This window comes from Actinomadura chokoriensis, assembly GCF_039529475.1.
Classification (GTDB): domain Bacteria; phylum Actinomycetota; class Actinomycetes; order Streptosporangiales; family Streptosporangiaceae; genus Spirillospora; species Spirillospora bangladeshensis.
Genome location: NZ_BAAAMW010000019.1, coordinates 1 through 56,512, shown reverse-complemented (window position 1 = coordinate 56,512; position 56,512 = coordinate 1). Strand labels below are relative to the sequence as shown.

The 56,512-nt window shown below is 73.5% G+C and carries 50 protein-coding genes and 4 tRNA genes (1 of these 54 cut by a window edge); 26 read left to right on the top strand and 28 right to left on the bottom strand.

The annotated features are described in order from the left end of the window. The 3 genes from ABFX46_RS31555 to boxB form a co-directional block, all read left to right on the top strand. Positions 1-768: the 3' end of a benzoate-CoA ligase family protein gene (locus ABFX46_RS31555; protein ID WP_346047566.1), read on the top strand. The gene continues 873 nt to the left of window position 1, outside the view; only the last 768 of its 1,641 coding nucleotides appear in the window; the start codon falls outside the window, past its left edge; it ends in the stop codon at positions 766-768. Between the two features lie 116 nt (positions 769-884). Further along, the gene (gene boxC, locus ABFX46_RS31550; protein ID WP_346047565.1) at positions 885-2,534 is read left to right on the top strand and encodes a 2,3-epoxybenzoyl-CoA dihydrolase; all 1,650 of its coding nucleotides are present in this window, start codon (positions 885-887) and stop codon (positions 2,532-2,534) included. A gap of 3 nt (positions 2,535-2,537) precedes the next feature. Further along, positions 2,538-3,953 (top strand): benzoyl-CoA 2,3-epoxidase subunit BoxB, encoded by a 1,416-nt coding sequence (boxB, locus tag ABFX46_RS31545; protein WP_346047564.1) that lies wholly within the window; start codon positions 2,538-2,540, stop codon positions 3,951-3,953. On the opposite strand, the gene ABFX46_RS31540 is transcribed toward boxB, so the two are convergent. The 3 genes from ABFX46_RS31540 to ABFX46_RS31530 form a co-directional block, all read right to left on the bottom strand. Continuing rightward, a complete protein-coding gene (locus tag ABFX46_RS31540) occupies positions 3,950-5,611 on the bottom strand; it encodes a cyclic nucleotide-binding domain-containing protein (RefSeq protein ID WP_346047563.1) in 1,662 nt (553 codons plus the stop codon). The genes boxB and ABFX46_RS31540 overlap by 4 nt on opposite strands. A 20-nt stretch (positions 5,612-5,631) precedes the next feature. Beyond that, positions 5,632-5,985, bottom strand: coding sequence for a hypothetical protein (locus ABFX46_RS31535; RefSeq protein ID WP_346047562.1), 354 nt, complete (start codon positions 5,983-5,985; stop codon positions 5,632-5,634). A 72-nt stretch (positions 5,986-6,057) separates the two neighbouring features. Beyond that, positions 6,058-7,200, bottom strand: coding sequence for an acyl-CoA dehydrogenase family protein (locus ABFX46_RS31530; protein WP_346047561.1), 1,143 nt, complete (start codon positions 7,198-7,200; stop codon positions 6,058-6,060). Between the two features lie 71 nt (positions 7,201-7,271). Between ABFX46_RS31530 and ABFX46_RS31525 the strand changes: the two genes are divergently transcribed. Continuing rightward, positions 7,272-7,847, top strand: coding sequence for a TetR/AcrR family transcriptional regulator (locus ABFX46_RS31525; protein WP_346047560.1), 576 nt, complete (start codon positions 7,272-7,274; stop codon positions 7,845-7,847). 9 nt (positions 7,848-7,856) lie between these two features. On the opposite strand, the gene ABFX46_RS31520 is transcribed toward ABFX46_RS31525, so the two are convergent. Genes ABFX46_RS31520 through ABFX46_RS31505 form a run of 4 tightly spaced genes read right to left on the bottom strand, consistent with a single transcriptional unit; the run spans position 7,857 to position 11,768 of the window. Continuing rightward, the gene (locus ABFX46_RS31520) at positions 7,857-8,432 is read right to left on the bottom strand and encodes a GTP-binding protein (protein WP_428831332.1); all 576 of its coding nucleotides are present in this window, start codon (positions 8,430-8,432) and stop codon (positions 7,857-7,859) included. Between the two features lie 7 nt (positions 8,433-8,439). Beyond that, entirely contained in the window at positions 8,440-8,817 is a 378-nt protein-coding gene (locus tag ABFX46_RS31515) for a DUF742 domain-containing protein (protein WP_131937856.1), read from the bottom strand. Between the two features lie 6 nt (positions 8,818-8,823). Beyond that, positions 8,824-9,264, bottom strand: a complete 441-nt coding sequence (locus tag ABFX46_RS31510) for a roadblock/LC7 domain-containing protein (RefSeq protein ID WP_346047558.1) — start codon at positions 9,262-9,264, stop codon at positions 8,824-8,826. Continuing rightward, complete coding sequence (locus ABFX46_RS31505; RefSeq protein WP_346047557.1) at positions 9,261-11,768, bottom strand: sensor histidine kinase; 2,508 nt, start codon at positions 11,766-11,768, stop codon at positions 9,261-9,263. The genes ABFX46_RS31510 and ABFX46_RS31505 overlap by 4 nt, the downstream gene beginning before the upstream one ends. Before the next feature lie 432 nt (positions 11,769-12,200). On the opposite strand from ABFX46_RS31505, the gene ABFX46_RS31500 reads away from it, so the two are divergent. Beyond that, the gene (locus ABFX46_RS31500) at positions 12,201-13,718 is read left to right on the top strand and encodes a M20/M25/M40 family metallo-hydrolase (protein WP_346047556.1); all 1,518 of its coding nucleotides are present in this window, start codon (positions 12,201-12,203) and stop codon (positions 13,716-13,718) included. Positions 13,719-13,783: 65 nt separating this feature from the next. Here the strand turns inward: ABFX46_RS31500 and ABFX46_RS31495 are convergent, their stop codons facing one another. After that, positions 13,784-14,611 (bottom strand): LLM class F420-dependent oxidoreductase, encoded by an 828-nt coding sequence (locus tag ABFX46_RS31495; RefSeq protein WP_346047555.1) that lies wholly within the window; start codon positions 14,609-14,611, stop codon positions 13,784-13,786. Positions 14,612-14,672: 61 nt separating this feature from the next. On the opposite strand from ABFX46_RS31495, the gene polA reads away from it, so the two are divergent. Beyond that, positions 14,673-17,306, top strand: a complete 2,634-nt coding sequence (gene polA, locus ABFX46_RS31490) for a DNA polymerase I (RefSeq protein ID WP_346047554.1) — start codon at positions 14,673-14,675, stop codon at positions 17,304-17,306. Here the strand turns inward: polA and ABFX46_RS31485 are convergent. Continuing rightward, positions 17,303-18,370, bottom strand: coding sequence for a maleylacetate reductase (locus ABFX46_RS31485; RefSeq protein WP_346047553.1), 1,068 nt, complete (start codon positions 18,368-18,370; stop codon positions 17,303-17,305). The two genes, polA and ABFX46_RS31485, sit on opposite strands and share 4 nt — an antisense overlap. A gap of 62 nt (positions 18,371-18,432) precedes the next feature. Here ABFX46_RS31485 and ABFX46_RS31480 point away from each other — a divergent pair, with 62 nt between their 5' ends. The 3 genes from ABFX46_RS31480 to ABFX46_RS31470 all read left to right on the top strand — a co-directional run bounded on the left by ABFX46_RS31480 (position 18,433) and on the right by ABFX46_RS31470 (position 20,463). Further along, on the top strand, positions 18,433-18,930 hold the full coding sequence (locus tag ABFX46_RS31480; protein WP_346047552.1) for an inorganic diphosphatase: 498 nt from the start codon (positions 18,433-18,435) through the stop codon (positions 18,928-18,930). 112 nt (positions 18,931-19,042) lie between these two features. After that, positions 19,043-19,858 carry an SAM-dependent methyltransferase gene (locus ABFX46_RS31475; protein ID WP_346047551.1) on the top strand — a complete coding sequence of 272 codons (816 nt, stop codon included), beginning with the start codon at positions 19,043-19,045 and terminating at the stop codon, positions 19,856-19,858. Positions 19,859-19,929: 71 nt separating this feature from the next. Beyond that, positions 19,930-20,463, top strand: coding sequence for a carboxymuconolactone decarboxylase family protein (locus tag ABFX46_RS31470; RefSeq protein WP_346047550.1), 534 nt, complete (start codon positions 19,930-19,932; stop codon positions 20,461-20,463). A 530-nt stretch (positions 20,464-20,993) separates the two neighbouring features. Here ABFX46_RS31470 and ABFX46_RS31465 read toward each other — a convergent pair. From ABFX46_RS31465 to ABFX46_RS31455, 3 genes are all read right to left on the bottom strand, one after another. After that, on the bottom strand, positions 20,994-21,470 hold the full coding sequence (locus ABFX46_RS31465; RefSeq protein WP_346047549.1) for a hypothetical protein: 477 nt from the start codon (positions 21,468-21,470) through the stop codon (positions 20,994-20,996). A 107-nt stretch (positions 21,471-21,577) separates the two neighbouring features. Continuing rightward, on the bottom strand, positions 21,578-23,248 hold the full coding sequence (locus tag ABFX46_RS31460) for a phospholipid carrier-dependent glycosyltransferase (protein WP_346047548.1): 1,671 nt from the start codon (positions 23,246-23,248) through the stop codon (positions 21,578-21,580). Next, on the bottom strand, positions 23,248-24,906 hold the full coding sequence (locus ABFX46_RS31455) for an alkaline phosphatase family protein (protein ID WP_346047547.1): 1,659 nt from the start codon (positions 24,904-24,906) through the stop codon (positions 23,248-23,250). The genes ABFX46_RS31460 and ABFX46_RS31455 overlap by 1 nt, the downstream gene beginning before the upstream one ends. Before the next feature lie 235 nt (positions 24,907-25,141). Here ABFX46_RS31455 and ABFX46_RS31450 point away from each other — a divergent pair, with 235 nt between their 5' ends. Further along, entirely contained in the window at positions 25,142-25,738 is a 597-nt protein-coding gene (locus ABFX46_RS31450) for a dihydrofolate reductase family protein (protein WP_346047546.1), read from the top strand. Between the two features lie 496 nt (positions 25,739-26,234). Here the strand turns inward: ABFX46_RS31450 and ABFX46_RS31445 are convergent, their stop codons facing one another. From ABFX46_RS31445 to ABFX46_RS31420, 6 genes are all read right to left on the bottom strand, one after another. Beyond that, on the bottom strand, positions 26,235-27,110 hold the full coding sequence (locus ABFX46_RS31445; RefSeq protein WP_346047545.1) for a class II fructose-bisphosphate aldolase: 876 nt from the start codon (positions 27,108-27,110) through the stop codon (positions 26,235-26,237). Beyond that, positions 27,088-28,011 carry a 1-phosphofructokinase family hexose kinase gene (locus ABFX46_RS31440; protein WP_346047544.1) on the bottom strand — a complete coding sequence of 308 codons (924 nt, stop codon included), beginning with the start codon at positions 28,009-28,011 and terminating at the stop codon, positions 27,088-27,090. Before ABFX46_RS31440 ends, ABFX46_RS31445 begins: the two co-directional genes overlap by 23 nt. Further along, positions 28,008-28,901, bottom strand: coding sequence for an SIS domain-containing protein (locus ABFX46_RS31435; protein WP_346047543.1), 894 nt, complete (start codon positions 28,899-28,901; stop codon positions 28,008-28,010). The genes ABFX46_RS31440 and ABFX46_RS31435 overlap by 4 nt, the downstream gene beginning before the upstream one ends. A 262-nt stretch (positions 28,902-29,163) precedes the next feature. After that, positions 29,164-32,223, bottom strand: a complete 3,060-nt coding sequence (locus ABFX46_RS31430) for a discoidin domain-containing protein (RefSeq protein WP_346047542.1) — start codon at positions 32,221-32,223, stop codon at positions 29,164-29,166. 12 nt (positions 32,224-32,235) lie between these two features. Beyond that, positions 32,236-33,552 carry a discoidin domain-containing protein gene (locus tag ABFX46_RS31425; RefSeq protein WP_346047541.1) on the bottom strand — a complete coding sequence of 439 codons (1,317 nt, stop codon included), beginning with the start codon at positions 33,550-33,552 and terminating at the stop codon, positions 32,236-32,238. Between the two features lie 78 nt (positions 33,553-33,630). Then, the gene (locus tag ABFX46_RS31420; protein WP_346047540.1) at positions 33,631-35,805 is read right to left on the bottom strand and encodes a discoidin domain-containing protein; all 2,175 of its coding nucleotides are present in this window, start codon (positions 35,803-35,805) and stop codon (positions 33,631-33,633) included. Positions 35,806-35,979: 174 nt separating this feature from the next. Between ABFX46_RS31420 and ABFX46_RS31415 the strand changes: the two genes are divergently transcribed. After that, positions 35,980-37,128 (top strand): S1 family peptidase, encoded by a 1,149-nt coding sequence (locus ABFX46_RS31415; RefSeq protein WP_346047539.1) that lies wholly within the window; start codon positions 35,980-35,982, stop codon positions 37,126-37,128. Positions 37,129-37,173: 45 nt separating this feature from the next. Here the strand turns inward: ABFX46_RS31415 and ABFX46_RS31410 are convergent, their stop codons facing one another. Continuing rightward, complete coding sequence (locus ABFX46_RS31410; protein ID WP_346047538.1) at positions 37,174-37,995, bottom strand: SAM-dependent methyltransferase; 822 nt, start codon at positions 37,993-37,995, stop codon at positions 37,174-37,176. 106 nt (positions 37,996-38,101) lie between these two features. On the opposite strand from ABFX46_RS31410, the gene ABFX46_RS31405 reads away from it, so the two are divergent. From ABFX46_RS31405 to ABFX46_RS31390, 4 genes are all read left to right on the top strand, one after another. Continuing rightward, positions 38,102-38,986, top strand: coding sequence for an SDR family oxidoreductase (locus ABFX46_RS31405; RefSeq protein ID WP_346047537.1), 885 nt, complete (start codon positions 38,102-38,104; stop codon positions 38,984-38,986). A 96-nt stretch (positions 38,987-39,082) separates the two neighbouring features. Next, positions 39,083-39,652 carry a G5 domain-containing protein gene (locus ABFX46_RS31400; RefSeq protein WP_346047536.1) on the top strand — a complete coding sequence of 190 codons (570 nt, stop codon included), beginning with the start codon at positions 39,083-39,085 and terminating at the stop codon, positions 39,650-39,652. Between the two features lie 41 nt (positions 39,653-39,693). Further along, positions 39,694-40,002 carry a P-loop NTPase family protein gene (locus ABFX46_RS31395; protein WP_346047535.1) on the top strand — a complete coding sequence of 103 codons (309 nt, stop codon included), beginning with the start codon at positions 39,694-39,696 and terminating at the stop codon, positions 40,000-40,002. Further along, positions 39,999-40,331 carry an ABC transporter permease gene (locus ABFX46_RS31390; RefSeq protein WP_346047534.1) on the top strand — a complete coding sequence of 111 codons (333 nt, stop codon included), beginning with the start codon at positions 39,999-40,001 and terminating at the stop codon, positions 40,329-40,331. The genes ABFX46_RS31395 and ABFX46_RS31390 overlap by 4 nt, the downstream gene beginning before the upstream one ends. Before the next feature lie 37 nt (positions 40,332-40,368). Here the strand turns inward: ABFX46_RS31390 and ABFX46_RS31385 are convergent. The 3 genes from ABFX46_RS31385 to ABFX46_RS31375 all read right to left on the bottom strand — a co-directional run bounded on the left by ABFX46_RS31385 (position 40,369) and on the right by ABFX46_RS31375 (position 40,658). Continuing rightward, positions 40,369-40,440, bottom strand: a tRNA-Val gene (locus ABFX46_RS31385). A 34-nt stretch (positions 40,441-40,474) separates the two neighbouring features. Further along, positions 40,475-40,545: transfer RNA gene (locus ABFX46_RS31380), tRNA-Cys, on the bottom strand. A 41-nt stretch (positions 40,546-40,586) separates the two neighbouring features. Next, positions 40,587-40,658, bottom strand: a tRNA-Gly gene (locus ABFX46_RS31375). Positions 40,659-40,801: 143 nt separating this feature from the next. Between ABFX46_RS31375 and ABFX46_RS31370 the strand changes: the two genes are divergently transcribed. From ABFX46_RS31370 to ABFX46_RS31355, 4 genes are all read left to right on the top strand, one after another. Further along, positions 40,802-41,488 carry an ArsR/SmtB family transcription factor gene (locus ABFX46_RS31370; RefSeq protein WP_346047533.1) on the top strand — a complete coding sequence of 229 codons (687 nt, stop codon included), beginning with the start codon at positions 40,802-40,804 and terminating at the stop codon, positions 41,486-41,488. A 184-nt stretch (positions 41,489-41,672) separates the two neighbouring features. Next, complete coding sequence (locus ABFX46_RS31365) at positions 41,673-42,509, top strand: aminotransferase class IV (protein WP_346047532.1); 837 nt, start codon at positions 41,673-41,675, stop codon at positions 42,507-42,509. Positions 42,510-42,678: 169 nt separating this feature from the next. Continuing rightward, entirely contained in the window at positions 42,679-43,875 is a 1,197-nt protein-coding gene (locus ABFX46_RS31360; protein WP_346047531.1) for a PHP domain-containing protein, read from the top strand. Beyond that, entirely contained in the window at positions 43,866-46,595 is a 2,730-nt protein-coding gene (locus ABFX46_RS31355) for a glycoside hydrolase family 38 N-terminal domain-containing protein (protein ID WP_346047530.1), read from the top strand. The genes ABFX46_RS31360 and ABFX46_RS31355 overlap by 10 nt, the downstream gene beginning before the upstream one ends. 43 nt (positions 46,596-46,638) lie before the next feature. Here ABFX46_RS31355 and ppgK read toward each other — a convergent pair whose 3' ends face one another. The 3 genes from ppgK to ABFX46_RS31340 are packed head-to-tail and all read right to left on the bottom strand — an operon-like array spanning position 46,639 to position 48,574. Further along, a complete protein-coding gene (ppgK, locus tag ABFX46_RS31350; protein WP_346047529.1) occupies positions 46,639-47,481 on the bottom strand; it encodes a polyphosphate--glucose phosphotransferase in 843 nt (280 codons plus the stop codon). Between the two features lie 29 nt (positions 47,482-47,510). Beyond that, on the bottom strand, positions 47,511-47,831 hold the full coding sequence (locus ABFX46_RS31345) for a DMT family transporter (RefSeq protein WP_346047528.1): 321 nt from the start codon (positions 47,829-47,831) through the stop codon (positions 47,511-47,513). Further along, entirely contained in the window at positions 47,831-48,574 is a 744-nt protein-coding gene (locus ABFX46_RS31340) for an SDR family NAD(P)-dependent oxidoreductase (RefSeq protein ID WP_346047527.1), read from the bottom strand. Before ABFX46_RS31340 ends, ABFX46_RS31345 begins: the two co-directional genes overlap by 1 nt. An 88-nt stretch (positions 48,575-48,662) precedes the next feature. Here ABFX46_RS31340 and ABFX46_RS31335 point away from each other — a divergent pair, with 88 nt between their 5' ends. Then, entirely contained in the window at positions 48,663-49,316 is a 654-nt protein-coding gene (locus ABFX46_RS31335) for a TetR/AcrR family transcriptional regulator (RefSeq protein ID WP_346047526.1), read from the top strand. A 32-nt stretch (positions 49,317-49,348) separates the two neighbouring features. Beyond that, the gene (gene sthA / locus ABFX46_RS31330; protein WP_346047525.1) at positions 49,349-50,752 is read left to right on the top strand and encodes a Si-specific NAD(P)(+) transhydrogenase; all 1,404 of its coding nucleotides are present in this window, start codon (positions 49,349-49,351) and stop codon (positions 50,750-50,752) included. On the opposite strand, the gene ABFX46_RS31325 is transcribed toward sthA, so the two are convergent. Then, complete coding sequence (locus ABFX46_RS31325) at positions 50,749-51,162, bottom strand: SsgA family sporulation/cell division regulator (protein ID WP_131944314.1); 414 nt, start codon at positions 51,160-51,162, stop codon at positions 50,749-50,751. The genes sthA and ABFX46_RS31325 overlap by 4 nt on opposite strands. A 268-nt stretch (positions 51,163-51,430) precedes the next feature. Here ABFX46_RS31325 and ABFX46_RS31320 point away from each other — a divergent pair, with 268 nt between their 5' ends. From ABFX46_RS31320 to ABFX46_RS31310, 3 genes are all read left to right on the top strand, one after another. Beyond that, positions 51,431-51,859 carry a TIGR02611 family protein gene (locus ABFX46_RS31320; protein ID WP_163053337.1) on the top strand — a complete coding sequence of 143 codons (429 nt, stop codon included), beginning with the start codon at positions 51,431-51,433 and terminating at the stop codon, positions 51,857-51,859. A gap of 26 nt (positions 51,860-51,885) precedes the next feature. Further along, positions 51,886-52,866: an ABC-2 transporter permease gene (locus ABFX46_RS31315; RefSeq protein WP_346047524.1), complete on the top strand. Its 981-nt coding sequence runs from the start codon at positions 51,886-51,888 to the stop codon at positions 52,864-52,866. A gap of 54 nt (positions 52,867-52,920) precedes the next feature. Next, positions 52,921-52,992: transfer RNA gene (locus ABFX46_RS31310), tRNA-Val, on the top strand. 60 nt (positions 52,993-53,052) lie between these two features. Here the strand turns inward: ABFX46_RS31310 and ABFX46_RS31305 are convergent. Next, a complete protein-coding gene (locus ABFX46_RS31305) occupies positions 53,053-53,541 on the bottom strand; it encodes a hypothetical protein (RefSeq protein ID WP_346047523.1) in 489 nt (162 codons plus the stop codon). Then, entirely contained in the window at positions 53,538-55,349 is a 1,812-nt protein-coding gene (locus ABFX46_RS31300; protein ID WP_346047522.1) for a glycoside hydrolase family 15 protein, read from the bottom strand. Before ABFX46_RS31300 ends, ABFX46_RS31305 begins: the two co-directional genes overlap by 4 nt. A gap of 436 nt (positions 55,350-55,785) precedes the next feature. Between ABFX46_RS31300 and ABFX46_RS31295 the strand changes: the two genes are divergently transcribed. Both ABFX46_RS31295 and ABFX46_RS31290 read left to right on the top strand, forming a co-directional pair. Next, positions 55,786-56,073, top strand: a complete 288-nt coding sequence (locus ABFX46_RS31295; RefSeq protein WP_346047521.1) for an ArsR/SmtB family transcription factor — start codon at positions 55,786-55,788, stop codon at positions 56,071-56,073. 65 nt (positions 56,074-56,138) lie between these two features. Next, positions 56,139-56,512, top strand: a 374-nt coding sequence (locus ABFX46_RS31290; RefSeq protein ID WP_428831331.1) for an arsenic resistance protein, incomplete at its 3' end; no start/stop codon positions are given.

Below are 56,512 nucleotides of genomic sequence, written 5' to 3'. Positions count from 1 at the left end.
GCCGTGCCCACGTTCTTCGCCGCGCTCCTGAACGCGGACGTGCCGGCGGAGGCGTTCGCGTCCGTCCGGCTGGCGGTGTCGGCGGGCGAGCCGCTGCCCGCCGAGCTGTGCCGCCGCTTCACCGCCCGGTACGGCGTGGAGATCATCGACGGGATCGGCTCGACGGAGTGCCTGCACATCTTCCTGTCCAACCGCCCGGGCGAGGTCCGCCCGGGGACGACCGGCACCGCCGTCCCCGGCTACGAGCTGCGGATCGTCGACGCGGACGGCGCCGACGTCCCGCCGGGCACGCCGGGCTCCCTGCTGGTGAAGGGCGAGTCGATCGCGACGGGCTACTGGTGCCGCACCCGCACGACCCGGAAGGTGTTCCAGGGGGAGTGGCTGCGCACCGGCGACACCTACGTGAGGGACGAGGACGGCTACTACACCTGCCTCGGCCGGACCGGCGACATGCTCAAGGCGGGCGGGATCTGGGTGTCGCCGGCCGAGGTCGAGGGGCGGCTGCTGGAGCATCCGGCGGTGGCGATGGCCGCGGTCGTCGGGCTGCCCGACGCCGACGGTCTGGACAAGCCGGTCGCCGCCGTCGTCCTCAAGGAGGGCGCGACCGCCGGGCCGGCGGAGCTGATCGGCTTCTGCCGGGCGGGGCTCGCGTCGTTCAAGCGCCCCCGCGAGGTGCTGATCGTGGACAAGCTCCCGACGACGCCCACCGGCAAGCTGCGCCGCTTCGCCGTCCGCGAGCTCGCCGCGACCCTGCTGAACACGCCCTGAGCGGGCGCGGGCCGTCCCGGTCCGGGACGGCCCATGGACCGATGTACTACAAACTCTTGACGTACTGAGAGGATTTTGTGGAGCATGGTGGGACGACACCGGCGGAAGGACACCTCATGACCACCCCGCACGTGGAGTTCCGCGTGGACCCGTCCCGGTACCGGCACTGGAGGCTGGACGTCGACGGACCCGTCGCCACCCTCACGATGGCGGTGGACGAGCAGGGCGGCCTGGTCCCCGGCTACGAGCTGAAGCTCAACTCCTACGACCTCGGCGTCGACATCGAGCTGTACGACGCCGTCCAGCGGCTCCGGTTCGAGCACCCGGGGGTCCGCACGGTGGTGGTCACCAGCGGCAAGGAGAAGATCTTCTGCGCGGGCGCCAACATCCGGATGCTGGCCGCGTCCCCGCACAGCTGGAAGGTGAACTTCTGCAAGTTCACCAACGAGACCCGCAACGGCATCGAGGACGCGACCGCGAACTCCGGCCAGACCTACCTGGCGGCGGTCAACGGCACCGCGTCCGGCGGCGGCTACGAGCTGGCGCTCGCCTGCGAGCACATCATGCTGGTCGACGACCGGTCCTCGGCGGTGTCGCTGCCGGAGCTGCCGCTGCTCGGCGTCCTGCCGGGCACCGGCGGCCTCACCCGCGTGTCGGACAAGCGGCACGTCCGCCGCGACCGCGCCGACTACTTCTCCACCAAGGCCGAGGGGCTCGGCGGCAAGAAGGCCGTCGCGTGGCGGCTGGTGGACGAGGCGGTGCCCCGCACGGCCTGGGACGCGGCCGTCGCGGAACGCGCCCGGGAGCTGGCGGCCCGCTCGTCCCGCCCGGACGGCGCCGAGGGCGTGGTGCTCACCCCGCTCGCCAAGGAGCGCACCGGCACGTCCATCGCCTACCGGCACGTGGCGGCGAAGCTGGACCGCGACGCCGGCGCCGCCGAGATCACGATCGCCGGCCCCGACGCGCCCCCGGAGGACTTCCACCACGCGTCCTTCTGGACGCTCGCCATGACCCGCGAGCTGGACGACCTCATCCTCGACCTGCGCACCAACGAGCTGGAACTCGGCACCTGGGTCTTCCGGACGACCGGGGCCGCCGAGCACGTCCTCGCCCACGACCGGCTGCTGCTCGACAACGCCGGCGACTGGCTCGCCAACGAGATCGTCCACTACCTGAAGCGGACGCTGAAGCGCCTCGACGTCACCAGCCGCAGCCTCATCGCGCTGATCGAGCCGGGCTCCTGCTTCGCCGGCTCGCTGCTGGAGGTCGCGCTCGCCGCCGACCGCGCCTACCAGCTCGACGGCGTCTTCGAGGACGTCGACCCGGACGCCGACCCCGCCGCCGTCACCGTCGACGCGATGAACCTCGGCCCGCTCCCGATGGGCAACGGCCTCACCCGCCTGGAGACCCGCTTCCTCGGCGACGCCGACGCGCTCGCCGCCGTCCGCGACGCGGCCGGCAAGCCCCTCGACGCGGGCGACGCCGAGCGCCTCGGCCTGGTCACCTTCGCGCCCGACGACATCGACTGGGACGAGGAGGTCCGCATCGCGATCGAGGAGCGCGGCAGCTTCAGCCCGGACGCGCTGACCGGGCTGGAGGCCAACTACCGCTTCCCCGGCCCGGAGACCCTGGAGACCAAGATCTTCGGACGGCTCACCGCCTGGCAGAACTGGATCTTCACCCGCCCGAACGCGTCCGGCCCGGACGGCGCGCTGCGCCGCTACGGCACCGGCCGGCGCGCCGACTTCGACCGAAAGCGAGTCTGACCCATGCCCGCCGGCGCGGACTACACCGAGAAGATCCCGAACAACGTCGACCTGCACGAGGACCGGCGGCTCCAGCGGGCGCTGGAGTCGTGGCAGCCGAACTTCCTGAACTGGTGGGAGTCGATGGGCCCGTCCCTGCCCACCCGGGACGTCTACCTGCGGACCGCCGTCAACGTCGGCCGCGAGGGCTGGGCGCACTTCGGGCACGTCCCGATGAAGGACTACCGGTGGGGCATCTTCCTCGCCGAGCGCGACGGCGACCGGCGCATCGGGTTCGGCGCGCACAAGGGCGAGCCCGCCTGGCAGAAGGTCCCGGGGGAGTACCGCGCCGACCTGCAGCGCCTCATCGTCATCCAGGGCGACACCGAGCCGGCGTCCGTCGAGCAGCAGCGCAACCTCGGCGCGACCGCGCCCAGCCTCTACGACCTGCGCAACCTGTTCCAGGTGAACGTCGAGGAGGGCCGCCACCTGTGGGCGATGGTCTACCTCCTGCACGCCTACTTCGGACGCGAGGGCCGCGAGGAGGCCGAGGAGCTCCTGCACCGCAACTCCGGCAGCGAGGAGTCGCCCCGCATCCTCGGCGCGTTCAACGAGGAGACGCCGGACTGGCTGTCGTTCTTCATGTTCACCTACTTCACCGACCGGGACGGCAAGTACCAGCTCGGCACGCTGAAGGAGTCCGGCTTCGACCCCCTCTCCCGCACCTGCGAGTTCATGCTCAAGGAAGAGGCCCACCACATGATGGTCGGCACCACGGGCATCGACCGCGTCGTGGAGCGGACCGTCCAGCTGATGAAGGAGCACGACACCGACGACGTCACCGCGCACGGCGCGATCTCGCTGGACGTCATCCAGAAGTACCTGAACTTCCACTACTCGGTGTCGCTCGACCTGTTCGGCTCCGAGACGTCCAGCAACGTCGCCAACTACTACACCGCCGGGCTCAAGGGGCGCTGGATGGAGGGCCGCCGCAAGGACGACCACCGGCTCACCGACGACGCCGTCATGGTGGACGCCCTCGTCGACGGCGCCATCGGGCAGACCGAGGTCGCCGCGCTCACCGGCCTCAACACCGACCTGCGCCGCGAGTACATCTCCGACTGCCAGAGCGGCGTCAACCGGTGGAACCGCATCCTCGCCGACGCGGGCCTGCCGCAGCGCCTCTACCTGCCGAGCGTCGCCTTCAACCGGAAGGTCGGCGCGTTCGCCGGCATCGAGACCACCCCGCAGGGCGAGATCCTCTCCGCCGGCGAGTGGGAGCGGCGCAAGGGCGCCTGGCTGCCGACCGAGGTCGACAAGACCCATGTCCGGTCGCTGATGCGGCCCGTCCACGAGCGCGGCAGGATCGCCGCCTGGATCGCCCCGCCCCGCAACGGCATCAACGGCCGGCCCTTCGACTACGAGTACGTCCGCCTCTAGGCCGGGTAGAGGCGGAGCCAGGCGTGGCCGGACGCCTCCTCCGCCGCCGCCTGGTCACCTGCGATCCGGTCCACCTCGACGCGCTCGAACCCCCGGCCGGTGCCGGCGACCGCCCGGTGCACGGCCGAGGAGACGATCAGCCCGAGGACGGCGGAGCCGGACGCCAGCCGCCGCCGCAGGACGTCCGCGCCCAGCAGCCGGGCGGCGCGGGCGAGCGCCGCCCCGGTGACCCCGTCCGGAGCGGCGAGCACCGGGCCCGTGTCGACCGCGACCCGCACCTGGAACCGGCGTTCGGCCGCCGCTCCGCGGTCGTGCCGGGCGATGCGCTCGGCGAGCGCCCGGACCAGCGGCCCGGCCGGCGCGCTCGCCGGGATCCCGGGCGGGACGACGAGCAGCACCCCGTCGCCGCGGTCCTCGTGGTGGCACGCGGCCCAGGACACCCCGGCGATGCCGAACGACTCCTCCAGCGCCCCGTACAGGGCCCGCCGGATGGCGTCGCGGTCCGCCTCGCTGCGGTCCCGGGAGCCGAAGCCCACCACGTCGGTGAACAGGACCGTGCACGGCTCACCGGTGAAGAAGGGCGCCGCGGGCGCGGGATCGGGCTCCGGTCCGCCGGCGACGGTGAGCCGCTCCAGCCGGCCGGGGTCGAGGACGTCGATCGTGCCGCCCTCCGCGTGCACGAGGCCCGCGCCGCCCCACTCGTTGAGCACGCTCGCCACCGCCGCCGGCGACGACGACGTCCAGCCCGCCAGCTCGCGCCCCGTCACCGGGAGCGCGCCGCGCCGGGCCCGCGACAGCGCGGTGAACAGCGCGGCCAGCCGCCGCTCGGTGTCGGCGGTCTCGGTGCCCGAGGTGCGGGCCGCCTCCTCGACGGTGCGGTCGTGCGCCTGCTTCTCCAGCGCCGACTGGACGCCCGGGTTCCGCCGCACGACGCGCCGGAAGTCCTCCGCCGCGACGACCAGGGCCCGCACGGCGCCGAGCGCGACGACGGTGGCGGACCAGGCGTCGCCGTCGAAGAGCGCCCGCTCGCCGACGAGGTCGCCGGGGCCGCGGACGGCGACGATCCGCTCCTCGCCCGCCCGGTCGACGCGGACCTTCGTCCACCCCGACAGGATGATCGCCACGTAGTCGGCCGGGTAGCCCTGCCGCAGGACGGGCGTGCCCGCCCCGTACGTCCGCGCCTGCGCCACGGCGCGGACGGCGCCGTGCTCGCGGGAGTCGAGCGCGTGCCAGAAGCTCTCCCTGGGCTCCTCGGTCGCCGCGGCCGGCGGCACCGGCGGAGCCGGGGACGGGGCCGGCGCGGTCCGGGAGCGCGCGTAGTCGACCACGGGTGCGGCGAACAGGGCCAGGACCGCGAAGGTGAACGCGGCGAGCAGCGCCGCGGCGGACGTCCCGTTGGCCGCCGCCGCCCAGGCGGTGCACGCGGCGCCGATCACGCCGAAGACGACCAGCCCCAGCGCGAGGACCAGCCCCGGATCGGGCCCGGCGGACGGCCGGTGTCCGGCCCCGTGCCGGGCCGGAGCGGGCGAGCCGGCGGAGAACGCCGCGAGCAGCCGCCGGGCCCCGCTCTCGCCGGCGGGCCTCTCCGCGGGGGGCGGGGCCGGGGCGTCCGAGAACGCTCGCAGGAGCCGGTGCCGGGCGCGGTCATGATTCGGCATGTGATCCCCCATCTTCCCCATCAGGCCGCATCGGTCTCGGCGCCTTCGCGGGCGGGCCCGGCCGATCCCTCGCCGTCCGCGGCGGGCGGGGCGTCCTGGAGCGCGTACCGGCTGAGCTTCGCGAGCACGGACGGTGTGCCGACGCCCAGCGCGAGCGCCTGCCACGACGTCGTGATCTGGTCGTTCGCGGCGGCCGCGGCCGTCACCAGCGCGGCGAGAAGGCAGTGCAGGACGCAGGCGATCAGGTAGTACCTGCCGTCCGGTCCCTCCGGCGACCGGAGCGGCCACTTCTTCCTGCCCCGGTTCACGTCGAGGAAGGCGTACGTGCGATGTGCCACGGCCCCGGCGACCCCCCACAGGACGAACTGCCACATGCTCCGAAGGTAAGGTCCCCCGGGCCGGCGTTCCGTGGCGCGCTGCACAAACTCCAGGCGAAAACGCGGGCCTTACCGGGCGAGGTGGCGGGAGATGACGAGGCGCTGGATCTGGTTGGTGCCCTCGAAGATCTGCATGACCTTCGCCTCGCGCATGAAGCGCTCCACCGGGAAGTCGCGGGTGTAGCCGGCGCCGCCGAGGACCTGGACGGCGTCGGTGGTGACCTTCATGGCGTTGTCGGTGGCGACCAGCTTGGCGATGGACGCCTCGCGGCCGTAGGGGCGGCCCGCGTCCTTCAGCCGGGCGGCCGACAGGTAGGTGGCGCGGGCCGACTCGACCGCGGCGGCCATGTCGGCGAGGACGAACCCGAGGCCCTGGTGGTCGATGATCGCCTTGCCGAACGCCTCGCGCTGCTTGGCGTAGGCGACGGCGTGGTCGAGGGCGCCCTGGGCGAGGCCGGTGGCGACGGCGGCGATGCCGAGGCGGCCCGAGTCCAGGCCGGCGAGGGCGATGGACAGGCCCTGGCCCTCGGCGCCGATCAGGTTCCCGGCGGGGACGCGGGCGTCCTCCAGGCGGACCGTCGCCGTGGTCGAGCCCATCAGGCCCATCTTGTCCTCGGGCGCGTCGAACTCCAGGCCCGGCGTGCCGGCGGGGACGTGGAAGCAGGAGATGCCGCGGGCGCCGTCGTCGGAGGTGCGCGCCATGACGGTGTAGAAGTCGGCCCTGCCGCCGTGCGTCGTCCACGCCTTGGCGCCGTTGAGGACGTAGGAGTCGCCGTCCCGGACGGCCTTGGCGCGCATCGCGGCGGGGTCGGAGCCGGCGTGCGCCTCCGACAGGCAGTACGCGCCCAGCTGCTCGCCGGACAGCATGCCGGGCAGCCACGCCGCGCGCTGCTCGTCGGTGCCGTAGGAGAACAGCGGGAAGCAGGAGAGGGCGTGCACGCTGACGCCCACGCCGACGCTCGCCCACACGGCGCCGATCTCCTCCAGGACCTGGAGGTAGATCTCGTACGGCTGGCCGCCGCCGCCGAACTCCTCCGGGTAGGGAAGGGTCAGCAGGCCGGCCCGGCCGAGCGTCGTGAACACCTCGCGCGGGAACGTGCCGGCGCGCTCGTCGCCGGCGACGCGGGGCGCCAGCTCCTTGTTCGCGATGTCGCGGGTGAGCGCGAGCAGGTCCTCCGACTCCGGGGTCGGCAGATGGCGGGTGGCGGGCATGGGCGGGCTCCTTTCGGCACCTCACGGTACCAAAACGAGTACTGGCGAACCGCTTGCGGTACTGTCGCGGCATGGACCGGGCGGACGAGCGCGTCACGCGGGCGGCGCGGCGGCGGGAGGCGCTGATCGGGCGGCTCATGGACGTCTTCCTCGACCGCGGGTTCGCCGAGCTGAGCGTCGCCGACCTCGCCGCCCTGCTGCGCTGCTCCAAGAGCACGCTGTACTCGGTCGCCGCGAGCCGCGAGCAGATCATCACGGCGGTGGTGCGCGCGTTCTTCCGCCGCGCGACCGGGCGGGTGGAGGCCGCGCTCGACGCGGGCGCGGATCCGCGCGAGCGGGTCGGGCTCTACCTGCGCGCGATCTCCGAGGAGCTGGCGCCGGCGTCGCCCGCCTTCTTCGCCGACCTGGACGCGTTCGCCCCGGCCCGCGAGATCTACAAGCAGAACACGGGTTTCGCCGTGCGGCGCGTGCAGGGGCTCGTCCGGGAGGCGTCCGGGGACGCGGACGCGGCGTTCGTCGGCGCCGTCGCGGGCCAGGTGATGGAGTCCATCCACCGCGGCGAGATCAAGGCGCAGACCGGCATGGACGACTCCGCCGCCTACGCCGCCCTCGCGTCCCTCATCGTCGCCCGGATGGCGGCGGGCTAGGCCGCCCGGTCAGGTCCGCGCCGCGTGGAGGGCGTGCTCGACCAGCGCGACCAGCACGCCCCGCGCCACCTCGCGGCTCCGCACGTCGCACATCAGAACGGGCACGTCGTCGTCGACGTCGAGGGCGTCGCGGATCTCCTCGACGCTGTAGCGGCGGGCGCCGTCGAACTGGTTCGCGGCCACGACGAACGGGATCTCGCGCTGCTCGAAGAAGTCGATGGACGCGAAGCTCGTGCTGAGCCGCCGCGTGTCGACCAGCACGATCGCGCCGACCGCGCCGTAGGCGATCTGGTCCCACATGAACCAGAACCGCTCCTGTCCGGGCGTCCCGAACAGGTAGAGCCGGACGCCGCCGGAGAACGTCAGCCGGCCGAAGTCCATCGCGACGGTCGTGGTGGACTTGCCCTCGACGCCGCCGAGGTCGTCCACCCCGACCGAGGCGTCGGTGAGGGTCTCCTCGGTGCGCAGCGGGCGGATCTCGCTGACCGCGCCGACCAGGGTCGTCTTGCCCACGCCGAAGCCGCCGGCCACCAGCACCTTCAGCGTGTGCAGGGGGACGTCGTCGTCCGGCGCGTACGGCGTCATGGACGGGTTAGAGGCGGCGAAGTTCATCGAGCACTCTCATCAGGATGCGGGGGTCGGGGCGGTCGGACGGTTCCGCCGTCTGCCGGACCTCTTCGATCAGGCCGTACTGGTGCAGGTCCTCCAGGAGGATCTGCACCACCCGGAACGGCAGGTCGGTCTCCGAGGCCAGGTCGGCCGGGGTCGACGGCTGCCGGCACAGCTCCAGCAGCCGCCGCTGCTCGCGGGACAGCCACACCCGGTCGCCCGGGATGCGGCCGGTCGCGACCAGGATCGTCACCAGGTCGACGACGAGCCCGCGGGGGCGGGTGCGCCCCCGGGTCATCGCGTACGGCCGCACGACCGGGCCGGCGTCCCGCCCGATCCAGCGCTCTCTCGGAGTCTCCACGGTCGCTCAGCCCGACGCACCCGGCTGCAGCGACGTGTCCTGCGGCTCGGCGGCGCGCGGCGACGCCGACAGCGCCCGCCGCACCCGCTTGATCAGCATGGTGGTCTCGTAGGCGACGAGCCCCGCGTTGCCGCCGGCGTCGCTGAGCACCGCCAGGCAGCTCCCGTTGCCGGCCGGCATGACGAAGAACAGCTTGTCGTCCAGCTCCACCACGGTCTGCCGCACCTGCTTGGCCTGGAAGTGCTCCCGGGCGCCGTTGGCGAGGCTGTGGAAGCCCGACGACAGCGCCGCGAGGAACTCGGCGTCCTTGCGGGTGACGTCCCCCGAGGCGCCCATGACCAGCCCGTCGCGGGACAGCAGGACGGCCTGGCGGACCTCGCCGACCCGTTGCACCAGATCGTCGAGCAGCCAGTCGAGCTCGCCGGTGGCGTGGCCCTGCCGCGTCATGATTCCCCCCATTCATCGCGTGGATCGAGATCGCCCGGCTCGTCGTCGGCGACCCTGCCGCGCAGCCAACCAGACTGTAGCGAGGCCATCAGATCGCGGCTCAGCTCCGGACTCGGCTCCTCGAAGTCGTCGTCCGGCGGACCGGCCGGTTCCGGGGCCGAGGCCGAGGGGCGTTTGCGCAGTTGAGGGGCGAGGTTGCGCTGCCGCACCCGGCGCGGAAGCCGGCCGGTGACCTCGCTGTCCTCCACCCCGGCGGGTTCCGTATCCCCGGCCGGCGGCCGGGTCCGGCCATTGGCGCGCCCCGCAGGGGCGAAGGAGACCGGCGGATCGAAGGAGACCTTCGGTTCCGCGACGCCCGGCGGGTCGTAGGAGACCTGCGCGTCGTAGGTCACCTCGGCGTCGTAGGCGACCCGGGCGTCGTAGGACTCCGGCGGGTTGAACGCCACCGGCGGCGCGTCCGGCGGGCCGCCGCGCGGCGCGCTCGCCGCCGGGCCGGGCAGCGCGGGGCGGATCGGGCGGCCGAGCCGCGGCGCCCCCGCCCCGGACGCGGCGGGCTGCGCCGCCGCGGCGCCGCCGATCGCCTGCCACTGCTCGTCCATGACGACCAGGGCGTGCGGGACCAGCACGATCGCGGTGGTGCCGCCGTAGGCCGAGGGCTGCAGGGAGACCTTGATGTCGTGCCGGGCCGCGAGCCGCGCGACGACGAACAGCCCGAGCCGCTCGGTGTCGACGAGGTCGAACTCGACCGCGTTCGCGAGGCGCCGGTTGAGCGCGTCCAGCTCCTCGGGGGCGAGCCCGATGCCGCGGTCGACGACCTCCACCGCGAGCCCGTTGGCGACGGTCTCGACCTTGACGGTGACCTCCGTCGTCGGCGGGGAGTAGGCGGTGGCGTTCTCGATCAGCTCGGCGAGCAGGTGGATGACGTCGGCGACCACGTCGCCGGTCACCGCGACCGCGGACGCGCCGGTCACCTCGATGCGGGTGTAGTCCTCGACCTCGGCGATCGCGGCCCGCACCACGTCCTCGGCGGCGACCGGGTGGTCCCACGCGCGGACGGTCGGCGAGCCGGACAGGATGACCAGGCCCTCCGCGTGCCGCCGCATGCGGGTCGTCAGGTGGTCGAGGCGGAACAGGTCGTCCAGCTCCTCGGCGCTGGAGGCGCGCCGCTCCATCTGGTCCAGCAGCCGCAGCTGCCGGTGCAGCAGCGACTGGCTGCGCCACGACAGGTTCACGAACACCCGGTTGATGCTGGCGCGCAGCTCCGCCTCGCCGATCGCGGTGCTGATCGCCTGCCGCTGGACGGTCTCGAACGCCTCGCTGACCAGCGCGACCTCGCGGGTCCGGCCGGCCGCGGGCCGGGGGGTCTCGGTCTCCAGGTCGACCCGCTCGCCGCGCCGCAGCCGCGCCACGACCCGGGGCAGCCGCTCGTTCGCCAGCTCCTGCGCCGAGCGCTGCAGCCTGCGCAGCTCGTCGGCGTGCCGGCGGGCGAACAGCAGCGACAGCACGATGGAGGCGATGACGGCGAGCAGCCCGACGCCGCCCGCCAGGTACACCCGCAGCATGATCGCCTTGCCGGCGGGCGCGACCTCGTCGTGCTGGAGCTGCTCGCCGGCCTTGGCGGTGGTGCCGAGCCACACCTGCCCGGCGGCGCCGGTCACGGCCCGCCACTGCCGCGGATCGGGGGTCCTGCCCTGCTCGACGACGGAGGTCTCCAGCGCGACGTAGTCGGCGTAGGCGGGCGAGTTCACCAGCCCGCTCATGGTGTCGGCCATGTCGCCGCTGAGCCCGATCAGGCCGAGGTCAACCAGCTCGGCGCGGGTGCCGGCCCACTGCGCGAACGCGGCGCGGGTGCCGGCCTTCAGCCGGCCGCCGCCGAGCGCGGTCAGCAGCGTGTCCTCGCGCAGCATGAAGTCGCGCGCCCAGTACATGTAGAGCAGGCCGTTGGTCTGCTGGAACACGCTGACGTCGTCGAGGGTCACGAGCGTGGTGAGCAGCCGGACCGTGTTGTCGAAGGCCGTGCTGTAGGCGTTGATGGCGTCCAGCGCCGAGACGTTGTGCGCGGTGATCTGCGACCGGATGCTGGCGAGCTGGTCGAGCTGGTTGCCGACGTTGCGGGTGCGCTGGACCTCGGCGTCGGTGAGGTGCTCGACGGACTCGGGCGCGAGCGCCGTCTTGCGGAAGGCGGCCACCGCGCTCTCGGTCCTGCCGGTCGCCTCCCGGAACTTCTGCGTGGCCGCGGACGACGGGGTCGTCAGCGCGGCGACCGCGGCGGCGCGCTCCTCCTGCACCGCCTGCATGGCGCGGGTGGCCGGGTCGCCGGCCCGCTCGCGGTTCCCCGAGTACTGGTTGCGCTGGATCGCCTCGTCCAGCGCGGGAACGGCCGAGAAGGTCCACAGGGCCACGAGCGACACGAGCGGGATCGCCAGGAGCAGGACGATCCGCCGGCCGATCGGACGCGTGTGCGGACGCCCGTGGGATCTGCGCACCTGTTCGGGACTCGACAACGGCCCACTCCTGATCGTCGGCGGCCACCTTCAAGGGTGACGAAGCATACTCACGCCGATTTGTCCGGTGCCAGCCGCCTCACCTGCTGGAACGCGTATCCGGGGAAGTACGGGGCGGGCCGCCGGGCGGCTCCGGCGGGCGCCGTGGGCCCGCCGCTCGCCCGGCGGTGTCCGCGCAGGTCAATGCGGTTTTATCGCTCGCCATTCCGGGCCGGCCTTGGAGAACGCGTTCCCGCGGTCCCGCCGGTGATCGACACGAGCGGTGCGGGGCGCCGGGACGGACGGTGACCGGCCGACAATTGTCGATCTTGTGAGTCGAGGTGAAAAGGAGGCCAATATTGGCCGTTTTGATGCTAAGTCGTGTCTTGTTGTGGGAATTGACTCATGTCAGGCTTCGGGTTGCTTCGTCCCCCCACAAACGGAGACCTAGTCATGCGCAGAGCCGCGCTCGCAACCCTGACCGGGCTGTCGCTCGCAGCCGCCACCGTGGCCGCGATACCGGCCCAGGCGGCCGCACCCTCCCAGTCCAAGCTGGCCAGGCTGGTCACGCTGAAGAACGTCCGGCACCACCAGCTGAACCTGCAGAAGATCGCGGACGCCAACGGCGGCAACCGGGCCGCGGGGCTGCCCGGCAACAAGATCACCGTCAAGTACATCGCCGACCAGCTCAAGCGGGCCGGCTACACGCCCACGGTCCAGACCTTCGCCTTCGACTTCTGGCAGGAGAACTCCGAGGCGGTGTTCGCCGAGACCGCGCCGGAGCAGAAGACGTTCGCGCCCGGCACCGACTTCGCGACCCTGCAGTACTCCGGGTCGGGCGACGTCACCGCCGCCGCGACGCCGGTCGACTCCGGCGCCACCGGGCTCGGCAGCGGTTGCGAGGCCGACGACTTCGCCGGCTTCCCGGCGGGCCACATCGCGCTGATCCAGCGCGGCGGCTGCTTCTTCTCCCTCAAGACCGACAACGCGATCGCCGCCGGCGCCTCCGCCGTCGTCATCTACCAGCTCCCGGACCAGCCCGGCCCCGTGGCGGGCACGCTCACCACGCCGTACGGCATCCCGGTGGTCGGCCCGACCAACGCGGTCGGCAGGGCCCTCGTCGACCAGGCGAACAGCGGCGGCGTGACGCTGCGCGTGAAGACCGACACGCTGAACCAGAAGCGCGAGGCCGCCAACGTCCTCGCCGACACCGAGCGCGGGCGCGCCGACAACGTCGTGGTGGTCGGCGCCCACAACGACAGCGTCACCGCGGGCCCCGGCATCAACGACGACGGCTCCGGCACCGCGACGCTGCTGGAGATGGCGAAGCAGATCCACAAGCTCGGCCCGAAGGTCCGCAACCAGGTGCGGTTCGCCTTCTGGGGCGCCGAGGAGGAGGGCCTGCTCGGCTCCCAGTACTACGTCGACAACCTCCCGCAGGCCGAGCGCGACAAGGTCGCGCTCATGCTCGACTTCGACATGCTCGCCTCGCCGAACTACGTCAACTTCGTCTACGACGGGGATGACAGCGAGGGCCGGAACAACGTCGAGCCGCCGGCCGGTTCGGGTGCGATCGAGAAGGCGTTCAACGACTACTTCGCCTCCCGGAACCTGCACACCGACGCGACGGCCTTCGACGGCAGGTCCGACTACAACGCCTTCATCACCGCGGGCATCCCGGCCGGCGGCATCTTCACCGGCGCCGAGGGCATCAAGACCCCCGAGCAGGCGGCGATCTACGGCGGCACCGCCGGGGTGGCCTACGACCCCTGCTACCACTCGGCGTGCGACCGCTACGACAACGTCGACCTCACCGGCTTCGACCACATGATCGACGCCACCGCCGCCGTCACCCAGCTGTTCGCGCACAGCACGCTGACGGTCAACGGCAACGAGCTCGCCAGGCGCGCCCCGGCCCCGGCCGCGAAGCGCACCGTGCCGGACGAGATCGGCACCTACAAGACCCGGTGACATCCGGCTCCCGAGGGACGCGTCCGGCTCCGGGCGCGTCCCTCACCCGTGCAGGGGGGCCCGCGTCAGGCGAGCGCTTCGGCGATGGCGCGCAGCGCGGGACGGGGGTCGTCCTCGCCCAGCACCTGGACGGCCACCTGGTCGGCGCCCGCATCCAGGTGCCCCTTCACCCGCGCGGCCAGCGCCGCCGCGCCGCCCTGCGCGATCAGCGCGTCCAGCAGCGCGTCGCTGCCGCTGCCCGCCACGTCCTCGTCGGTGAAGCCCAGCCGCTTGAAGTTGTTCACGTAGTTGCGCAGCCGCAGGTAGTACCCGGCCGACTCCCGGGCCAGCGCGCGGGCGCGCCCGGTGTCGGCGTCGAACACGACCTTCTGCTCGGGGACGAGGAGCGGCCCCGCGCCGAGCGCCTCCCGCGCCGCGCGGGTGTGCTCGGGCGTGGTGAAGTACGGGTGCGCGCCCGCCGCGCGCTCCGCCGCCAGCCGCAGCACCTTCGGCCCGAGCGCCGCCAGCACCCGCCGCTCCACCGGGACGTCCGCGGCGTCCAGGTCGTCGAGGTACCGGACGATCGTCTCGTACGGGCTGCGGTACTCCTGCGTCGCCTCGGGGTGGCCGATGCCGACGCCGAGCACGAACCGGTCGCCGTAGGCGTCGTGCAGCCGGTGGTAGGACGCGGCGGCCTCGCCGGCCGGCGTCGCCCACATGTTCACGATGCCGGTCGCGACCACGAGCCGGTCGGTGGCCGCCAGCAGCCGGTCGGCGAGCTTCAGGTCGCCGCGCGGCGACCCGCCGATCCAGATCGCGCCGTAGCCGAGGTCTTCGAGGTCCTTGGCCAGGTCGCCGTCCAGCATGCTCCACGGGCGCCAGATTCCCAGCCGGCCCAGTTCGATCTTGTCCATGTCGCCCCAACACCTCGCGCCGCCGTTTCATGCCCCCTTCCCCGGTGCCAGGATGTGAGACATGAACGACCGGCCCCGCCTGCTGCTCCTGGACGGCCACTCGCTGGCCTACCGGGCGTTCTACGCGCTGCCGGTGGAGAACTTCGCCACCACGTCCGGGCAGCCGACGAACGTCGTGTACGGGTTCGCGAACATGCTGGCCAACGTGCTGCGGGACGAGCGCCCGACGCACGCCGCCGTCGCGTTCGACGTGTCCCGGCGGACGTTCCGCACCGAGGCGTTCCCCGAGTACAAGGCGACCCGGGCCCGGTCGCCGGAGGAGTTCGGCGGCCAGCTCGGCGTCCTCGACCGGCTGCTCGCGGCGATGAGCCTGCCGGTGCTGCGCGCGCCCGGCTACGAGGCCGACGACGTGATCGCGACGCTCGCGGCGGCGGCGGAGGCCGACGGCATGGCCGTGCTGATCGTCACCGGCGACCGGGACGCCCTCCAGCTGGTCAGCGACGACGTCACCGTCCTGTACTTCTACCGGACGGCCTCGGAGATGGTCCGGTACACGTCCGAGGCCGTGCGGGAGAGGTACGGGCTGACCCCGGCGCAGTACCCGGACTTCGCGGCGCTGCGCGGCGACCCCTCCGACAACCTGCCGAGCATCCCCGGCATCGGGGAGAAGACGGCCGCGAAGTGGGTCCGCGAGTTCGGGTCGCTCGATGCGCTGCTGGAGCGCGCCGGCGAGGTGAAGGGCAAGGCGGGGGAGAGGCTGCGCGCCGCGCAGGACTCGGTGCGGCTCAACCGGCGGCTGACCGAGCTCGTCCGCGACGTGGACCTGCCGGTCGCGCCCGCCGACCTGCGGCGGCGCCCCTACGACCTGCCCGCGTTCACCGCACTGCTGGACGAGCTGGAGTTCCGCAGCGCCAGCCTCCGCCAGCGCCTCTTCGCCGCCGACCCCGGTGGCGGGCGGGCCCCGGAGACGGCGCGACCCGAGCCGGTGCAGGGCCGTGAGCTCCGCCCGGACGAACTCGCCGGCTGGCTGGAGGCCCACGCCACCGGCCTGACCGGGCTGGCCGCCGACGCCACCTGGGTGCGCGGCGCGGGCGGCATCGCGCGCATCGCGCTCGCGGGCGGCGACGGGCACGCCGCCTCGTTCGAGCCGTCCGGCCTCACCGAGGGCGACGAGCGGGCCTTCGCGGCCTGGCTGGCCGATCCCGGCCGCCCGAAGGCCCTGCACGACGTCAAGTCGCTGCTGCGCGCGTTCGGCGAGCGCGGCTGGGGGCTCGCCGGCGTCGCCACCGACATCGCGATGGCCGCCTACCTGCTGCTGCCCGGCCTGGCCGCCTACGGGATCGCCGACCTCGCGGGCCGCCACCTGGGGCGGCGTCCGCCCGCCGACGGCGCGGCCGGGCTGATGCTGAGCGCCCGCGCCGTCCTGGACCTCGCCGGGACGTTCGCCGCCGACCTGGCGTCCACCGGCATGGACGCGGTCCTCCGCGACGTCGAGCTGCCGCTGTCGGACCTGCTCGCCCGCGCCGAGCGCGCCGGGGTCCACGTGGACGCCGCCCTCCTGGACGAGCTGGAGCGGCACTTCGCCGACGCGATGGAGCGCGCCGCCCGCGAGGCCGCCGAGATCGCCGGCCGCCGCTTCAACCCCGGATCGACGAAGCAGCTCCAGGAGGTGCTGTTCGGCGAGCTGAACCTGCCGAGGACCAAGAAGATCAAGTCCGGGTACTCCACCGACCTGGACGCGCTGACCTGGCTCGCGACCCAGACCGACAACGGGCTCCCGCAGGTGCTGCTGCGGCACCGCGACCAGGCGCGGCTGCGCACCACCGTCGCCGGGCTGATCCGCGAGATCGGCGCGGACGGCCGGATCCACACCACCTTCCAGCAGACGGTCGCCGCCACCGGGCGGCTCACCTCCACCGAGCCGAACCTGCAGGTCATCCCCGTCCGCACCGAGGAGGGGCGGCGCATCCGCCGCGCGTTCCTGCCGGGCGACGGCTTCGAGTCGCTGATGACGGCCGACTACGGGCAGCTGGAGCTGCGCGTCATGGCGCACCTGTCGCAGGACCCGACGCTGCTCGCCGCGTTCGAGTCCGGCGAGGACCTCCACGCCACGATGGCCGCGCAGGTCTTCCAGGTCGCCCCGGACGCCGTCACCCCCGACATGCGCCGCAAGATCAAGGCGATGTCGTACGGGCTGGCCTACGGGCTGTCGGCGTTCGGGCTGGCGAAGCAGCTCGGCATCCCGATGGCGGAGGCGCGCCCGCTGATGGACGCCTACTTCGCCCGGCTCGGCGGCGTCCGCGACTACCTGGACCACGTCGTCGCCGAGGCCCGCGTCACCGGCTACACCCGGACGGTCCTCGGCCGCCGCCGCTACCTGCCGCAGCTGACCAGCGACAACCGGCAGCGCCGCGAGACGGCCGAGCGGATGGCGCTGAACGCGCCGGTCCAGGGCTCGGCCGCCGACATCGTCAAGATCGCGATGCTGCGGGTGGACGGGGCGCTCACCGGGGCCGGGCTGCGCAGCCGGCTGCTGCTCCAGGTGCACGACGAGATCGTCCTGGAGGTGGCGCCGGGGGAGCGGGACGCGGTGGAGAAGATCGTCCGCGACCGGATGACGACCGCCTACCCGCTCAGCGTCGGCCTGGAGGTCGCCATCGGCGCCGGCGCCGACTGGGACGCCGCCGCGCACTAGGCGGCGGGCGGACGCCCCTCCCACGCGTTCGCGAGCAGGACCCGGAGGCCCGCCTCCTCCACCGGGCGCGGGTTGGCGAACCCGCCGGCGGCGGCCCGCGCGACGACGTCGTCCAGGTGCGCGGGGTCGGCGCCCAGGTCCGTGAGGGAACGCGGCAGGCCCAGCGAACCGGACAGGTCCCAGAGTGCGCGGGCCGGGTCATCGCGTCCGAGCGCCCGCCCGAGCGCCGCCGCGGCCTCCGGCGCGGCGGGGGCGTTGTAGGCGAGGGCGTGCGGCAGCAGGACCGTGTGCGTCTCGGCGTGCGGCAGGTTCAGGGAGCCGCCGAGGATGTGGCACAGCTTGTGGTGCAGGCCCATCGTGGTGGCGCTCAGGCACGTCCCGCACAGCCACGCCCCGTACAGGGCCCGGGTCCGCGCGGGCAGGCCGCCGGGGTCCCGGACGACCTCCGGCAGCGCCCCGGCCAGCGCGCGGACCGCCTCCTCGGCCATCAGCGAGACGATCGGCGACGCGTCCGGGGCGTAGAGCGCCTCGACGGCGTGCGCCGCCGCGTTCATCGCCGACGCCGCCGACACGGCCGCCGGCAGCCCCAGCGTCAGGGACGGGTCGTAGAGCACCGTCCGGGCGAGGACGCGCTCGTCGCGCCCGGTGCGCTTGGCGCCGCCCTCCGTCATGCCCCACGTCGGCGTCATCTCCGACCCGGAGTACGTCGTCGGGACGGCGACGATCGGCAGCCCCGTCTCGCGGGCGACCGCCTTGGCCAGGCCGACCGCCGACCCGCCGCCGAACGCGAGCAGGCCGTCCGCGCCGAGCGTCCCGGCGACCCGGCACGCCTCCGCCGCCGCCTCCGCCGGGACGTGCATCACGGCCCCGGCGTGGACGCCCGCGACCCGCGCGCCCAGCGGGGAGGCGGCGCGTTCGGCGTCCGCCCGCCGGCCGGGCGTCGACAGGACGAGCACCCGGGACAGGCCGAGCGCGTCCACCTCGGCGGGCAGCCCGGCGAGCACGCCGTCGCCGAAGACGACCCGTACGGGGAGCGGCCGGTAGGCGAATCGCAGCGCGTCCATGCCCCGACCCTACGATCACCGGCTCTCCCGGCGGGTAGGGTCCGCGGAAGGGGGAGGTACTCATGGAGATCGAGATGGTCGTCGAGATCCCCGGCGGATCCCGCAACAAGTACGAGATGGACCACCGGCTCGGCCGCATCCGGCTCGACCGGATGCTGTTCACGGCGACCCGGTACCCGCACGACTACGGCTACATCCCGGACACCTGCGCCGAGGACGGCGACCCGCTGGACGCGATGGTGCTGCTGGAGGAGCCCACGTTCCCCGGCTGCCAGATCACCGTCCGCAGCGTCGGCGTGTTCTGGATGCACGACGAGAAGGGCCCGGACGCCAAGGTGCTCACGGTGCCGTCCCGCGACGTCCGGTACGCCGGCGTCCAGGACCTGCGGGACGTGCACGAGCACGTCCTCGACGAGATCGCGCACTTCTTCGACATCTACAAGAGCCTGGAACCGGGCAAGGCCGCCGACGTGCGCGGCTGGCAGGACCGGCAGGTCGCCGACCGCACGATCACCGAGGCCGTCGAGCGCGCGCGGGCGACGCACAGCACGACCGCCTGATCCGCGCCGGCGCGGCCCCGCGTGACCGACCTCACCCGCAGGGCCGCGGCCGGGCGTGTAGCGTCGGCATCCCCCGGGGCGGGCGCGTCCCGGGATCCGGAGGTGAGGCCGCATGAGCGCGGGTGGACGGGGCGGCGCGGACGACGGGATCCGCTCGGACCGCCCGGTGTCGGCGCGGGTCTGGGACTACTGGCTCGGCGGCAAGGACCACTACGAGGTGGACCGGATCGCGGGCGAGCAGGTCGCGCGGAGGGTCCCCGGGATCGTCGCCGCCGCCCGCACCGACCGGCTCTTCCTCGGCCGCTGCGTCCGCCACCTGGCCGGCGAGGAGGGCGTGCGGCAGTTCCTCGACATCGGCACCGGGCTGCCGACCGCCGACAACACCCACGAGATCGCCCAGCGGGTGGCGCCGGAGTCGCGCATCGTCTACGTCGACAACGATCCGCTGGTGCTCGCCCACGCGCGTGCGCTCCTCACGAGTTCTCCGGAGGGCGCGACGAGCTACATCGACGCCGACGTCCGCGACCCCGAGCGGATCCTCGACGAGGCCTCCGCGACGATCGACCTCGGCAAGCCCGTCGCCCTGATGATGCTCGCCCTGCTGCACCTCGTCACCGACGACGGCGAGGCGCGCGGCATCCTGGACCGGCTCGTCGGCGCGCTCGCCCCCGGCAGTTTCGTGGCGCTGTCGCACGCCTGCCTGGACGTGGACGTCACGCACGCCGCCGTCGAGGCGTGGAACGAGAGCGGCACCCCGCACCCGCTCAGGGCCCGGACCGCCGCGGAGATCGAGGCGCTGTTCGACGGCCTGGAATTGGTCGATCCCGGAGTGGTGTCGTGCTCCCGGTGGCGTCCCGAACCCAATCCGTGGGGCGAGCCGCAGGAGACCATGACCTTTTGTGGAGTGGCGAGAAAACTATCCGCCTGAGGGCGTTCGTACGAGGATAAGAGGAATTTCCGACATCGTTCCTCTGGAGGCGGTCCTTGGCGCATATCGAATTGGACGAGAATGTCCCCGGACTGCCGTCCCTGCTCCGGTTCCGGCCGGAGACGGCGGGCCCGCTCAGCGCGCTCGCCGACGCCCTGCTGCGCGGCCCCGGCCCGCTCGACCGGGGTGAGCGGGAGCTGATCGCCGCCTACGTGTCCGAGCTGAACGGCTGCCGCTTCTGCGCCTCCTCGCACGGCGCGTGCGCGGCCGCGCAACTGCCCGGCGGCATGACGCTCGTCCAGCAGGTCCACGCCGATCCCGAGGCCGCGCCCGTATCCGCCAAGCTCAGGGCGCTCCTCGCCATCGCCGGCGCCGTGCAGCGCGGCGGCCGCGAGGTCGGCGAGGCGCACATCGCGGCGGCGCGCGAGGCCGGCGCCACGGACGTCGAGATCCACGACGCGGTCCTCATCGCCGCCGCGTTCTGCATGTACAACCGGTACGTGGACGGCCTGGCGACCAGCGCCCCGGACGACCCGGCCGCGTACGCGCGGATGGCCGAGCGGCTCATCGCCCACGGGTACGGAAGCGCCGCCGCCCCGCGCTGAAACCGGTTGGCCGGCGGGGAGGACGGGCCGGGTGAAGATCAGGCTCGCCGGCGGTGTGGCGGCGTCGGGCCGGCACGCATGGATCGCCCGGCCATCCGGCCCGGCGCGGTTGCAGGCCGGTGCGGCGCCCGGGGCCGCCATCGCGCCCGGCCCGGACGGGGCCCCGGACGGGGCCCCGGACGCGGACGCGGAGCAGGCCGCCCGCGAGCTGCCCCGGCTGGACGCGGCGGGCGCGGGCGTCGACCTCGGCGCCGGTTTCCGCTCGGCGCGGCTGGACGGCGCGCACGGCGACCAGCGCGACGCCGTCCTCGCCGCGCTGCGGGTCGACGGCGCGCACCGGCTCGAGCAGCGGGCCGGCTCCCTGGTGGCGCTGTTCGGCCCTTTCCGCGCGGCCGCGGCCCGGCTCGGGGACCGGGAGGCTGCGGTGGCGTCCGGGACGCCGCCGACTGGGCCGACTACATGGGCAACTGCATCGCCGGCCCGGCCTACGTCGAGGAGGCCAGGGCCGGCCGGACGGTCCTCGCCGGCCTCTACGACGGCGACGGCCTGCTGCTCGCCAACGCCGAGCTCGCCGCGCCGCGCCGCGCCTCGTCGAGGAGACCGGCCCGGTGCTCGGCCCGCTCGCCCGCAGCGCGTGGGACGGCGCCGCCCCCGAGGCCCTCGGCGTGCTCCCCGCCGTCGCCGCGACCGCGCCGGACGCCGCGCTCGTCAAGGATCCGGACGTCGCCGGCGCCTACGCCGCGGACCTCGTGGTGCGCCGCGTCCGCCGGGCGATCGGGGCCCTCGCCGTCCGCGACGACCCGGTCATCGCGCACGCCCTCGCGCAGCCGTCGGCCGAGCCGCTCCTCTGCGCGCTCAACGTCGCCGCCACGTGCGGCGCCCCCGGCGCCGGCCTCGCACCCGTGGCGCCGCCACGCATGGTCACCGTCCCCGGCCACGACGCTCGCCGACGAGGACGGCCCCTGGCGGCGCGCCCTGCCCGCCGCCCGCGAGCTCGGCGCCGACACCTCCGTGTTCTGGGACGAGATCGCCGAGCACGGCCTGCGCGTCCCCGCGTCCTGGCTCGCGCACGGCGGCCGGCCGGCGCTCTGGTCGCGCCCGCCGCCGCCGACGGCTACGGCCGCCGGAAGATCGTGATCGAGTGGCCGACCTCGTCGATCGGTGTGCTGGAGGCGATCAGCGGGGTGAGCCGCGGGTCGTCCTTGGCGATCCAGCTGTCGGACACCACGAGCAGGCCGTGCACCCGGTCCGGGGGCACGGTGAGCGGGTCGGCCGCGCGGATGCCGTAGTACGACGGGACGCCGCTGCCCTTGTAGGCGAGCCAGACCCGCTGACCGGGATAGCGGTCGCGGAGCCGGTCGGCGAGCCGCCCCAGGTCCTGGCCCCAGTCGACGTTGGAGTCGTGCAGGTACAGGTGCGTCTTGGACGGCCCGCCGAACGCCTCGTTCGCGTAGGGGAGGTAGTACGGGAAGGCCCGCAGCGAACTGACCGCGGCGAACAGCACCAGCACGCCCACCGCGAGGCCCGCCGCCCGCCGGCGGACGAGCACGGCCCCGGCCGCCGCCACCGCCAGGAACATCGGGAGGAAGATCGCATACCGGACGCCGAGGTCGCGGGCCCCGGTCATCGCCGCCGCCAGCAGCACGGCCGCCGGAGCGAGGACGTACGGCGCGGCCGGGCGCAGCCGGGGCAGCAGCGCCATCGCGGCGACGCCCGCCGCCCAGAGGGCGAGCATCCCCAGCGGCGTCTTCACCAGCAGCGCGGCGGGCAGGTAGTACCAGCGCGAACCCCGGTAGGTGTCGCCGAACAGGAAGCTCGTCCACGTCAGGTCCTCGAAGCCGAACTGGACGCGCATCCCGTCCCGGAACGGTCCCGGGAACGGCAGCGCGTCGACGAGGAGGCCCCGGAGCCCGCCGATCGCCGGGACGCCGGCGGGCGCCGTCCACCGCAGGCGCGGATCGACGGCCAGGTACGCCGCCCACACCACCCCGGCGGCCAGCACGCCGGCGCCCGCGGCCGACAGCAGGGCGGCGGCGACGGGCCGCCTGGCATCGCGCGACCGGCACGACGTCCAGGCCGACACCGCCACCAGCGCCAGCAGCACCGGCACGGCCGGCAGCGCGCTCATCTTCGTCGCCGTCGCCGCGCCGAGCGCCAGCCCGGTGAGCGGGACGTAGAGCCGCGGCCGCCGCCGCGCCCGCCACGCGAGCCACGCCGACGTCAGCAGGAACCCGGCCGCGGGCACGTCGAGCGTCGCCAGCGAGCCGTGCGCGATGACGTCGGGGGAGAACGCGTAGAGGGCGAGCGCCGCCACGCCGCCGGCCGGTCCGGCGAGGTCGCGCGCGAACGCGAAGACGACCAGCCCGAACAGCAGCGTCAGGACGATGACCGGCAGCCGCGCGGCCAGCAGGACGCGCTGCGCGTCGTTGCCCGACGCGTACAGGAGGTGGGGCCCCACCTCCAGGTCGGTCCCGGTGAAGGAGGTGTCCAGGCGGGCGCCGCCGAGCACCGCCCCGGCACCGATGAGGATCTTGCCGAGCGGCGGGTGCTCGGGGTTGTACCGCAGGTCGTGGTCGCGCAGGTAGGTGACGCCCGTGCCGATGTACACGGGTTCGTCGACGGTCGGGGACTGGGCGACGGCCGTGGCGAGCATCGCGAACGCCATCTGCGCCAGCAGCGCCGCCACGACGGCGACCAGCGGCCACCGCCGGTTCCGGTGCGGCGCCCGGAACCGGCCGGCCGGTGCGTCACCGGGCGGCGCCGCCGGCTCCCCGACCGCGGTCATCAGCCGAAGGCGGTGAGGAAGCGGTCGCGGAACGCGCTCATCGGCCACACCGGGGAGTCCTTGCCGGGACGCAGGCCGTCCTGCCAGTTCCAGCCCGAGATCTTGCCGATGACGGCCTTGTCCTTGGCGACGACCGTGATGGGCACCTCCCGGCTCGCGCCCGCACCGGTGATGAGCGGCGCGGGCTGGTGGTCGCCGAGGAAGATGAGCACGGTCCTGTCATTCCCGTACGTCTCCAGGTACGACACCAGTGTGTTCAGCGTGTACTCGATCGACTTGCGGTACTCGGTGCGGATCTGGCCGCCGACCGGCCAGGGCGCGTCGTAGCCCTTGCCCATCCCGTTGAAGACCGAGCCGTCCCCGACCTTGTCCCACGGGACGAGCTGCGGGATGGACGCCCACGGTGCGTGGCTCGACACCAGCGCCGTCTCCGCCATCACCGGCGGCCGGTCCTTCTTCGCCAGCTCGGTGCGCTGCAGCGTCGACAGGGTGTACTGGTCCGGCATGGTCGCGAAGCTGAACCGGGGGCCGCGGTATCCGAGGTTCCGGTCGTCGTACACCTTGTCGTACCCGTAGAACTCCCCCTCGGGCCAGGCCCGCGTGATCGCCGGCATCAGCGCCACCGTCCGCGCGCCGGCCTTGTGGAAGGCGCCGTTCAGCGTCAGCCGATCGCTGTTCACGAGCGTCCGGTACCGCTGCTGGTTGTTGATCCACAGCCCGGACAGCAGCGTCGCGTGCGCGAGCCAGCTGCCGCCGCCCGCCGTGGACGAGGTGAGCCATCCGCTGCGTGCGGCGAACCCGGCCTCGCGGAGCCGCTGCGACCCCTGGTCCAGGACGGCGTCGACCCGCGGCGCGTACTGCGGGCTCTCCACCGCCGAACGCCCGTAGCTCTCCACGAACGCCAGGAGGACGTCCTTGCCGCGCAGCCCCGCCAGCAGCCTGTCGCCCGGCGTGTCCCGGAACCTGTCGACGGCGGCGGCCTTCGCGAACTCCTCCCGGTCGTCCAGGCTCGCCCGCACCGCCCGCGCGTGGTCGTAGGCGAGCACCGCCGCGCTCCGGGACGCGACCGGCACGCCGTGGACGATCTGCGCGCCGAGCACGGCGCACACGACCCAGGCCGTCCCCAGCACGGCCGCCGCCCGCGCCGCCGCCCGGTCGTGCCGGACGATCACCCGGCTGAGGCGCAGCGCCGACAGCGACATCAGCGCGATCACCCCGGCCGCCAGCACCGCGGTGAGGACCACGGCGGCGATCGCGCCGGCCCGCCCGGCGGACTCGTCCACGAACTCCACGGCCGGCCCCAGCAGCGGCCAGTCGAGCACCAGGTCGAACGGCCGGACGAGCACGGCGTCGAAGCCGATGTCCAGCACCTTCAGCACGAGCACCAGGCCGAGGACGGCCCCGGCCGTCCCCGCCGCGTAGCGCCGCGCCCGCCCCCGCACCACGAGGATCAGCGCGACGCCGACGACCCCTTCGACGGGGATGCGCACGAACGCCCCCGGCGTCAGCCGGGCGAACTCGGCCGGCGTGACGAGCGCGAGCAGCACGAGCAGGAACGCCGCGCCGGTCACCGTCCGCGCCGCGATCCGCCTGCGCCGCCCGCCGCCCGCGTCCCGCCCTGCGGCCTGCCCTGCGGCCTGCCCGTCTTCGTCTGTCACCCGCTCCGCGCGGCTATCGGTGGTCAGCTCGTCCTCCCGAGGTCCGGTCCCGCCCGCCGCGTACGCGACAACAACAGCACGTCCGCCCGCCGCCCGCCGGTTCAACCCGTCCCCGATGAGATCGGCGGGGTATGCCGGTCGGAAATTCAGTCTCGCCGGGATGTCGAGGACGCGGGCGCGGCTCCGATCCATTCATGAGCGGCGCCACCCGGGCGCCCGAGAAGGAGGTACGGACATGAGCAAGGTCACCTGTGACATCGGGATCTCCGTGGACGGCTTCGTCGCCGGCCCGGACCAGCGGCTGGAGGAGCCGCTCGGCGACGGCGCCGAGCGGCTCCACCGGTGGATGTTCGAGCAGCGCGAGGCCAACGCCGAGGCCATCGAGAAGATCACGGACGCCGGCGCCTTCATCATGGGCCGCAACATGTTCGGCCCGGTGCGCGGCCCCTGGGACGGCTCGGACTGGACCGGCTGGTGGGGCGAGGAGCCGCCCTACCACGCGCCCGTGTTCGTCCTGACCCATCACGAGCACGAGCCGATCCCGATGAAGGGCGGAACCACGTTCTACTTCGTCACCGACGGGATCGAGTCGGCCATGGCGCGGGCGCGGGAGGCGGCGGGCGCCGCGGACATCGCGGTCGCGGGCGGCGCGCAGACTGTTGACCAGTACCTCGCCGCCGGGATGATCGACGAGCTGCGGCTGCACATCGCGCCGATCGTCCTCGGCGCCGGGGAGCGGCTGTTCACCGGCGTCGGCGACCTCGGGCTCGAACCGGTCGCGGTCTCCCACACCGACCTCGTCACCCACGTGACCTACCGGGTCGGCCGGTAAAGGACCAAGGTCCCCGCAGGTCGGGGACGGTCGCCTCGGGTAAGGACGCACGGAGTGGCGCAGAGTCGGAAGGGCAGGAGAACCGGGGCGGACCACGCGAAAGGGACGGCATGTACACCGACAGGAGCGAGGCGGGGCGCTGGCTCGGGCGCCGCCTGCGGCGGCACCGTACCCAGGACGCGGTGGTGATCGCGGCGCGGCCGGGCGCCGTCCCCATCGCCTACGAGGTGGCGGTGGCGCTGGACGCGCCGCTGGAGCTGGCCGGCCGGCCGCCGGCCGGGCCGCTAGGCGGCCGGACGGCGATCATCGTGGTCGAGGGCGTGGCGACCGGCCGGACGGCGCGCGCGGCGTGCGAGGCCGCGCGCGCACGCGGCGCCCGCAGGGTCGTGCTGGCGGTGCCGGTCGGGGCGCCCGGGGCCGTCGACGCGCTCCGCGACGCCGCCGACGAGGTGGAGCGCCCCCTCACCCCCTGCTACTTCGACGCGATCGGCGACTACTACCTGGACGACTCGCCCGTCACGGCGGACGAGGTGGCCCGGCTGCTCGACGCCGCCCCGATCACCCCGAGGAGCCGGGCGACCTCGGCGGCGACCGCGTCCCGGCCCGCCGCGATATAGCGGCGCGGGTCGACCAGGGCGGGGTCGGCGCCGAGCCGCTCCCGGACGGCGCCGGTGTAGACCTTGTTCAGCTGCGTCGCGACGTTGATCTTCACCATGCCGTGCTCCACGGCCGCGGTGAGCGCCCGGTCGGGCACGCCGGACGAGCCGTGCAGCACCAGCGGCACCGGGACGGCCGCCGCCAGCCGGGCGATGAGCGGCAGGTCCAGGACGGTGTCGCGGGTGAGCATGGCATGCGACGTGCCGACCGCGACGGCCAGCGCGTCCACGCCCGTGGCGGCCGCGTAGCGGGCCGCGTCGCCGGGGTCGGTGCGGGCGTGCGGGGCGTGCACGCCGTCCTTGCCGCCGATCTCGCCGAGCTCCGCCTCCACCCAGACGCCGTCCGCATGGCAGCGGGCGGTGACCTCGGCGGTCGCCGCCACGTTCGCGCCGTGCGGCAGCCCGGACGCGTCGAACATCACCGACCCGAACCCGAGGGCGACCGCCTCGCGGACGAGGTCCGGCGACGTCGCGTGGTCCAGATGCGCGACGACCGGCACGGCGGCGGCCCGCGCGACCGCCAGCACGGCCTGCCCGATCGGCGCGAGCGCGCCGTGGTAGGCGACGCAGTTCTCACTGACCTGGAGCACCACGGGCGTGCCCGCCCGCTCCGCGCCGGCGGCGATCGCCTCGGCGTGCTCGACCTGGATCACGTTGAACGCGCCCAGCCCGTGTCCGGGCGCGGGGACGGCGTCAGGCATGGGGACGAGCGGCATGGTCCTCCTCGGTCCGGAGGGTGACGCGCGCGAGGAGCGCGGGGAGGGCGGCGGCGTCGATCTCGCCGGCCACGGGGGAGCGGACCGCGCAGGCGGCGAGCGCGACCGCGCGCCGGAGCCGCTCCGGCCACGGCAGGCCGCCCGCCAGGCCCGACGCCAGCGCGGCGACGAGCGCGTCGCCCGCGCCCGTCGGATTGCCGGGCACCGGGCGGTCGAGGGCGGCGCGCAGGACGCCGTCGGGGGTGCCGGCGACCACGCCGTCCGGTCCGAGGGAGGCGACCACGGCGCCCGCGCCCGCCGCGCGGAGCGTCCGGATCCCCTCGGCCGTGCCGCCGGCCCCGCTCGCGCGGGCCAGCTCCTCGGCGTTCGGCTTCACCACGTCGGGACGGCCGGCGACGCCGAGCCGCAGCGCCTCCCCGTCGGCGTCCAGGATCACCGGACCGGGCGCGCGCCGGGCCAGCTCGGCGTAGGCGTCCGGCGGGACGCCCGGCGGCAGGCTCCCCGACAGGACGACCACGGCGGCCTCCCCGACGAGGGCCTCGTAGTGGCCGAGGAACGCGCCCCACTCCGCGGCCGTCACGGCGGGGCCCGGCTCGCAGAACATCGTGACCTCGGGGCCGACGACCGTGACCGTCCGGCGCGACTCCGCCGCCACCGGGCTGAACGACGCGGGCACGCCGAGCGCGTCGAGCCCCTCCTCGATCTGCCGGCCCGCCGCGCCGCCGGCCAGCCCCGCGGCGACCACCTCGTGGCCGAGCCCGTGCAGCACCCGCGCGACGTTGACGCCCTTGCCGCCCGGCCGCCGGTGCACCGCCGCGACCCGGTTGACCCCGCCGGACCGCGCGTCCGGCACCTCGTAGGTGTCGTCGAGCGCCGCGTTCAGCGTGACGGTGACGATCATGTGCCGGCGTCCAGGACCACCGAGCGGGTCAGGTGCCGGGGCCGCTCGGGGTCCAGTCCCGCCGCCTCCGCGCGCGCCACCGCGAGCCGCTGCACCCGGACCAGCTCGGCGAGCGGGTCGGCGGCGGACGCGCGCAGCGTCCCGCCGGTGGCCGCGATCTGGCCGGCGAGGCCGTCCGGGAGGCCGCCGAACGCCCACACCGCCCGGCCGGGTCCGGTGATGCTGATCGGGCCGTGCCGGTACTCCATCGCCGGGTACGCCTCCGTCCAGGCGCCCGCCGCCTCGCGCATCTTCAGCGCGGCCTCCCGCGCGATCCCGACCGTCCAGCCGCGGCCGAGGAACGTGACCTGCTCCGCCTCCAGCAGCTCCGCCGGCGGCGGGTCCGCCGCGGCGGCCTCGGCGTCGGCGATCGCGGCCGCCAGGTCCTCGCCCAGGTGGGCGCGCAGCAGCGCCAGCTGGGTGGTGGCGAACCGGGTCTGGACGACCGACTCCTCGTCGGCGAACTCCAGCGCGATGACCCGCCCGGCGCTCTTGGACACCGGGGTGTCCGGGTCGGCGGTGATCGCGGTGGTCGGCACGGTGCCGCCGAGCCGGCCCAGGACGTCCAGGACCTCGGTCGTCGTCCCGGACCGGGTCAGCGCCAGCACCCGGTCGTAGCGGCGGCCGCGCGGCATCTCCGAGGCGGCGAACGCGTCGGTCTCCCCGTGGCCGGCGGCCTCCCGCAGCGCGGCGTACGCCTGCGCCATGTACAGCGAGGTGCCGCACCCGACGACCGCCGCGCGCTCCCCGCGCCCCGGCAGCGCGTCCCCCACCCGCGCCGCCATCGCGGCGGCCCGCCCCCAGCACGCCGGCTGCGCGGCGATCTCGGCCATGATGCGGTTGTCGGCCATGAAATCTCCTGACATCAATCGACCCCTTCCGAGCATGAACGAGCATCCGGTCGCCTGGCCCTGGCGAAGAAGTGACATCACCGTGCTGAGACTCTATGTTCATACATGCTCGGAAACAAAGAGCAGTGAGCATAAACCGTCATCCACGCCGCTGGGTGGAGCGCGCCGCAGCGCCTACGGCGGCCTCGCCTGGCGGATCCGGATGCGAAGACGGCCGAAGGCCCGCGCCGGGCGGTGTGCCCGGCGCGGGCCTTCGCCATGGTCACCAGCCCTGGAGGCCGGCGCCGTAGGGGTAGAGCGGATCGCCGTAGTCGGTCGGAGGCGGCTGGCCCGCGTCGATGCGGGCGCGGATGTCGGCGCGTTCGGCGGCGGTCGCGCCGAGGTCGTAGGGCAGGTTCCAGTCCTCGACTGCGTCCTCGGGCCGGTCGGTGCCGCCCGGCGTGAGGATCTGGTCGACGCCGCGCGGCAGCTGCCAGGGCAGCCGCCCGCGCGGCGCATAGTCGCCGAAGAGCAGGCCCGCCGTCGCCGGCCCGACCTCCTCACCGCCCCGGTAGGTCATCACGATGGCGTCGGCCAGGCCGTTCCATTCGCCGATGACCGTCGGACGCGGCAGGGCCATCACCACGACCACCGGTACGCCCTGGTCGTGGAACTGCCGGATGAGGGCGAGCTGGTCGGGCGGCAGGTAGGGCTGCTCGTTCACCCACGCCGTCCGGTGCGTGTACGACGGCTCGCCGACCGCGACCACGGCCAGGTCGGGGGAGGGGGCGCTGTCCTGGTGGACGGTCACGCCCGCCTTCGCCGCCCGCGCCTTGATCGCGTCCAGCAGCGTGAGCGAGCCGTAGTTCGCGTGGAAGTAGCTCGTCCAGATGCAGCACGCGGAGCCGTCGGTGGCGCGCGGACCCGCCACCACGATGTCGTCTCCCTCCTTCAGCCTGATCGGCAGGACGCCGTCGTTCTTCAGCAGCGTGAGCGACTCGCGCGCCGCCTGGTTCGCCAGCGCCGCGTAGGACGGCTGGTGGAACCGGTACGGCCCGTTCACCGGGTCGCCGTACGGCCGGTCGAAGACGCCGAGCTTGAACTTCAGCCGCAGCACCCGGGCGACCGCGTCGTTGATCCGGCCGATCGGCACCTGCGCGATGAGGTCGGCCATGGAGAACCCGGACGCGCCGGGATCGGCGCCGCCCATCACGTCCGACCCGGCGTTCGCCGCGCTCACCCACGCGCTCGACGGCAGCCAGTCGGTCGTGATCAGCCCCGTGTAGCCGAGGTCCTCGCGCAGGTACCGCAGGATCGGCGCGCTGTTCCCCGCGCCCGGCCCGCCCGGGTCGAGGTAGGAGCTGCCCGCGTAGCCGGGCATGATGTTCACGGCGCCCGCGTCGAGCGCCGCCCGCCACGGGATCATGTGGTACTTGATCGTCACCGCGTCGTAGGTGATGCCGGCCTCGCCGCCGGCCCCCTCGCCCGGCCAGTGCTTGACGGTCGCGAGGACGGAGCCCGGGTTCAGCTCCGGCCCGCCCTGCAACCCTGCCACCAGCGCCCGCACCTGAGCGGCCGCCACCTGCGCGTTCTCGCCGTTGCCCTCCTGGATCCGCGGATACAGCACCTTGGTGCCGACCTCCGCGAGCGGCCCGAGGACGCCGCGCGCCCCGACCTCCAGCTCCTCGCGGCGCTGCATGTCGCCCAGCCTGTAGTCGAGCGGGTAGTCCTTCGCCGCGGCCAGGGCGCTCTGCAGCGGATAGGTCGTCTCGTAGCCCGCGATCGTGTCGCCGGCCGACACCGGCGGGATCCCGAGCCGGGTGCCCGCCGCGCCGCGCAGGACGTTGTGCAGGTCGGCGGGCTGGGCCGGGCCGAAGTGCCAGCCGGACGCGGCGTAGGACTGCGCGTTGTAGAACATCTGGTACGCCTTCTCCTCGGTGGTCATCCGGCCGAGAAGGTCGTCCACGCGGTCCTCGACGGGCCGCCGCCAGTCCTCGTACGGCTCGATCGAGCCGTTCTTGTCGAGGTCGCGGGCGCCGTTGACCACGTTGACGCCGTCGTCCACGGTCTCGATCTCGGGGAGGTAGACGCTGAACGTGCGGATGGCCGACGTGGTCCGCGCGCCGGAGCCGCTCACCGCGACGACGTACCACTTGTACGTCCAGCGGTCGCCGATGTCCCAGGACGGCGTGTAGCTCGTCCCGGACGTCTCGGCCACCTTGGTGTAGAGGTCCAGCAGCGGACCGGGCGCCGTGAAGTCGTAGTCGGTGCGGCTCACGTTGATCCATACCTCGTAGCGGGCGGTGCCGGAGACGCCCGCCCACGACAGGGCGGGCCGCCGGGTGCTGGTGACCATCGCGTGGTCGGCGGGCGCCGACAGCGCGAACTGCCCGGTCGTCCCCGGCGCCTTCGCCGGCGGGGACAGCAGCGGGGGAGTGCCGGCCGAGGAGTCGACGCTGCCGAAGACCTGGAACTCCCACAGCGAGTACCCGTAACCGGTCGCGCGCTTCGTCCCCGTGAACCGGATGTAACGGCCCTTCCCCGTCACGCCGAGTTTCTCGGTACCTCCCTTGCCCGCCGTCGTGGAGTAGATCGTCGTCCAGGACGTCCCGTCGGCGGACACCTCGATGCGGTAGCCGGTCGCGTAGGCCGCCTCCCAGTCGAGCGTCACGCCGGTGATGGCGGCGGTGCCGCCGAGGTCGACCCGGAGCCACTGGTCGTCGCTGAACCCGCTCGACCAGCGGGTGGTGGTGCGGCCGTCCAGCGCCGCAGCCGGAGCGTTGCCGCCCTCCCAGGAGGAGGCCGCCACCTGCTTGAACGCCGAGATCGGCGTCCCGCCGGCCGGCGGCTCGGTGCCGTCGCCGCCGTACACCGAGAACTCCCACAGCGAGTACCCGTAGCCGGTGGCGCGGGCCGTCCCGTACATGCGGATGTAGCGGCCGTTACCGGTGACGTCCAGGGTCTGGGTACCGCCGGTACCGGTCGTGGTGGAGTAGATGGTCGTCCAGGTTGAGTCGTCGCCGGAGACCTGGATCTGGAAGGCGGTCCCGTAGGCCGCCTCCCAGTTCAGGACGACCTGGCTGATGCTCCTGGTCCCGCCCAGGTCGATCCGCACCCACTGCGGATCACCGAAGGCGCTGGACCAGCGCGTGCCGGTGTCGCCGTCCACGACCGCGGTCGCGGGGAAGGCGGCGCTCTCGGTGGACGACGCCGTCGCCGGCCGTCCCAGGGACAGCAGCGTCGCCGCGTGCGCGGTGCGCCCGGGGACGGCCAGGAGCGCGGCGAGCACCGCCAGGACCGCCAGGACGGAGAGGACGCTCGTGAACCGCCGGGGTGCGGTCATCGGAACCTCCCGCTACCAGCCGACGGCGACGAGGAGGTACTGCGGGTCGCCGTGGGACACGAACGAGGACTGGTCGGCGTAGTCGTCGTACGGGAAGCCGTAGGCGCGGTGGCCGATCCCGTGGTCGTGCCAGAACTTCGCGTAGTAGTTGGCGGGCGCCGCCTTGTAGAACAGCGACGGGTCGGACCACTGCGACTGCGGCAGCTGCGCCACGTGCCGGTTGATCGCCGAGCACTTGGCGGCGTCCTCCCGGAGCGGCCCCGCGCAACCGGTGACCTCCTGGGTCGTGGCGGAGACGCCGACGGACGCGGCGTAGCCGGTGAAGTAGTCCGCGTGCGCGCCGCCGGGCTGGAACGCGGGCGCGTTCCCCGGCGACGGGATCCGGTACGGGGCGTCGACGGTGGCGAGGGAGTCGAATTCGGCCGGGACCTCGTTCATGAACCGCTGGAAGGTGGCCGAGCGGTCCTCGGCGAAGATGGCCTGCTCCTCGCCGACCGACACGTCGTACCCGTCGTGCGCGTGCAGCCGCATGGCGAGCTTGAGGCCGAAGCCGTCGACCCGGGTGGTGTTGCCGTTGAAGACGTCCGCGCCGACCGTGAACTCGATGAAGTCCTGGTAGCGGCTGTTCGGTGAGCCGAGGTAGAAGTACATCCGGCCGGCCGAGTTGACCGGCATGTCCAGATACGGCTGCTCGGCGATGGAATGCGTCTGGCCGTTGAAGCTCCAGTACACCTGGCTGTCGGGGTACTTTCCGTTCGTCCGGTTGAGCACCTTCACGGTGAGGACGTTCCGCGCCGGCGGGATGGTCGACGTGTCGCCCCAGAAGTCGTCGTCGGCCGGCGGCGTGGTCGAGCCCGTCGTGTGCACGGCGATCCCGAACAGGGAGTAGCCCCATTGGGTGGCGCGGGTGGTTCCGTACATGCGGATGTAGCGGCCGTTGCCGGTGACGGTGAGGGACTGGTTGCCGCCCGTGCCGGCGCTGGTGGAGTAGATGGTCGTCCAGGTGGAGGCGTTGTCGGAGACCTGGATCTGGAACGCCGTGGCGTAGGCGGTTTCCCAGTTGAGGACGACTTGGCAGATGTCCTGGGTGGAGCCGAGGTCGACTTGGAGCCATTGGGGGTCGCTGAAGGCGCTGGACCAGCGGGTCGCGGTGTTGCCGTCGACGGCTGCGGAGGCGGGGAAGGAGGCGTTCTCGGTGGACGAGGCGGTCGCCGGGCGGTTCAGCGCCGCGTCCGACGTGCCGCACGCGGCGGCGTTCGCCGGCGCGCCGAGCGCCATCGCGGCGGGGAGGAGGAGCAGCAGGGAGGTCATCGCGGCGGGGAGCTTCATGGACATCTCCACATCGAGGGGGTGGGGTTCCCTGCGGGCCCGCCCGACCGCGGGCCCGCAGGGATGGTCGGCCGAGGATCAGGGGAAGGCGACCACGTTGGCCGGGACGGTGTCCGTGCCGGACGCCTCCGGGCCGGTGTCGTTGATGACGTGGCGGATCGTGCCGTTGCCGCCCAATGACACCGTCAGCAGGTCGTGGAACCGGACGCCCGACCGGTTCGGCACCTCGAAGCCGCGCGCGGCCGCGATCGACGGGTTCACGTTGAAGTAGCAGTAGCTGCCGAGGCCCCAGCCCTCGTGGGTGGTGACCGAATCGGCGACCTTGTAGGCGGCGTAGCCGTCCGGCGAGTCGCTCCGCCACGCGGACTGGCTCGGCGGGTCGTACGGCATCTCGTTCTGGAAGAAGATCGTCTTGCCGCCGTCGCCGTTCCACACCACCTGGTACTTCTGGTAGTGCTCGACGAACAGCCCGTACGCGGTCACGTCGTCGCCGTTGACGATCACGCCGTTGTCGGCGGTGTTGACCGTCCAGCCGACCCCGGCGCCGTGGTCGGCGCGCCACGCCCAGATGTGGTCGAGGATCGCGTCGTCGCTGTTGACGACCAGGCTCTTGGACGCCTTGCCGGGCCCGGCGCCGCCGATCCGGAAGAACACGTCCTGCACGGACGAGGGGTCGCCCGCGTGGTCGGCGCCCGCGCCGTCCGGCCCGAGCCGCAGCAGCACCGGCGAGTCGACCGGTCCGGCGTCGAACAGCATCCCGGCGAGCTTGACGCCGTCGACGTCGGCGACCGTCATCGCGGTGACGCCGTTGTCGGGGATGAGCGTCGGATACCCGATGCCCAGCACGACGGTGTCGGGGCGCGTCACGTTGATCGTCTGGCTCAGGTGGTAGATGCCGGGCGTGAACAGCAGGTTCAGGCCCTGGCTCAGCGCCGTGTTGATGGTGGCCGCCGAGTCGGACGGCTTGGCGACGTAGAACCGCGACAGCGGGACGGACGAGCCGGGCGTCGGGCCGCCGGACCAGGTCGTCCCGTGCGAGTCGCGCCGCAGCGCCGGGACGAACACCTGGTAGGCCCCGCCCGAGTCGACGTACAGGTACGGCTTCTCGCGCGTCACCGGGCTCGTGCCGAGCGTCGTGTACGGCGGGTTCGGGAAGCCCTGCGCGGGGGCGCCGTCGACGCCGGAGAACACCATGTTCCACACGCCGTTGAGGTTGCCGCCGATCTGGCTGTCGCGCGTCAGCCACTGCTGCTGCGAGTACGGCTGCACCTGCCCGTCGACCTTGGAGTCGGCGATGTAGCCGCCGCTCGCCCAGCCGTAGCCGCTCGGCGCGAGGTTCAGGTCGCCGCGCACGTGGACGCGCCGGAACGGCGCCGCCTGCGACACCGCCCACCGGTCCGCGCCGCCGGACGGGCTGATCGACAGGTTCTCGGCGGACCGCCAGAAGTTCTGCGTGGCGTTGCCGCCGAACCAGCCCGCGTCCACGGTGACGCCGCCGTTGATGGTGACGTCGTCGGGGTTGCGGCCGAGGCCCGCGATCGAGGTGTAGAACCCGATGTTCGCGTTGACGTTGTAGCTGCCGGGCTTGAACAGCAGCGCGTACCGCGCCGTCCCGAACTGGTTGCTCTCCTGCTCGCGGAACACCGCGTCGAGCCTGCCCTGGACGTCGGACGCGCTCATCGACGGGTCGAACACGATCACGTTCGGTCCGAGGCCGCCGCCGCCGGGCAGCGTCCCGCCACCGCCGGAACCGGTGTGCACGGCCATCCCGAACAGGGAGTAGCCCCATTGGGTGGCGCGGGTGGTTCCGTACATGCGGATGTAGCGGCCGTTGCCGGTGACGGTGAGGGTCTGGTTTCCGCCGGTGCCGGCGCTGGTGGAGTAGATGGTCGTCCAGGTGGAGGCGTTGTCGGAGACCTGGATCTGGAACGCCGTGGCGTAGGCGGTTTCCCAGTTGAGGACGACTTGGCAGATGTCCTGGGTGGAGCCGAGGTCGATTTGGAGCCATTGGGGGTCGCTGAAGGCGCTGGACCAGCGGGTCGCGGTGTTGCCGTCGACGGCGGCGGAGGCGGGGAAGGAGGCGTTCTCGGTGGACGAGGCGGTCGCCGGGCGGTTCAGCGCCGCGTCCGACGTGCCGCAGGCCGCCGCGGCGGCGCGTCCGGCGGGGACGGCGAGCGCGGCGGCGAGCAGGAGCGCGAACAGGGCCGCCGGCCAGGCTCTCCTGGGCGGCGCGTGGGGCGGGACGGGATGCATGCGCATCTCCTTCGGGGTGGGGGTGGTGTGCGGGGGCCCTGGTTATTTCACAGCATGATTTAAAGCGTGGATTATGTAGTCGTCAAGGGCGCGGCCGGTATCGGGGGCCCGATTGAACTCCGCCCCGGCGGGGCGCGTATCCCCACGCGAAGATCGACGCCCCCGGGAGGGTTCATGAGCGTGAGGAACAGCCGGCTGCGCACCGCGGTCACGACGACCGCGGCGGCCGCCGGATCCGCCGGGCTCCTCGCCGGCGCGCTGTACGTGGTCCATGCCGAGTCCGGCTCCGGGGCCGCGGCGGGCGGCCGGCAGGCCGGCCTCGTCGGCGACGCGCAGGCCGGGCGGCAGCCCGCCGGACCGGCGGCCGAGCAGGTCACCGGGCAGGCCGCCGCCACCGCCGCCCGGCTCGCCGACCGCCTCGGCGACCGCACGGCCGGCGCCTACATCGACTCCGCGGGACGGCCCGTCGTCACGGTCACCAACGAGGCCGACGCCGCGACCGTCCGCGCGGCGGGCGCCGTCCCGAAGACGACGCGGCGGAGCCCCGCCGAACTGCGCAGGGTCACCGCCGCGCTGCGCAGCTCCTTCGCCGACATCCCCGGCACCGGCTGGGCCGTCGACCCGGCCACCTCGAAGGTCACCATCTGGACGGACGGCTCGGTCACCGGCGCCCGGATGGCCGCCGTCCAGCGCACCGCCCGGCAGCAGGGCACGGCCGTCCGGATGGTGCGCTTCCCCGGCCGCCTGCGCACCCTCGCCCTCGGCGGCGACCCGATCTTCGGGCAGGGCGCCCGCTGCTCGCTGGGCTTCAACGTCACGCGCGGGCAGCAGGACTTCTTCCTCACCGCCGGGCACTGCGGCAACGCGGTGCGGGACTGGACGGCCGACCCGCAGGGCGGGCAGCCCCTCGGCAGCACCGTGCAGAGCAGCTTCCCCGGCAACGACTTCGCGCTCGTCCAGGTCGACCAGGGCGCCGCGGGCGAGGGGGCGGTCAACCTCTACAACGGCCGCGCGGTGGACATCACCCAGGCGGGCGAGGCCGTCGTCGGGCAGCGCGTCGCCCGCAGCGGCAGCACCACCGGCGTCCACACCGGCCGCGTCCTCGCCACCAACGCCACGGTCAACTTCGCCGAGGGCACCGTCACCGGCATGATCCAGACGAACGTCTGCGCGGAGCCCGGCGACAGCGGCGGCCCGCTCTTCGCCGGCGACACCGCCCTCGGTCTCACCTCCGGCGGCTCGGGCGACTGCCGCACCGGCGGCGTCACGTTCTTCCAGCCGGTGACCGAGGCCCTCCAGGCGTTCGACGCCGAGGTCAGCTGACGCGCCGAAGCCCGGCCCGGGCCCGCGCCGCGCGCCGGGCCCGCGTCACGCGCCGCGTACGGCGGCCAGCCCGCCGTACGCGGACACCTCCGCCGGGCCGGGCGCGGGCGGCTCATCGGGGTCGCGCCGCCACTGCGACACCAGGACCACGCCCGGCTCGACGAGGTCGAGGCCGGTGAAGACGAGCCGCTCGAACTCGGCGGCGGTCCGGGGCCGGGTGCGGACGCCGTCGTCCCGGTACCCGGCCGACGCGGGCCGCAGCCGCGGCTCGTGCTCCGGCGTCACATGGGTGGCGAGCACGTAGCTGCCGGGCGGCAGGGCCCCGACGAACGTCCGGACGATCTCCTCCGGCCCCTGGTCGTCGGGGATGAAGTGCAGGATGGCGCTCAGCAGCAGGGCGATCGGCTCGTCGAAGTCGAGCACCTCGCGGACGAGCCGGCTGCCGACGATGGCCTCCGGCTCGCGGATGTCGGCGTCCAGGTACCCGACCTTCCCCCGCGGATCGGACACCATCAGCGCCCGCGCGTGCGCCAGCACGATCGGGTCGTTGTCGACGTAGGCGATGCGCGCCTCCGGCGTGATGCCCTGGACGACCTCGTGCACGTTCGGTGACGTCGGAATGCCCGTGCCGATGTCGAGGAATTGCCGTATTCCGGCCTCCGCGGCAAGAAACCGGACACCGCGCAGCAGGAACCTGCGGTTCTCCTGGGCGCCCACGCGGATGGCGGGAAAAGCCTCCTCGATCTTGCCCGCGGCGATCCGGTCGGCGGCGAAGTTGTCCTTTCCGCCGAGCAGGTAATCGTAGACCCGCGCGGACGACGGATGCGCGGCGTCGACGAGCGGTCGCGAAGCCTCGGGCGGTGACACGTCGGTGGACCTCCAAGCTCCTGGCGCGGGCAAGGATCGGTAGTTTAGTTTAACGGGACACCGGCCCGGCAATTCGCTTTCCGTAATCAACTGATAGAGGAACGTGATGAGGATCGTCATAGCCAGCGCCTCGGGGCAGCTCGCCCGCGCGACCGCCGAATACGTGCTGGAAAAGGTGTCGCCCGATGACCTGATCCTCGTCAGCAGGAATGTCGGCGCACTGGCCGATTTCGCGGACCGGGGCGTGACCGTCCGCTACGGCGACTACGACCGCCCGGAGTCGCTGCCCGCCGCGTTCGAGGGCGGCGAGCGGCTGCTGCTGATCAGCCTGCACGAGCTCGGCCACCGCGTCACCCAGCACGAGAACGCCGTCAACGCGGCGAAGGCGGCGGGCGTGCGGCACATCGTCTACACCTCCTACATCATGGTCGACCCGGCCTGCCCGTCCACGGTCGTCCCCGACCACCTGCGCACCCACGAGCTGCTGGAGGCGTCCGGCCTCGACGTCACCTACCTGCGCAACGGCCTGTACGCGGAGACGCCGGTCACGCAGATCCTGCCGCCGGCGATCGCGCGGGGGATGCTGGTCGACAACACCGACCACGCCCGCGGCGCCTTCGTCCACCGCGACGACTGCGCCGCCGTCGCCGCCGCGGTCCTGACCTCGTCCGGCCACGAGGGCGAGACCTACGACGTCACCGGCCCGGAACTGCTCAGCTTCGCCGACATCACCGCCCTGGCGGCCAAGGTCTCCGGCCGGCCCGTCGCCTACCAGAGCGTGGACGACGCGTCCTTCGAGGCGGGCCTGCGCGAGGCGGGCGTGCCCGACGACGTCCGCGGCATGATCGTCTCCTTCGGCGTCGCCCTCCGGGCCGGCTGGGGCGAGCCCCTCACCGACACCGTCGAGCGCCTCACCGGCCGCCCGGCCCGGCCGATCGTCGACCTGATGGAGCGGCACCGCGCCCTTCTGACGGGCGCCGGAGCGTCCTGACCTCGAACGGCCCGCCCTGACCGCAAGCGGCCTGTGTACCGCATTGACCGGCGGGTCGTCAGGGAGCACGATTCCCTCCACTAAAAGGGGGAAATCGTGAAAAACGCCTTTGTGGTGGTAGTGATCGGCGGGCTTCTGCTCGGGGCCTGCGACGCGAAGGTCGATCCGCCCGCCGGGGTCGCGGCGTCGAGCGCGCCCGGCGGCACGCCGACCAGCGCCTCGGCCGCCGCGGCACCGCCGTCCGCGACCACCCCCGCGGTCGAGAAGCGCACGGTCACCGAGACGCGAAAGATCCCGTACACGACGCGCAAGGTGAGCGATCCGTCGCTCGCCGCCGGGAAGACCAGGGTGCGCAGGCGCGGCGTCGCGGGCGTCAGGACCCTGACTTACACGGTCACTTACACCGGCGGTACGGAAACGTCCCGGAAACTGGTCGGCGCGAAGGTGACGAGGGCGCCCGTCGCCCGCGTCATCGCCGTCGGCACCAAGCGCGCCCGCTCCTGCGATCCCAACTACAGCGGCGCCTGCGTCCCGATCGCGAGCGACGTCGACTGCGCGGGCGGCAGCGGGGACGGCCCCGGCTACGTCAGCGGGCCGGTCCGCGTCGTCGGGAGCGACATCTACGACCTCGACCGGGACGGCGACGGCATCGCCTGCGACACCTGACCGGGCAGGTATGACAGAAGGATCCGCGCAGCAGGCGCACCATGGGGGAGATCATCCGCGAGCTGGTCGCGGAGGGCGCGACCATCTTCCTCACCACGCAGCAGCTGGAGGAGGCCGACCACCTCGCCGACCGGATCGGCGTCCTCGACCGGGGCGGGCTGGTCGCCGAGGGGACGCCCGGGGAGCTCAAGAGCCGGATCCCCGGCGGCCACGTCAGCCTCCAGTTCGCCGACCAGGCGCGACTGGAGGCCGCGGCGGAGGCCGTGGAGGGCGGCACCGCCGATCACGGGAAACTGACCCTGCAGGTCCCGAGCGACGGCGGCGAGAGCGCGCAGGTGACGATTCCATGAGCGCCATCACCTACGCGATCGACGACCTGCAGACGATGGTCGGCCGGGTCCTGAAGCACACGAGGCGCAACCGCTCGACGCTGATCATGACGATCCTGCTTCCGCTGGTCGTCCTCCTGCTGTTCAACTACGGGTTCGGCGGCGCGCTGGACACCGGCGGGGTCGCCTACATCGACTACGTCGTCCCCGGCATCATCCTGATGGGCGCGGGCTACTCGGCCGGCGCCACCGCCGTCGCCGTCAGCACCGACATGAGCGAGGGCATCATCGACCGGTTCCGCACGATGGGTCCGGGGGCACCCCCGGGAAAACAGTGCGGGCCCCGGTGAAGCCGCCCGAAGGCGGCGAGCACCAGAGCCCGACCCGTGGGCGATACTGGGATTGAACCAGTGGCCTCTACCGTGTCAAGGTAGCGCTCTCCCACTGAGCTAATCGCCCGTTTCCGTCGCCTCCGGGGGGAGGTACGGCGTTGAGGTGGAGACGGGATTTGAACCCGTGTACACGGCTTTGCAGGCCGTTGCCTCGCCTCTCGGCCACTCCACCAGAATGAGACCTTCTGGTTCATAGCCTGAAAGGCCCCTCAGAGCGGAAGACGGGATTTGAACCCGCGACCCTCACCTTGGCAAGGTGATGCTCTACCCCTGAGCCACTTCCGCGTGCGCCTTGCGGCGATGAGGAAGACTTTAGCGTGTCGGGGGCCGTTCCCCAAACCGGGTTTCGGGGCGGGTCGCACCGGGATGGTTCGAGGGGCGTCGAAGGATCGGGCGCTTAGGGTCGTGGCATGGGCTCGGAACATGGCGTGAGCGCGGATTTCGCGCCGGTCGCGGCGCTGCTGGCGGATCGGGCGCGCGCGGCGATGCTGACGGCGCTGCTGGACGGGCGGCCGCTCGCGGCGGGGGAGCTGGCGCGGACGGCGGGGGTGAGCGCGCAGACCGCGAGCGCTCATCTGGGGCGGCTGCTGGACGGCGGGTTCGTGACGGTGGTGAAGCAGGGCCGGCACCGGTACTACCGGCTGCGGGACCGGGACGTCGCCGATCTCATCGAGTCGCTGTCGCGGATGAGCCCGCCGGTGGAGGTGCGGAGCCTGCGGCAGTCGCGGGACGCGCGGCGGCTGCACGAGGCGCGGACGTGCTACGACCATCTGGCGGGGGCGGCGGGTGTGGCGTTGTTCGCGGCGCTGGTGGACGGCGGCCTGATCGAGCCGGACGGCGGGACCGCGTTCGAGGTGACGGAGAAGGGCGAGGAGCGCCTGGCCGCGCTGGGCCTGGACGTTCCGGCGCTGCGCCGGGCCCGGCGCCGGTTCGCCTGGCAGTGCCTCGACTGGACGGAGCGGCGCCCGCACCTGAACGGGGCGCTGGGGGCTGCGCTGACCGGCCGGATGATCGAGCTGGGCTGGTTCGAGCGGGGGCCGGCCCGGCGGTCGCTGGTGGTGACGGAGACGGGGCTGGCCGGGCTGGCGGATGCGTTCGGCTGCGTCCTGGCCTGACCGGCGCGGCGTTTCGTCCCGCTTCGACGGGGGCGAGCGGGCCGATGATGCGGAAGAACTCGAACAGCCCGCCCGGTGCGCCGTACTGTGGGCGTCGGGCGGGTGGCCGCGGTGCTCCCGCCGCCCCGCGAGCGGCGCGGGACCGAGTCGGGTGCCGGCTCGGCGAGTGGGAAGGTGGCTTCCGGTGACGGCGCAGGCCAGGATCTGGCTGAACGGGCAACTGGTCGACCCGGAGCGGGCGACGGTGTCGGTCTTCGACCACGGCATGCTGGTCGGGGACGGGATCTTCGAGACGGTGAAGGCGACGAACGGGGTGCCGTTCGCGCTGACCCGGCATCTGCGCCGGCTGGCCCGTTCGGCGGCGGGCCTCGGCCTGCCGGAGCCCGACCACGACGTCCTCGCGCAGGGCACCCTGGAGGTGCTGGCGGCGGCGCCGAAGTGGCCGCTGGCCCGCATCCGCATCACCTACACGAGCGGCCCGGGCCCGCTGGGGTCGGCACGCGGCGCCGAGGGGCCGACGGTGTCGATCATCGTCGGGCCGCAGGACCCGTTCCCGCCGACGGCGGACGTGACGGTCGTGCCGTGGCCGCGCAACGAGCGCGGCGCCCTGTCCGGCCTCAAGACGACGTCGTACGCGGAGAACGCCCTGGCGCTCGCCTACGCCAAGGAGCGCGGCGGCGGCGAGGCGATCTTCGCCAACACCGCGGGGAACCTGTGCGAGGGGACGGGCAGCAACGTCTTCGTCGTGCTCGGCGGCCGGCTCGTGACGCCGCCGCTGTCGTCCGGCTGCCTGGCGGGGGTGACGCGCGCGCTGGCGCTGGAGTGGTTCGGCGGCGAGGAGGAGGACCTCGCGCTGGACGACCTGTACCGCGCGGACGAGGCGTTCCTGACGTCCACGACGCGGGACGTCCAGCCGATCCGGGCCGTGGACGGGACGGTCCTGCCGGCCGCTCCCGGCCCCGTCACGGCGAAGGCCATGGAGGCGTTCGCGGCCCGCTCCGCCGAACTCATGGACCCGTGACCCGGCGAGCGGCCCCCGGAGCGGCCCGCTGACCCCGGAGGGGCCCGCTGACCCCGGAGCAGCCCGCTGACCCCGAACTCGCGGGGTAGCCCCGGACGTCCGGCGGGCAGGTCTCCGTAGGCGAAGGCCGGAGCCCGGCGGCTCCGCCGGGCGAGGACGGGAGACGCGGATGGCGGTGCACCGGGGGCGCTGGAGTCTGGAGGACCGGCTCGAACAGGGGCTTCGCGAACTCCCGTTCGACGTCCCGCCGGGCACGGCATCGGTCACGGTCGAGCTGTCCCATGAGGGCGGCGTCATCGACTTGGGCTGCCATGGCCCGGGCGGGTTCCGCGGCTGGTCGGGTGGGGCGCGCAGCCAGTACACGGTAAGCGCGGGCTGGGCGACCCCTGGATATCTGCCAGGGGAACTGGAACCCGGCACATGGCACGTCTGGCTCGGGCTCCACCGCATACCGCCCGACGGCGTCCCGTATGAGGTCACGGTGACCACGTCGACATCGACACCACCGCGACCGGACGAGACCCCGCCTCCACGGCCGGAACGTCCTCCGCTCCGTGAGTTGCCTGCACCCGACGGCATGCGCTGGCTCGCGGGCGATCTGCACTCCCACACCGTCCACAGCGACGGAACGCTCACCGTCCATGAGCTGGCGTGCCTGGCCGCCTCGCAAGGGCTGGACTACCTCGCGGTGACCGATCACAACACGGTCAGCCACCACGCCGAGCTGCCCGCGGCCGGGGCGCACGCAGGCGTCGTGCTGCTGCCCGGCCAGGAGGTCACCACCGACCTCGGGCACGCGAACGTGTTCGGCGGCACCGGCTGGGTCGACTTCCGGCGGCCGAGCGCCGACTGGGCGTCGTTCGCCGTCGCGCGCGGCGGGCTGATGTCGATCAACCACCCGCTGAGCGGCGACGGCGCCTGGCGCCGTCCACTGCCGCCCGAATGGCGGCCGCGGTTCGCCGAGATCTGGCATTCGTCCTGGTGGGACCGGCGCTGGGGCGCCCCGCTCGCCTGGGCCGAGCTGTGGCGGCCCGGCGGGCTCGTCCCCCTCGGCGGCAGCGACTTCCACGACCCGGCTCAGCTCAAGGCCCTCGGCGAGCCCTGCACCTGGGTGCTCGCGGAGGTCGACGACGTGCTCGGCGGCCTGGTCGCCGGGCGGACGGCCGTGTCCGCCGGACGGGACGCGCCCGTCCTGCTGCGCGTCGAGGGCGAGCTGGTCGCGGTCGGCGGCGACGGGACCGTGCTCGTCGGGCCGGACGGGCGGCGCACCGCCGTCCGCGGCGACCGGGTCCGGATACCGGCGGAGCGTCAGGGCATGCACCGCCTGGAGAGCCACGAGAACGAGGTGATCGCACTGTGCGGGTAGAGAACGCCGAGCGGGCGGCGGGCGCCGAGATCGTCGTCGTGCCGCACACCCACTGGGACCGTGAGTGGTACCTGCCGTTCCAGCGCTTCCGGCTGCGGCTGGTGTCGCTGCTCGACGCCGTCGTCGACCGGATGGAGGCCGATCCGCGGTGGCGCTTCACGCTGGACGGGCAGATGGCGGCGGTCGAGGACTACCTGGAGATCCGCCCCGAACGCCGCGAGAGGGTCGCCGCCCTCGTCCGAGAGGGCCGGCTCGCGGTCGGGCCCTGGCAGATCCTCCACGACGAGTTCCTGTGCTCGGGGGAGAACATCGTCCGGAACCTGGAGCTCGGCATGCGGGGCGCGCGGGAGCTGGGCGCCGCGATGATGGTCGGCTACCTGCCCGACCAGTTCGGGCACTGCGCGCAGATGCCGCAGATCCTGCGGCTCGCCGGGATCGAGCACGCGTGCGTGTGGCGGGGCGTCCCGGACCGGGTCCGGTCCTGCGCGTTCGGGTGGGAGGCGCCCGACGGGACGGCCATCCGCACCCGCTACCTGCCCGAGGGCGGCTACGGCAACGCCGCTTCGATGTTCGAGGAGTCCGGGGACGGCCCGTCGCCGCCGCCCGGCCGGATCGCCGGGTTCGCCGAGGCGATGGGCCGCTGGTCCCCGCACGGCGGCCCGCTGCTGGCCATGTACGGCGCCGACCACACCGCGCCGGCCGCCGACCTCGCCGACCGGATCGCCGCCGCCGGCCCAGGCATGCGGCTGGACACGCTCGCCGGCTTCTTCGCGGGGGAGAGGACCGCCCTCGACGGGCTGCCGCACGTCCGCGGCGAGCTGCGCTCGCACGCCCGCGCCAACATCCTGCCGGGCGTGATCTCCGCCCGCGTCCGGCTCAAGCAGCTGATGGGGCTCGCCGAGCGGCGCGTCGAGCGGTACGCCGAGCCGCTGACCGCGCTCTGGTACGCGGGCGACGCGCAGGCGTTCCTCGACCTGGCGTGGCGGCGGCTCATCGAGGCGAGCTGCCACGACTCGGTCACCGGCTGCGGCTGCGACGAGACCGCCGAGCAGGTCGCCGCGCACATGGCCGAGGCCGACCAGCTCGGCCGCGCCGTCTGCGACCTCGTCACCGCCGAGCGGGCCGCGTCCGTCCCGCTCGGCTCGCACCTGGTGTTCAACCCGACCCCGGACCGCCGCACCGGCCTGGTCACCCTGGACATCCCGTGCGAAGGGGAGCCGGGGCTGGTGACCGGGGACGGGTGGCCGGTGCCCGTGCAGACGATCGAGATCGCGCCGACGGTGCTGGACGACGCCGTCCACCCGGCCTCCGAGCTGCCGGTCCTGCTGGAGCGGGTGTACGGGCGGGTGCTGTACGGGCAGGAGATCCGCGACTGGTCGGTGTCGCGGGACGAGCGCACGCTCACCTTCCGCGTGACGTCCCGCGCGGACGTCCCGTTCGACCTCGGCGAGGTGCGGGAGGCGCTGCGCGGCGCGGAGGGGGCGTGGCGCGTCCGGATCCTGGCCGACCCGCGCCGCACCGTCGCCGCGCTGGTCGACGTGCCGCCGCTCGGCCTGACCACCCTGCGCCCGGTGCCGGCCCCGGGGCCCGAGGAGGGCCCGGTGGCGCTGGAGGGGAGCGTCCTCGACAACGGGCTGCTGCGCGCGGAGGTGCACGCCGACGGCACGCTCGGGCTGCGCACCCCGTCCGGCCGCGTCATCGAGGGCGTCGGGCGGATCGTGGACGGCGGCGACCTGGGCGACACCTACAACTACGCGCCGCCCGCCGACGACCGGATCGTCGGCGACCCGCTGACCGTGGAGGTCGAACGCGTGTCGGACGGCCCGCTCGTCGCCGCTTTCGACATCATCCGCACCTACCGGTGGCCCCGCGGCGGCGACCTGGAGCGCGACGCCCGCTCCGCGGCCGAGGAGGACGTGACCGTCACCGTCCGCGCCGAACTGCGCGCCGGCGAGCCGTTCCTGCGGCTGCGCGCCGCGTTCGACAACCGCTGCGACGACCACCGCGTCCGGCTGCACCTGTCCCTGCCGCGCCGGGCGGACTCCTCGTTCGCGGAGGGCCAGTTCGCGATCACCGAGCGCGGGCTGACGGCCGAGGGCGGCTTCGGGGAGCGCCCCGTGCCGACGTATCCGGCGTCCGGGTTCGTCGCCGCGGGCGGCATCGCGGTCCTGCTGGAGCACGCGACCGAGTACGAGATCACCGGCGCCGGGCGGGAGATGGCCCTCACCCTGCTGCGCGCCGTCGGCCACCTGTCCCGGGACCGCAACGCCTACCGGGACCAGCCCGCCGGGCCGCAGCTCCCCACCCCGGGCGCGCAGTGCCGCGGCGAGCGGGCGGTCGGGATGGCCGTCCTGCCCTACGACGGCGAACGGCCCGGCGGCGACGTCCTCCGGGCGGCCGAGGCGTACCGGCACGACCTGCTCACCGCCGCCGGTTACGGGCACGCGTCCGCCGTCCCGCCGGCGTCCCGGGAGGGCATCGCCATCACCGGGGACGGCGTGGTCATGACCTCGCTGCGGGCCCGCGACGGCTGGACCGAGACCCGCATGGTCGCCCAGTGCACCGAGCCGACCACGGCCGTCCTGCGCGGGGACTTCACCGAGGCCGTCCGCGTCGACCTGCGCGGGCGCCCCGGCATCCCGCTCGACGTCCACGCCGGGACGGCCGCGCTGGCGCTGCGGCCCCGGGAGATCGCGACCGTGCGGTTCAGGACCTCGTAGCGGCGTCCGACGGCGCGTCGGCGGGCGGTCTCGGCGGGCGGTCTCAGCGGGCGGCTTCGGCGGTGCCGCGCTCGGCCTGCGCCCCGCCGGTCGCCCCGGACGCCCGGACCCGGTGCGGCGCCGGCGCGGCGGTCTCCGCCGGATGCGCGGCGGCCGCCGCCATCGCCGCCCCGACGATCCCCGCGTTGTTCACCAGCCGCGCCGGGACGATCTCCGCGCGCACCCCCTCGATCAGCGGCAGGAACTGCGCGGACTTGCGGCTCACCCCGCCGCCCACGATGATCAGCGACGGGGAGATCAGCGCCTCCAGGTGCGCCATGTACTCGCCGAGCCGCCGCGCCCACCGGTGCCAGCCGAGGCCCTCCTCGGTGCGCGCCTTGGCGGACGCGCGCAGTTCGGCGTCCCGCCCGTTGATCTGGATGTGCCCGAACTCGGTGTTCGGGACGAGGACCCCGTCGGTGAACAGCGCGCTGCCGATGCCGGTGCCGAGCGTCAGCACGACGACGGTGCCGCGCCGGCCGCGTCCGGCGCCGAGGCGCATCTCCGCGACCCCGGCCGCGTCCGCGTCGTTGAGCAGCGTGATCTCCCGGCCGGTGGCGTCCGCGAACAGCGACGCCGCGTCCACCCCGAGCCAGCGCTTGGACACGTTCGCCGCCGACATCGCCACACCGTCGATCACCACGCCGGGGTAGGTGACGCCCACCGGGCCGTCCCAGCCGAAGTGGTCCACGATCTGGGCGATGACCTTCGCGACCGGCTTCGGCCGGGCCGGCCGCGGCGTCTCGATCCGGAACCGCTCCCGCGCGAACCCGCCGTCGGACAGATCGACCGGCGCCCCCTTGATCCCCGAACCGCCGATGTCGATCCCGAGCATCTCCCTGGCCATGCCCTCACTCTGCCCGATCTTCGCCGGGGCTAAGAGTTCTCGGCGAACTGCAGGCCCACGACGCCGACGATGATCAGCGCCAGGAACCCCACGCGGGCGGGGGAGGTGCTCTCGTCGAACACGATCATGCCGACCACGGCGACGCCGAGCGCGCCGAGGCCGGTGAAGACCGCGTAGGCGGTGCCGACCGGCAGGGTGCGCAGCGACAGCGACAGCACGACCACGCTGAGCAGCGCGATTGTGAGGCCGATGGCCGTCGGCCACGGCTTGGACAGGCCGTCCGACTCCTTCAGCGCCGTCGCCCACACCAGCTCCATCAGCGACGCGATCAGCAGGAAGACCCACGCCATCAGGCCGCGTACCCCCCGTCGACCGCGATCGCCGCACCCGTGACGAAGTCGCCTCCCGGACCCGCCAGATGCGCGACCATCGCGGCGATCTCCTCGGCCCGCGCGTACCGGCCGAGCGCCGTGAAACCCCGCTCGAACTCGGCGTCGGGGGAGTCGGCCGGGTTCATCTCGGTGTCGGTGGAGCCGGGCTGCACCACGTTCGCGGTGATCCCGCGCGGCCCGAGGTCGCGGGCGAGGCCGCGCGTGAGGCCGGTCAGCGCGGACTTGCTCATCGCGTACAGCGTCCACCCCGGGTACGGGACGCGCTCGGCCAGGCTGCTGCCGATGTTGACGATCCGCCCGCCGGGTCCGAGGTGGCGGGCCGCGGCCTGCGCCGCCACGAACGCCGCCCGGACGTGCACGTCGATCGTCAGGTCCAGCTCCTCGGCCGTAACGTCCTCCAGCGGCCCGTTCGGCGCGATCCCGGCGTTGTTGACCAGGATGTCGAGCCGTCCGAACTCGGCGGCGACGCGGTCCACGGCCGCCGCCGAGGCGGCCGGGTCGGCCGCGTCCGCGGCGATCGCCAGCCCGCGCCGGCCCGCCGCCTCGATCTCGCGGACCACCGCCGCGGCCCGCTCCGGGGCCCGCAGGTACGTCACCGCGACGTCCGCGCCGTCCCGTGCGAGGCGCAGGGCGATCGCGGCGCCGATGCCGCGCCCGCCGCCCGTGACCAGGGCCGTCCGTCCCTCAAGCTGTGCGCTCATCCCGTCCTCCGGGTTAAACGGAAAAGTTTCCGATTAGCGAGCTTAACCGGAGTATCCTCCGGATACAACGACCGTTACGCTGCCGTCTGTGCCGAAAGGGGACCCGATGCGGGAGCTGCGCGTCGTCGGAGGCCCGACCCCCGAGCGCGCCGACGCCGCGCTCAACCGGCGCCGCATCGTGCGCGCCGCCGCCGACCTGATCGCCCGGCACGGCCCCGAGGCCGTCTCCATGGACGAGGTCGCGCGGGCCGCCGGCGTCGGCGTCGGCACCGTCTACCGGCGCTTCGGCGACCGCGCCCGGCTCGTCTACGCGGTGATCGACGACCGCGAGCGCGCCTTCCAGGACGCGTTCATCCACGGGCCGCCGCCGCTCGGGCCCGGCGCGCCCGCGCCCGAGCGCCTGCGCGCCTTCCTGCACGCGCTCGCCGACCGCACCGAGGCGCAGGCCGAACTGCTGGTCATGGCCGAGTCGGGGCCGCCGGACGCCCGCTTCCGGGACGGCTCGTACGGGCTCTACCACATGCACCTGGCCATGCTCCTCGGCCGGATGCGCCCCGGCGCGGACACCGCCTACCTCGCCGACGCGCTCCTCGCGCCGCTCGCCGCGAACCTGTTCCTCTACCAGCGGCGGACGCGGGGCATGCCGCTCGACCGCGTCAAGGCCGGCCTGGACGCCCTGATCGCGGGCCTGGTCCCCGTCCTGAACCGGACGGTTCATGATCCGTCCGGCGAAAGCCTTTAACGGGACCGGGACGTACCGCCAGACTGGAGGGCGTGAACGACTTCGACCTCCTCGTGCTCGGATCCGGCCCCGGCGGGCAGCGCGCGGCCATCGCCGCCGCCAAGCTCGGCCGCAAGGTGGGCATCGTCGACCGCCGCGACATGATCGGCGGCGTCTGCATCAACACCGGGACGATCCCGTCCAAGACGATGCGCGAGGCCGTCCTGTACCTGACGGGCCTCAACCAGCGCGAGCTCTACGGGCAGAGCTACCGGGTCAAGGACGACATCACCGTCGCCGACCTCGGGATGCGCACCCAGCACGTCATCGGCCGGGAGACCGACGTCGTCCGCAGCCAGCTCGCCCGCAACCGCGTCACCGTGCTGGCGGGCACCGGGCGGTTCCTGGAGCCCAACGCGATCGGGATCACCGGCACCGGCGACCGGGAGCAGAAGGTCACCGCCGACCGCATCGTGATCGCCACCGGCACCCGCCCCGCCCGGCCCGACACCGTCGCCTTCGACGACCGGACGATCATCGACTCCGACGGCATCATCAACATGGACCGCATCCCGGAGACCATGGTCGTCGTCGGCGCCGGCGTCATCGGCATCGAGTACGCCTCGATGTTCGCCGCGCTCGGCACCAAGGTCACCGTCGTCGAGCGCCGCGAGCGCATGCTGGACTTCTGCGACCTGGAGATCGTCGAGGCGCTCAAGTACCATCTGCGCGACCTCGCCGTCACGTTCCGGTTCCGCGAGGCCGTCGCGTCCGTCGAGCGGATGCCGAACGGGGCGATCACCGTCCTGGAGAGCGGCAAGCGCATCCCCGCCGACACCGTCATGTACTCGGCCGGGCGGCAGGGCATGACCGACGACCTGTGCCTGGACGCCGCCGGCCTCGCCGCCGACCACCGCGGCCGGATCAAGGTCGACGCCGACTACCGCACCGAGGTCCCGCACATCTACGCGGTCGGCGACGTGATCGGCTTCCCGTCCCTCGCCGCCACCTCCATGGAGCAGGGCCGCCTCGCCGCGCACCACGCCTGCGGCGAGCCCGTCTCGGAGATCAACGAGACGCAGCCCATCGGCATCTACACGATCCCCGAGATCAGCTTCGTCGGCCGCACCGAGGACGCCCTCACCGAGGCCAAGGTCCCGTTCGAGGTGGGCGTCTCCCGCTACCGCGAGCTGGCCCGCGGCCAGATCATCGGCGACTCCTACGGGATGCTGAAGCTCCTGGTCTCACCCGAGGACCGGCGGCTCCTCGGCGTCCACGTCTTCGGCACCGGCGCCACCGAGCTCGTCCACATCGGGCAGACGGTCATGGGCTGCGGCGGCACCGTCGACTACCTGGTCAACGCCGTGTTCAACTACCCGACGCTCGCCGAGTCCTACAAGGTCGCCGCCCTGGACGCGATGAACAAGATGCGCCACATCGCCCGCCTGTCCGGCTAGGACGGCCAGAGCAGGTTCTCCAGCTCGGCGTCGATGTCGATGAACTCGCTCTCTTCGCCCGCGGGCACCGCCTGGTACGTCCGGTGCAGGAAGTCGGCGAGCGGCGACAGCGGCACCTCGAACAGCGCGTCCCCGAACGGGGACGACAGCGCGATGTTGAGCGAGCCGTCGTCGTCGGCGGGCCAGACCTCGACGTCCCCGTCCCCGACCCTGCGCACGATGCCGACCGTGAGGAGCTCCCTGGCGAAGATCCACTCCACGGGCTCGTCGTCGCCCACGTAGAAGGCCATCCGGATCGCGTACGGGTCGTCGGCCGCGTACTCGAGCCCGGCGAGCAGGGGGACGGTCGTGCGGTCGGGGACGACGAGACGAAGGCCCAGCTGCGCTGAGACGGTGGTACTGCTGTTCATGGCCATTCCCTCTTACGTCGGTCCCGCTGGCTCGCGGGGTGCTCCGGTCGGGCGGTTACTCCCTCTCACGGACATCCCCGCGATCTATGACGCCTAACTGCCTTATCCCGGCCGAACATTCCGCCGCCCCCGGCGCCTGTGACCCATCTCACCGTAGCAAAACCTACTCCTGACCTGCGCAAAGGCCGATCTTGCGTGGATCTGTCCCGGGTGCGGCGCGCCCCGTCCGGCGTCGCCGTGACCATGACACCTGGCTTAAGGTAAATCCGTGGCAATCAATGATGAAAAGGTCGCCCCGCCTCCGGAGGAACCCGGCCTGTTCCACCGCTTCCGCGCCCGCGTGCGGCGCAACCCGCTGCTGAACACCGCCTGGCGCGCGGGCGTCTTCGCCGTCGGCGCGACCGTCCTCATCGGCGGCCTCGTCATGATGATCACCCCCGGACCGGGCCTGCTCGGCATCGTCATCGGCCTCGCGATCCTCGCCACGGAGTTCGCCTGGGCCCAGCGCGCCCTGCACCGCGCCAAGACCGCCGCCGACCGCGCCAAGGAGAAGGCCTTCGACCCCCGCAAGCGCCGCCGCAACACCATCCTCGGCGGGGTCACCACGGTCCTCCTGGCCGCCGCCGTGGCCGGCTACCTGGCCGTCTACGGCCTGACCTTCCCCTGGAAGATCGAAGACCCCACCTTCTGGACCTGACCCACGCGGTCACCTAACGTGACCATGTGGACAGCATCCGTGACCGGTGGGCGGCCTTCCGTACGTCTCCGTATCTTCCGGCCACCATCCTGCTGTTCATCCTCAGCATCGCCGCGGGCATGTTCGCCGGCTCCTACAGCTACGCCATGGCCAACCCGGAGCCCCGCCACCTGCCCTTGGCCGTGACGGGCCAGGGCGACTCCGCCGCCTTCCTGCACGCCCTCGACCAGCGCCTGAAGTCGTCCCTGGACGTCCGCCAGTACGGCACCTACGCCGAGGCCCGCGAAGCCGTCGAGGAACAGCGCGCCTTCGCGATCGTCGCCCTCCAGGGCCAGGGCGTCACACTCGACATCGCCGCCGCGTCCGGCGCCTCCGTCGCCCGCCTGCTGGCCCAGGCGGCCCCCGCCGCGGGCACCGCCGCCGGCGTCCCCGTCCAGGTCCGCGACATCAAGCCCCTGCAGCCCACCGACCCGCAGGGCCTCGCCATCTTCTACATCTCCCTCGCCGCCGTCATCGTCGGCTTCGTCGGCGCCATCCAACTCAACGTCCACGCCGACCTCGCCCCCGTCCCCCGCATAGCCTTCACCGCCGCCTACGCCATGCTCGGCGGCTTCACCATCTGCGCGGTGGTCGACCACCTCCTAGGCGTCCTGGACCTCCCCTTCACCGAGTCGTGGGCGATCTCATCCCTCACCATGTTCACCACCGGCATGGTCTTCACGATGTTCAACGCCCTCTTCGGCCGCTGGGCCATGATCCCCACCTGGGGCCTCATGGTCGTGATCGGCAACCCGTCCTCCGGCGGCGCCGTCTCCTGGCCCCTCCTCCCGTCCCCCCTCGGCCTGGTCGGCCGCTGGCTCCCACCCGGAGCCTCCGTCAACGCCCAGCACACGGCCATCTACTACCACGACCACCAGCAGCCCCAGCCGTTCCTCACCCTGGCCGCCTGGGCCGTGACCGGCACCGCCGTCTTCCTCGCCTGGCACCACCGCCACCCGACCCCCTGACCGCGCGCGACCACCCCCCAACATGCGCTAGAGTTTCCGACGTCGGAACACCGGGGGCGATTAGCTCAGTGGGAGAGCGCTTCGTTCACACCGAAGAGGTCACTGGTTCGAACCCAGTATCGCCCACCCAGTTCTTGCGGGGCGTCCGCTGCTCGCCGATGCCCGTCTGGGCGGCGGTGAGTTGGGTTATCCGTGGGGTGTGAGTGCGGTGAAGCCTCCTACGATGGCGCCGAAGCCCGCATGGGCTAGGACGGTGACCAGGGGCGTGCTCGGCCCGTAGTTGAGCATGAGGAAGCCCGGAGGTTCCAGCAGGGCGACCTTGGGAGCGCTGGTCAGCGGGCTGCCCATCCGCGGGTGCACCAGCGGCAGCAGGATGTTCACCAGCGCCGTGCCGGCGAACGTGCCGTGCACCAGACCGAAGAGCGCCCCGAGCCACCAGCCGGCGTGGCCGATGGCGAGGAAGACGGCGTAGTAGACGAACGCGAACAACTCGCCGTTGGCGAAGTGCATGAGATAGCCGATCGCCTTGGCGCGGGCCCGGTTCGCGGTCACGGCGGTGCCGAGCAGGAACGGCAGGTCCATCCGGGTCAGCTTGAACTCGCCGGCGGCCCGCAGGACGGTGGTCAGTACCAGCGTCCCGGCGAAGGCGCCCGCGGCGGTTCCCCACGCGTTCACGCTGCCGCCTCCCCGGCGGCCGAGGAGATGGCGCACGCGGCATTGATCAACGCCAGGTGGCTCAGCCCCTGGGGCAGGTTGCCCAGGAAGGCGCCGGTGCCCGGGTCGATCTCCTCGGCGTACAGGCCGACGTCGTTGGCCAGCCCGACCAGGTCGTCCATCAGCGCGACGGCCTGGTCGAGGCGCCCGGTCAGGGCGAGGCACTCGGCCAGCCAGAAGGAGCAGGCCAGGAACGCGCCTTCGGTGCCGGACAGCCCGTCCTCGCCGGAGTACCGGTCGACGAACGGGCCGTGCCGCAGCTCCCGGCCCACGGCGTCCACCGTGGCGCGCATCCGGGGATCATCGGGTCGCGCGTAGCCGTGCAGGAGGCCGAGCAGGACGGCGGCGTCCAGCTCCGAGCCTCCGGCGGAACGCGTGTAGCAGCCGCGGCCGGGAGAGAAGCAGCGCGTCTCGACGAAGTCGCGGATCTGGGCGCGGCCGCGCCGCCAGCGGTCCGAACCGCGGCCTGGGATCAGCCCGCGCTCGCACAGGTCGATGGCCCGGTCGAGCGCCACCCAGCACATCATCTTCGAATGCGTGAAGTGCAGGGGAGCGCTGCGGACCTCCCAGATGCCCGAGTCCGTCCACCGCCAGGCGTCGCAGACGAAGTCGGCCAGCTCGGCCAGCCGCCGGGCGAGGTCGGCGTCCAGCCGTCCGGTGGCGCGGGCGTAGAGCCAGCCGGTCTGCAGCAGCTCACCGTAGGTGTCCAGCTGGACCTGGGCGCCCGCCGCGTTGCCGATCCGCACCGGCGCGGAATCTCGGTACCCCCGCAGGGGCGATGTGCGTTCCGGGGTGCGGCCGCCGCCGTCCAGCCGGTAGAGGACGCGCAGCCGCGGATGCGTGAGCTGGGTGGCGTGCATGAGCCACCAGAAGTAGGCGTGCGCATCGGCGGAGCAGCCCAGCCGCAGCAGCGCGTGGAGGGTGAAGACCGAGTCGCGGACCCAGGAGAAGCGGTAGTCCCAGTTGCGTTCGCCCCCGACGTGTTCTGGCAGCGACGTCGTCACCGCGGCGGCGATCGCCCCGGAGGGCGCGAAGATCAGCAGTTTGAGCGCCAGCGCGCTGCGCAGCACGGCGTCCCGCCACCTGCCCTCGTACGCGCGTTCCCGCGCCCAGCCCTGCCAGGCCGCGACGGTGTGCTCCATGCGCGCGTCGCATTCGGACCGGGTCGGCAGGACGAGCGGTTCCTGGTGCGCGAAGGCCAGGGCCAGCAGGGCGCTCCGTCCCCGCCCGAGTTCGAGGCGCCCGCTGATCGCCCCGTCGGCGCACTCCGGCTCACCCGCGTCCCAGCCGCAGACCGCCAGCGCGTCCGCGCCGGACGCCACCACCGGCACACCGGCGCGCCACCTGACCCGTGGACGGCGGCCGCCGTAACCGAACCGCGGCCGCACGCTCCAGCGCAACGGCACGGTCCCGGCCACCCCGTCGAGGCGCCGCTGCAGCTCCCGCATCGGCCCCAGCGTCCCGCCGCCCTCCAGGGTCAGCGCGTCGGTGACCCGCACACTGCCGCGTCCGGTGGTGAACGTGGTCTCCAGGACGTTCGTCCCCGGCAGGTAGCGGCGCGCGACCGTGAAGGGCTCCGTCGGCTCCAGCAGGAAGCAGCCGCCCCGGGCGGGGTCCAGGACGGCGGCGAACACCGACGGAGAGTCCAGGTCCGGTGTTCCCAGCCAGTCCACGGACCCGTCGGCGGCGACCAGCGCGGCGGTCCGCCCGTCCCCGATCACCGCGTAGTCGCGCAGCCGGACGTAGCCGCCGCTCCGGAGGACCGTCATGCGTCCGGACCGCCCGAGCCGTCACCGGCGAGGTCGGCGGTTTCGAGGCACTGATGCTGCCGCTCGGTCACGTTGCGTTACTTGCCCTGCCCTCCCCATATGACTCCACCGGCGGGGAACTCCGGTCCCTCAGGCGGCGGACGCGATTGTGTAACCGGCCTGTGCCGCGCTGAGCCGGCCTTTGACCGCTCGCGCGTCCGCCACGGTCGTCATCCTGGAAAGTTGCCGCGTAGTGCCAGTCGGCGTGACCATCACACGCTGGAGCGCGCCCGGTCTGCCGGCGTGACGTGGCTCAGTGCGATGCGGATGCCGATCGCGATGGTGAACGCCGGGGGGTAGCCGTCCGGGGGAGTCACGGCCGGTCCGGGGGCTGACCACGGTGGCTCCCTGAGCTGTCTTGTATCATTCGCGCGTGATGTCCGTACAGGCTGATGTGTTGAGGTTGCTGGCCGATCCGCTCCGTGCGCGGATCGTGTCGCTGCTGGCTGTCGAGGCGTTGTGCACCTGCCATCTCGTTGAGGAGACCGGGGCCAAGCAGACCAACATCTCCAACCACCTGCGGGCGCTGCGCGAGGCCGGGCTGGTGGACACCGAGCCCTGCGGGCGGTTCACCTACTACCAGCTGCGTCCCGAGGCGTTGGAGCACCTGGCTTCCGAACTCGGTGAGTTGGCGGCCGCCGCCCGCGAGGCCCAGACCCTCCGGCGGAAGAGGCCGTGCACGTGACCAGCACGCAGGACGCCGGCGCCGCCACACGTCCGCAGGAGTCGGGGGTGGTGGCCGGGCTGTCGATGCTCGACCGGTTCCTGCCGGTGTGGATCATCGCGGCGATGGTGCTCGGCCTCGGGCTGGGACGCGCCGTTCCCGGACTGGACGACGCGCTGGCCGAGGTCGAGGCCGGCGGGATCTCACTGCCGATCGCCCTCGGCCTGCTGGTGATGATGTACCCGGTGCTGGCCAAGGTCCGCTACGACCGGCTCGACACCGTCACCGGCGACCGCCGCCTCATGCTGACCTCACTGCTGCTCAACTGGGTGATCGGCCCGGCGGTGATGTTCGCGCTGGCCTGGATCTTCCTGCCGGACCTGCCCGAGTACCGCACCGGCCTGATCATCGTCGGGCTGGCCCGCTGCATCGCGATGGTCATCATCTGGAACGACCTGGC

Coding starts and splice junctions, on each gene's coding strand:
- boxC (WP_346047565.1), top strand. CDS start 885: ATGACCACCCCGCACGTGGAGTTCCGCGTGGACCCGTCCCGGTACCGG.
- boxB (WP_346047564.1), top strand. CDS start 2,538: ATGCCCGCCGGCGCGGACTACACCGAGAAGATCCCGAACAACGTCGAC.
- ABFX46_RS31540 (WP_346047563.1), bottom strand. CDS start 5,611: ATGCCGAATCATGACCGCGCCCGGCACCGGCTCCTGCGAGCGTTCTCG.
- ABFX46_RS31535 (WP_346047562.1), bottom strand. CDS start 5,985: ATGTGGCAGTTCGTCCTGTGGGGGGTCGCCGGGGCCGTGGCACATCGC.
- ABFX46_RS31530 (WP_346047561.1), bottom strand. CDS start 7,200: ATGCCCGCCACCCGCCATCTGCCGACCCCGGAGTCGGAGGACCTGCTC.
- ABFX46_RS31525 (WP_346047560.1), top strand. CDS start 7,272: ATGGACCGGGCGGACGAGCGCGTCACGCGGGCGGCGCGGCGGCGGGAG.
- ABFX46_RS31520 (WP_428831332.1), bottom strand. CDS start 8,432: ATGACGCCGTACGCGCCGGACGACGACGTCCCCCTGCACACGCTGAAG.
- ABFX46_RS31510 (WP_346047558.1), bottom strand. CDS start 9,264: ATGACGCGGCAGGGCCACGCCACCGGCGAGCTCGACTGGCTGCTCGAC.
- ABFX46_RS31500 (WP_346047556.1), top strand. CDS start 12,201: ATGCGCAGAGCCGCGCTCGCAACCCTGACCGGGCTGTCGCTCGCAGCC.
- ABFX46_RS31495 (WP_346047555.1), bottom strand. CDS start 14,611: ATGGACAAGATCGAACTGGGCCGGCTGGGAATCTGGCGCCCGTGGAGC.
- polA (WP_346047554.1), top strand. CDS start 14,673: ATGAACGACCGGCCCCGCCTGCTGCTCCTGGACGGCCACTCGCTGGCC.
- ABFX46_RS31485 (WP_346047553.1), bottom strand. CDS start 18,370: ATGGACGCGCTGCGATTCGCCTACCGGCCGCTCCCCGTACGGGTCGTC.
- ABFX46_RS31480 (WP_346047552.1), top strand. CDS start 18,433: ATGGAGATCGAGATGGTCGTCGAGATCCCCGGCGGATCCCGCAACAAG.
- ABFX46_RS31475 (WP_346047551.1), top strand. CDS start 19,043: ATGAGCGCGGGTGGACGGGGCGGCGCGGACGACGGGATCCGCTCGGAC.
- ABFX46_RS31460 (WP_346047548.1), bottom strand. CDS start 23,248: ATGACCGCGGTCGGGGAGCCGGCGGCGCCGCCCGGTGACGCACCGGCC.
- ABFX46_RS31450 (WP_346047546.1), top strand. CDS start 25,142: ATGAGCAAGGTCACCTGTGACATCGGGATCTCCGTGGACGGCTTCGTC.
- ABFX46_RS31445 (WP_346047545.1), bottom strand. CDS start 27,110: ATGCCGCTCGTCCCCATGCCTGACGCCGTCCCCGCGCCCGGACACGGG.
- ABFX46_RS31440 (WP_346047544.1), bottom strand. CDS start 28,011: ATGATCGTCACCGTCACGCTGAACGCGGCGCTCGACGACACCTACGAG.
- ABFX46_RS31435 (WP_346047543.1), bottom strand. CDS start 28,901: ATGGCCGACAACCGCATCATGGCCGAGATCGCCGCGCAGCCGGCGTGC.
- ABFX46_RS31430 (WP_346047542.1), bottom strand. CDS start 32,223: ATGACCGCACCCCGGCGGTTCACGAGCGTCCTCTCCGTCCTGGCGGTC.
- ABFX46_RS31425 (WP_346047541.1), bottom strand. CDS start 33,552: ATGAAGCTCCCCGCCGCGATGACCTCCCTGCTGCTCCTCCTCCCCGCC.
- ABFX46_RS31420 (WP_346047540.1), bottom strand. CDS start 35,805: ATGCATCCCGTCCCGCCCCACGCGCCGCCCAGGAGAGCCTGGCCGGCG.
- ABFX46_RS31415 (WP_346047539.1), top strand. CDS start 35,980: ATGAGCGTGAGGAACAGCCGGCTGCGCACCGCGGTCACGACGACCGCG.
- ABFX46_RS31405 (WP_346047537.1), top strand. CDS start 38,102: ATGAGGATCGTCATAGCCAGCGCCTCGGGGCAGCTCGCCCGCGCGACC.
- ABFX46_RS31395 (WP_346047535.1), top strand. CDS start 39,694: ATGGGGGAGATCATCCGCGAGCTGGTCGCGGAGGGCGCGACCATCTTC.
- ABFX46_RS31390 (WP_346047534.1), top strand. CDS start 39,999: ATGAGCGCCATCACCTACGCGATCGACGACCTGCAGACGATGGTCGGC.
- ABFX46_RS31360 (WP_346047531.1), top strand. CDS start 42,679: ATGGCGGTGCACCGGGGGCGCTGGAGTCTGGAGGACCGGCTCGAACAG.
- ppgK (WP_346047529.1), bottom strand. CDS start 47,481: ATGGCCAGGGAGATGCTCGGGATCGACATCGGCGGTTCGGGGATCAAG.
- ABFX46_RS31345 (WP_346047528.1), bottom strand. CDS start 47,831: ATGGCGTGGGTCTTCCTGCTGATCGCGTCGCTGATGGAGCTGGTGTGG.
- ABFX46_RS31340 (WP_346047527.1), bottom strand. CDS start 48,574: ATGAGCGCACAGCTTGAGGGACGGACGGCCCTGGTCACGGGCGGCGGG.
- ABFX46_RS31325 (WP_131944314.1), bottom strand. CDS start 51,162: ATGAACAGCAGTACCACCGTCTCAGCGCAGCTGGGCCTTCGTCTCGTC.
- ABFX46_RS31300 (WP_346047522.1), bottom strand. CDS start 55,349: ATGACGGTCCTCCGGAGCGGCGGCTACGTCCGGCTGCGCGACTACGCG.